The 57,671-nt window shown below is 73.3% G+C and carries 32 protein-coding genes and 27 pseudogenes (1 of these 59 running past the window's edge); 41 read left to right on the top strand and 18 right to left on the bottom strand.

The window, feature by feature from the left end:
* From RBJ77_RS31460 to RBJ77_RS31425, 8 genes and pseudogenes are all read left to right on the top strand, one after another.
* Positions 1 to 387 (top strand): annotated as a pseudogene (locus tag RBJ77_RS31460) (FAD-binding protein); its annotated part reaches 853 nt to the left of the window's first position; the annotation flags it as partial.
* Positions 388 to 548: 161 nt separating this feature from the next.
* Positions 549 to 1,740 (top strand): annotated as a pseudogene (locus RBJ77_RS31455) (ROK family protein).
* 158 nt (positions 1,741 to 1,898) lie between these two features.
* Positions 1,899 to 3,132 (top strand): annotated as a pseudogene (locus RBJ77_RS31450) (glycoside hydrolase family 2 TIM barrel-domain containing protein).
* On the top strand, positions 3,101 to 3,676 hold the full coding sequence (locus tag RBJ77_RS31445) for a glycoside hydrolase family 2 TIM barrel-domain containing protein (protein WP_372348063.1): 576 nt from the start codon (positions 3,101 to 3,103) through the stop codon (positions 3,674 to 3,676). Before RBJ77_RS31450 ends, RBJ77_RS31445 begins: the two are co-directional and overlap by 32 nt.
* Positions 3,588 to 4,151: pseudogene (locus RBJ77_RS31440) on the top strand (beta-galactosidase); the annotation flags it as partial. The gene RBJ77_RS31445 and the pseudogene RBJ77_RS31440, both read left to right, overlap by 89 nt.
* Entirely contained in the window at positions 4,085 to 4,495 is a 411-nt protein-coding gene (locus tag RBJ77_RS31435; RefSeq protein WP_372348113.1) for a hypothetical protein, read from the top strand. The pseudogene RBJ77_RS31440 and the gene RBJ77_RS31435, both read left to right, overlap by 67 nt.
* On the top strand, positions 4,386 to 4,628 hold the full coding sequence (locus tag RBJ77_RS31430) for a hypothetical protein (protein WP_372348112.1): 243 nt from the start codon (positions 4,386 to 4,388) through the stop codon (positions 4,626 to 4,628). The genes RBJ77_RS31435 and RBJ77_RS31430 overlap by 110 nt, the downstream gene beginning before the upstream one ends.
* A gap of 499 nt (positions 4,629 to 5,127) precedes the next feature.
* Positions 5,128 to 5,302: pseudogene (locus RBJ77_RS31425) on the top strand (transcriptional regulator); the annotation flags it as partial.
* A 228-nt stretch (positions 5,303 to 5,530) separates the two neighbouring features.
* Here RBJ77_RS31425 and RBJ77_RS31420 read toward each other — a convergent pair.
* Positions 5,531 to 5,901, bottom strand: a pseudogene (locus RBJ77_RS31420) (hypothetical protein).
* Positions 5,902 to 6,031: 130 nt separating this feature from the next.
* On the opposite strand from RBJ77_RS31420, the pseudogene RBJ77_RS31415 reads away from it, so the two are divergent.
* Positions 6,032 to 6,917 (top strand): annotated as a pseudogene (locus RBJ77_RS31415) (sigma factor-like helix-turn-helix DNA-binding protein).
* A gap of 12 nt (positions 6,918 to 6,929) precedes the next feature.
* Here RBJ77_RS31415 and RBJ77_RS31410 read toward each other — a convergent pair.
* Both RBJ77_RS31410 and RBJ77_RS31405 read right to left on the bottom strand, forming a co-directional pair.
* A pseudogene (locus RBJ77_RS31410) lies at positions 6,930 to 7,275 on the bottom strand (SgcJ/EcaC family oxidoreductase); the annotation flags it as partial.
* Between the two features lie 67 nt (positions 7,276 to 7,342).
* Complete coding sequence (locus RBJ77_RS31405; protein WP_372348062.1) at positions 7,343 to 8,146, bottom strand: DUF4037 domain-containing protein; 804 nt, start codon at positions 8,144 to 8,146, stop codon at positions 7,343 to 7,345.
* 381 nt (positions 8,147 to 8,527) lie between these two features.
* Between RBJ77_RS31405 and RBJ77_RS31400 the strand changes: the two are divergent.
* Positions 8,528 to 10,590: pseudogene (locus tag RBJ77_RS31400) on the top strand (NAD(+) synthase).
* A 532-nt stretch (positions 10,591 to 11,122) separates the two neighbouring features.
* Here the strand turns inward: RBJ77_RS31400 and RBJ77_RS31395 are convergent.
* A pseudogene (locus RBJ77_RS31395) lies at positions 11,123 to 11,551 on the bottom strand (AraC family transcriptional regulator); the annotation flags it as partial.
* Between the two features lie 114 nt (positions 11,552 to 11,665).
* Between RBJ77_RS31395 and RBJ77_RS31390 the strand changes: the two are divergent.
* A pseudogene (locus RBJ77_RS31390) lies at positions 11,666 to 12,589 on the top strand (NADP-dependent oxidoreductase); the annotation flags it as partial.
* Here the strand turns inward: RBJ77_RS31390 and RBJ77_RS31385 are convergent.
* The 4 genes and pseudogenes from RBJ77_RS31385 to RBJ77_RS31370 all read right to left on the bottom strand — a co-directional run bounded on the left by RBJ77_RS31385 (position 12,582) and on the right by RBJ77_RS31370 (position 14,254).
* A complete protein-coding gene (locus RBJ77_RS31385; protein WP_372348111.1) occupies positions 12,582 to 12,878 on the bottom strand; it encodes a TetR family transcriptional regulator C-terminal domain-containing protein in 297 nt (98 codons plus the stop codon). The pseudogene RBJ77_RS31390 and the gene RBJ77_RS31385 sit on opposite strands and share 8 nt — an antisense overlap.
* A 154-nt stretch (positions 12,879 to 13,032) precedes the next feature.
* Positions 13,033 to 13,143 (bottom strand): annotated as a pseudogene (locus RBJ77_RS31380) (TetR/AcrR family transcriptional regulator); the annotation flags it as partial.
* A gap of 412 nt (positions 13,144 to 13,555) precedes the next feature.
* Positions 13,556 to 13,735, bottom strand: coding sequence for a hypothetical protein (locus tag RBJ77_RS31375; protein WP_372348061.1), 180 nt, complete (start codon positions 13,733 to 13,735; stop codon positions 13,556 to 13,558).
* A 213-nt stretch (positions 13,736 to 13,948) separates the two neighbouring features.
* Positions 13,949 to 14,254 carry a hypothetical protein gene (locus RBJ77_RS31370; protein ID WP_372348060.1) on the bottom strand — a complete coding sequence of 102 codons (306 nt, stop codon included), beginning with the start codon at positions 14,252 to 14,254 and terminating at the stop codon, positions 13,949 to 13,951.
* A 609-nt stretch (positions 14,255 to 14,863) separates the two neighbouring features.
* Between RBJ77_RS31370 and RBJ77_RS31365 the strand changes: the two genes are divergently transcribed.
* The 3 genes from RBJ77_RS31365 to RBJ77_RS31355 all read left to right on the top strand — a co-directional run bounded on the left by RBJ77_RS31365 (position 14,864) and on the right by RBJ77_RS31355 (position 16,631).
* Positions 14,864 to 15,118, top strand: a complete 255-nt coding sequence (locus tag RBJ77_RS31365; RefSeq protein ID WP_372348059.1) for a hypothetical protein — start codon at positions 14,864 to 14,866, stop codon at positions 15,116 to 15,118.
* A 240-nt stretch (positions 15,119 to 15,358) separates the two neighbouring features.
* Complete coding sequence (locus RBJ77_RS31360) at positions 15,359 to 15,955, top strand: hypothetical protein (RefSeq protein ID WP_372348058.1); 597 nt, start codon at positions 15,359 to 15,361, stop codon at positions 15,953 to 15,955.
* Positions 15,956 to 16,358: 403 nt separating this feature from the next.
* Entirely contained in the window at positions 16,359 to 16,631 is a 273-nt protein-coding gene (locus RBJ77_RS31355; protein WP_372348057.1) for a hypothetical protein, read from the top strand.
* Positions 16,632 to 17,009: 378 nt separating this feature from the next.
* On the opposite strand, the gene RBJ77_RS31350 is transcribed toward RBJ77_RS31355, so the two are convergent.
* Positions 17,010 to 17,138, bottom strand: coding sequence for a hypothetical protein (locus tag RBJ77_RS31350; protein WP_372348056.1), 129 nt, complete (start codon positions 17,136 to 17,138; stop codon positions 17,010 to 17,012).
* A gap of 374 nt (positions 17,139 to 17,512) precedes the next feature.
* Between RBJ77_RS31350 and RBJ77_RS31345 the strand changes: the two are divergent.
* The 4 genes and pseudogenes from RBJ77_RS31345 to RBJ77_RS31330 all read left to right on the top strand — a co-directional run bounded on the left by RBJ77_RS31345 (position 17,513) and on the right by RBJ77_RS31330 (position 20,390).
* A pseudogene (locus tag RBJ77_RS31345) lies at positions 17,513 to 18,416 on the top strand (SAM-dependent methyltransferase).
* 107 nt (positions 18,417 to 18,523) lie between these two features.
* Positions 18,524 to 19,388, top strand: a pseudogene (locus RBJ77_RS31340) (SDR family NAD(P)-dependent oxidoreductase).
* A gap of 70 nt (positions 19,389 to 19,458) precedes the next feature.
* The gene (locus RBJ77_RS31335) at positions 19,459 to 19,743 is read left to right on the top strand and encodes a homocysteine S-methyltransferase family protein (RefSeq protein ID WP_372348055.1); all 285 of its coding nucleotides are present in this window, start codon (positions 19,459 to 19,461) and stop codon (positions 19,741 to 19,743) included.
* Positions 19,734 to 20,390, top strand: a pseudogene (locus RBJ77_RS31330) (homocysteine S-methyltransferase family protein). Before RBJ77_RS31335 ends, RBJ77_RS31330 begins: the two are co-directional and overlap by 10 nt.
* An 84-nt stretch (positions 20,391 to 20,474) precedes the next feature.
* On the opposite strand, the pseudogene RBJ77_RS31325 reads toward RBJ77_RS31330, so the two are convergent.
* A pseudogene (locus RBJ77_RS31325) lies at positions 20,475 to 21,121 on the bottom strand (ThuA domain-containing protein); the annotation flags it as partial.
* Between the two features lie 17 nt (positions 21,122 to 21,138).
* A pseudogene (locus tag RBJ77_RS31320) lies at positions 21,139 to 21,784 on the bottom strand (DUF4389 domain-containing protein); the annotation flags it as partial.
* Positions 21,785 to 21,881: 97 nt separating this feature from the next.
* On the opposite strand from RBJ77_RS31320, the pseudogene RBJ77_RS31315 reads away from it, so the two are divergent.
* Positions 21,882 to 22,257: pseudogene (locus RBJ77_RS31315) on the top strand (VOC family protein).
* Positions 22,258 to 22,274: 17 nt separating this feature from the next.
* Here RBJ77_RS31315 and RBJ77_RS31310 read toward each other — a convergent pair.
* The 4 pseudogenes from RBJ77_RS31310 to RBJ77_RS31295 form a co-directional block, all read right to left on the bottom strand.
* Positions 22,275 to 23,068 (bottom strand): annotated as a pseudogene (locus RBJ77_RS31310) (DUF6250 domain-containing protein).
* A 75-nt stretch (positions 23,069 to 23,143) separates the two neighbouring features.
* Positions 23,144 to 23,805: pseudogene (locus RBJ77_RS31305) on the bottom strand (helix-turn-helix domain-containing protein); the annotation flags it as partial.
* Between the two features lie 5 nt (positions 23,806 to 23,810).
* Positions 23,811 to 24,851, bottom strand: a pseudogene (locus RBJ77_RS31300) (cupin domain-containing protein).
* Positions 24,852 to 25,763: 912 nt separating this feature from the next.
* Positions 25,764 to 26,809: pseudogene (locus RBJ77_RS31295) on the bottom strand (YihY/virulence factor BrkB family protein).
* Positions 26,810 to 27,318: 509 nt separating this feature from the next.
* On the opposite strand from RBJ77_RS31295, the pseudogene RBJ77_RS31290 reads away from it, so the two are divergent.
* The 9 genes and pseudogenes from RBJ77_RS31290 (at position 27,319) to RBJ77_RS31250 (ending at position 38,714) form a co-directional block, all read left to right on the top strand.
* Positions 27,319 to 29,742 (top strand): annotated as a pseudogene (locus RBJ77_RS31290) (Pls/PosA family non-ribosomal peptide synthetase).
* A 4-nt stretch (positions 29,743 to 29,746) separates the two neighbouring features.
* Positions 29,747 to 32,125: pseudogene (locus RBJ77_RS31285) on the top strand (amino acid adenylation domain-containing protein).
* A gap of 27 nt (positions 32,126 to 32,152) precedes the next feature.
* Positions 32,153 to 32,527: pseudogene (locus RBJ77_RS31280) on the top strand (TauD/TfdA family dioxygenase); the annotation flags it as partial.
* An 86-nt stretch (positions 32,528 to 32,613) separates the two neighbouring features.
* Positions 32,614 to 32,820, top strand: a complete 207-nt coding sequence (locus RBJ77_RS31275) for a hypothetical protein (RefSeq protein WP_372348054.1) — start codon at positions 32,614 to 32,616, stop codon at positions 32,818 to 32,820.
* Positions 32,817 to 33,842 (top strand): annotated as a pseudogene (locus RBJ77_RS31270) (2,3-diaminopropionate biosynthesis protein SbnB). The gene RBJ77_RS31275 and the pseudogene RBJ77_RS31270 overlap by 4 nt, the downstream one beginning before the upstream one ends.
* 50 nt (positions 33,843 to 33,892) lie before the next feature.
* Positions 33,893 to 34,868, top strand: a pseudogene (sbnA, locus tag RBJ77_RS31265) (2,3-diaminopropionate biosynthesis protein SbnA).
* A gap of 30 nt (positions 34,869 to 34,898) precedes the next feature.
* Positions 34,899 to 36,524: an acyl-CoA dehydrogenase family protein gene (locus RBJ77_RS31260; protein WP_372348053.1), complete on the top strand. Its 1,626-nt coding sequence runs from the start codon at positions 34,899 to 34,901 to the stop codon at positions 36,522 to 36,524.
* Between the two features lie 230 nt (positions 36,525 to 36,754).
* A complete protein-coding gene (locus RBJ77_RS31255; RefSeq protein ID WP_372348052.1) occupies positions 36,755 to 38,041 on the top strand; it encodes a GAF domain-containing protein in 1,287 nt (428 codons plus the stop codon).
* A gap of 58 nt (positions 38,042 to 38,099) precedes the next feature.
* Entirely contained in the window at positions 38,100 to 38,714 is a 615-nt protein-coding gene (locus RBJ77_RS31250; protein WP_372348051.1) for a DUF1266 domain-containing protein, read from the top strand.
* Positions 38,715 to 38,718: 4 nt separating this feature from the next.
* On the opposite strand, the gene RBJ77_RS31245 is transcribed toward RBJ77_RS31250, so the two are convergent.
* On the bottom strand, positions 38,719 to 40,245 hold the full coding sequence (locus tag RBJ77_RS31245; protein ID WP_372348050.1) for a right-handed parallel beta-helix repeat-containing protein: 1,527 nt from the start codon (positions 40,243 to 40,245) through the stop codon (positions 38,719 to 38,721).
* A gap of 387 nt (positions 40,246 to 40,632) precedes the next feature.
* Between RBJ77_RS31245 and RBJ77_RS31240 the strand changes: the two genes are divergently transcribed.
* Entirely contained in the window at positions 40,633 to 44,586 is a 3,954-nt protein-coding gene (locus RBJ77_RS31240; RefSeq protein ID WP_372348049.1) for an ATP-binding protein, read from the top strand.
* Between the two features lie 19 nt (positions 44,587 to 44,605).
* On the opposite strand, the gene RBJ77_RS31235 is transcribed toward RBJ77_RS31240, so the two are convergent.
* On the bottom strand, positions 44,606 to 45,637 hold the full coding sequence (locus tag RBJ77_RS31235; RefSeq protein ID WP_372348048.1) for a M4 family metallopeptidase: 1,032 nt from the start codon (positions 45,635 to 45,637) through the stop codon (positions 44,606 to 44,608).
* Between the two features lie 112 nt (positions 45,638 to 45,749).
* Between RBJ77_RS31235 and RBJ77_RS31230 the strand changes: the two genes are divergently transcribed.
* From RBJ77_RS31230 to RBJ77_RS31175, 12 genes are all read left to right on the top strand, one after another.
* Complete coding sequence (locus RBJ77_RS31230) at positions 45,750 to 46,334, top strand: GNAT family N-acetyltransferase (protein ID WP_372348047.1); 585 nt, start codon at positions 45,750 to 45,752, stop codon at positions 46,332 to 46,334.
* 136 nt (positions 46,335 to 46,470) lie between these two features.
* On the top strand, positions 46,471 to 46,554 hold the full coding sequence (locus RBJ77_RS31225; RefSeq protein ID WP_372348110.1) for a putative leader peptide: 84 nt from the start codon (positions 46,471 to 46,473) through the stop codon (positions 46,552 to 46,554).
* 167 nt (positions 46,555 to 46,721) lie between these two features.
* Entirely contained in the window at positions 46,722 to 48,419 is a 1,698-nt protein-coding gene (locus RBJ77_RS31220) for a nitrite/sulfite reductase (RefSeq protein WP_372348046.1), read from the top strand.
* Complete coding sequence (locus tag RBJ77_RS31215; RefSeq protein WP_255974319.1) at positions 48,416 to 48,595, top strand: hypothetical protein; 180 nt, start codon at positions 48,416 to 48,418, stop codon at positions 48,593 to 48,595. Before RBJ77_RS31220 ends, RBJ77_RS31215 begins: the two co-directional genes overlap by 4 nt.
* On the top strand, positions 48,592 to 49,302 hold the full coding sequence (locus tag RBJ77_RS31210; RefSeq protein WP_372348045.1) for a phosphoadenylyl-sulfate reductase: 711 nt from the start codon (positions 48,592 to 48,594) through the stop codon (positions 49,300 to 49,302). The genes RBJ77_RS31215 and RBJ77_RS31210 overlap by 4 nt, the downstream gene beginning before the upstream one ends.
* Positions 49,302 to 49,871, top strand: a complete 570-nt coding sequence (gene cysC, locus RBJ77_RS31205) for an adenylyl-sulfate kinase (RefSeq protein ID WP_372348044.1) — start codon at positions 49,302 to 49,304, stop codon at positions 49,869 to 49,871. The genes RBJ77_RS31210 and cysC overlap by 1 nt, the downstream gene beginning before the upstream one ends.
* Positions 49,868 to 50,803: a sulfate adenylyltransferase subunit CysD gene (gene cysD, locus RBJ77_RS31200; protein WP_372348043.1), complete on the top strand. Its 936-nt coding sequence runs from the start codon at positions 49,868 to 49,870 to the stop codon at positions 50,801 to 50,803. Before cysC ends, cysD begins: the two co-directional genes overlap by 4 nt.
* Before the next feature lie 2 nt (positions 50,804 to 50,805).
* On the top strand, positions 50,806 to 52,158 hold the full coding sequence (locus tag RBJ77_RS31195) for a sulfate adenylyltransferase subunit 1 (protein ID WP_372348042.1): 1,353 nt from the start codon (positions 50,806 to 50,808) through the stop codon (positions 52,156 to 52,158).
* A 222-nt stretch (positions 52,159 to 52,380) separates the two neighbouring features.
* Complete coding sequence (locus tag RBJ77_RS31190) at positions 52,381 to 53,493, top strand: aliphatic sulfonate ABC transporter substrate-binding protein (RefSeq protein WP_372348041.1); 1,113 nt, start codon at positions 52,381 to 52,383, stop codon at positions 53,491 to 53,493.
* 36 nt (positions 53,494 to 53,529) lie between these two features.
* Positions 53,530 to 54,321, top strand: coding sequence for an ABC transporter ATP-binding protein (locus tag RBJ77_RS31185; protein ID WP_372348040.1), 792 nt, complete (start codon positions 53,530 to 53,532; stop codon positions 54,319 to 54,321).
* Complete coding sequence (locus RBJ77_RS31180; RefSeq protein ID WP_372348039.1) at positions 54,308 to 55,216, top strand: ABC transporter permease; 909 nt, start codon at positions 54,308 to 54,310, stop codon at positions 55,214 to 55,216. The genes RBJ77_RS31185 and RBJ77_RS31180 overlap by 14 nt, the downstream gene beginning before the upstream one ends.
* 8 nt (positions 55,217 to 55,224) lie before the next feature.
* Complete coding sequence (locus RBJ77_RS31175; RefSeq protein ID WP_372348038.1) at positions 55,225 to 55,965, top strand: sirohydrochlorin chelatase; 741 nt, start codon at positions 55,225 to 55,227, stop codon at positions 55,963 to 55,965.
* Here the strand turns inward: RBJ77_RS31175 and RBJ77_RS31170 are convergent.
* On the bottom strand, positions 55,920 to 57,671 hold a 1,752-nt coding region (locus RBJ77_RS31170), incomplete at its 5' end, for a DUF4132 domain-containing protein (protein WP_372348037.1). The two genes, RBJ77_RS31175 and RBJ77_RS31170, sit on opposite strands and share 46 nt — an antisense overlap.

Raw genomic sequence — 57,671 nt, 5'->3', positions numbered from 1 at the left:
GACGAGCTGCAGTCGGAGTACCTGCTGCCGCGCGAGCACGCCGTGGCCGCGCTGCACGCCCTCGACGCCGTCCGCGACCGGATCGCACCGGTGCTCCAGGTGCTGCGAGGTGCGGACCGTGGCGGCGGACACGCAGTGGCTGAGCCCGGCGTACGGCAGGGACACGGTCGCCTTCCACTTCACGTGGGTGGCGGACACGGAGCGGGTGCTGCCCGTCGTGTCGCTGGTCGAGGACCGGCTGAGCGCGTTCTCCCCCGGCCGCACTGGGGGAAGGTGTCTCACCGCCGATCCGGCCCGGCTCGCCGACCGCTATCCGCACGCCGCGGACTTCGCCGCGCTCGTGCGGCGGCTCGATCCGGCGGGAGGTTCAGCAACGCGTTCGTGCGGCGCTGCTGCCCCGCTGACCCGTCCGGGGACACACCGGTCCGTTGGACTTTCGCGCGGGTCCTTGACCGGTCGAGCAGGACTTTCGTGCGACCTGTTGGACTTCCCTCACCACTTCTTCAACCCTCTGTCGAAGTCGTGACGGGCCTCCTAGCGTGAGGCCCATGAAGCGCACGTCCCGCGGCGCATCAGTGACCGCGAACCGGTACGAGGTGCTGCGGCACTGCTTCGGCCGGCCCGCGGTCTCCCGCCGGGAACTGGCGGCGGCGACCGGGCTGAGTCCGGCGGCGACGGTCGCCACGCTCGTCGGGGAGCTGGCCGGGCTCGGGATCCTCAACGAGGTCGGTTTCCAGGACTCGGCTCGGCGGCCGGCCGCGCGGCCTGGTCGCGGTGGCCGCGGGGCACGGCGCACTGATCGGCGTGGACGTCGCGGAGACGTACGTGCACGCCGAACTGTTCGACCTCGCGCTGAACGTGGTGGCGCGCGCCGACCGGAGCTGCGGCCCGGCACGCACCGCCCCGATCAGATCGTCGCCGTGATCGCCGGCGCCGTCGCCACCGTGCGGGAACAGGGCGCGGGCGACGGCCGGGTGCTGGGCGTGGGCGTGCGTGCATGCCGCTCGTCGACCGGCGGGACGGTGCGTCCGTGTACGCGAACTGGGACTGGCACGACGTCCCGCTGCGCGGCTCCTCGCCGAGCACGTCGACCTGCCGCTGTACCTGACAATCCGCCGCGCGCCTGCACCGTCGCCGAGCTGTGTGGTTCGGTGCGGCGCGCGGCTGCGACGACGCGGTCGTGGTGAACCTCGGCACGGGGGTCGGCGCGTCTCGCCTCGGCGGCGCGCTGCACCGCGGGGTCACCAACGGCGCGGGCGAGTGCCACACCACGCTGGTCCTCGACGGCCGGCCGTGCCACTGCGGCGACCGCGGCTGCGTGGAGGCGTACGTCGGAGCGCCCGGCATCATGCGCAGCCTCCGTGAGCTGTACCCGGGGTCCCCCTTGCTGCACCCGACGACCAGACCGCCACGATCGCCGCGCTCGCCGACGCGGCGGCCGAGGGCTCGCCGCCGGCCCTCGACGTCCTGCGGGAGACCGCCCGCCATCTCGGCCCGGCCGTCGCCGACCTCGTCAATCTGCTCGATCCCGAGGTCGTCGTCCTCAGCAGCTGGGTCGCGGGCCGGCTCGGCGGACCTCTCCTGACCGAGAGGTCCGCCGGGCCGTGGCCCGCGCACGCGCTTGCGGGTCCGGGCGCGGCGACCCGCATCGTCCTCAGTCCGATCCCCACCGACCCGGTGAGCCTCGGCGCGGCCACGTTCGCGCTCGAAGGGGCACTCGCCGCACCGGTGCGCGCCTGACCGTCCCGCCCCACCGTCCCGCCCGACCGGCTCCGACCTGGGAGACCCATGTCCTCTGCACACGCGTACGTCACCGATCCCCTGCCCGGCAGCGGCGCGCTGCCGCCCCGCGCCTGGTACGCCGGGTCCTCCGCGGACTCGCTCTCGCTGAACGGCACGTGGCGGTTCCGGCTGTCGCCGACCGTCGACGCGCCGAGGACGAGTCGTTCGCCGCCGAGGGCTACGACGCCACGGGGTGGGCGGAGGTCGCGGTGCCCGGGCACTGGGTCCTCCAGGGCGACGGGGCGCACGGCTCGCCCGTCTACACGAACCACCTGTACCCCTTCCCGGTCGACCCGCCGCACGTGCCGACGGAGAACCCGACCGGCGACCACCTGCGCACGTTCGACCTGCCGGCGGCGTGGCCGGGCGACGGCGGCGCCGTGCTGCGCTTCGACGGGGTCGAGTCGTGCGCCCGCGTGCTGGCTCAACGGCACGGAGCATCGGCGAGTTCAAGGGCAGCCGGCTGCCGCACGAGTTCGCGGTCGGCCACCTCACTGAAGCCGGCCGGGAACGTGCTGGCGGTCCGCGTCCACCAGTGGTCGTCCGGTTCCTATCTGGAGGACCAGGACCAGTGGTGGCTGCCCGGCATCTTCCGGGACGTGACGCTGCTGCACCGCCCGGCGGGCTGCGCCCTGGACTTCTTCGCGCACGCCTCGTACGACCACACGTCCGGCCTGGGCACGCTGCGCGTCGACAGCGACGTGGACGGCCGGGTCACCGTGCCGGAGCTGGGCGTCGACGTCGCCACGGGCGAGCCGGTCACGGTGCCCGTGGAGCCGTGGACGGCGGAGACGCCGCGCCTGTACGACGGCGTCCTGGACACCGGCGGCGAGCGCGTGCCGCTGCGCGTCGGCTTCCGCACGGTCGTCCTCGACGACGGCCTGATCAAGGTCAACGGCACCCCCGTCCTCTTCAAGGGCGTGAACCGGCACGAGTGGCATCCGCGGCACGGCCGGGCCCTGACCTCGACACGATGCGCCGGGACGTCGAGCTGATGAAGCGGCACAACGTCAACGCGGTCCGCACCTCCCACTACCCTCCGCACCCCGCCTTCCTCGACCTGTGCGACGAGTACGGCCTGTGGGTGATCGACGAGTGCGACCTGGAGACGCACGGCTTCGTCGAGCGGGCTGGCGCGACAATCCCGTCGACGACGACCGCTGGACCCCGGCGCTCCTCGACCGCGCCGCGCGCATGGTGGAGCGCGACAAGAACCATCCGTCGGTCGTGCTGTGGTCGCTCGGCAACGAGGCGGGCACCGGACGCGAGCTGACCGCGATGGCTCGAGTGGATCAGGGGCCGCGACCCCGAGCGCCTGGTGCACTACGAGGGCGACCTCAACTGCCGTGACACGGACGTCTACGCACGGATGTACTCCGACCACGCCGAGGTCGAGCGGATCGGCCGTGGGGTCTGGACGGCGGCTCCCGAGCGGCGCCGGGCGCTGCCGTTCATCCTGTGCGAGTACGCGCACGCGATGGGCAACGGCCCCGGCGGACTCGCCGACTACCAGCGCCTGTTCGAGAAGTACGAGCGGTTGCAGCGCGCGCGTTCGTGTGGGAGTGGATCGACCACGGCATCGAGGACGAGCGGTTCGGCTTCGCGTACGGCGGTGACTTCGGCGAGGGCTGCACGACGGCAACTTCGTCTGCGACGGGCTGCTGTTCCCCGACCGGACGCCGTCGCCGGGCCTCGTCGAGTTCAAGAAGGTCGTCGAGCCCGTGCACATCGCCGTCGACGGTCCGGCGGCCACGGTGCGCGTCACGAACCGCTTCGACTTCCGGGACCTGTCCCACCTGTCGTTCGTGTGGTCGCGCGAGGCCGACGGCGCACCGGTGCGGGAGGGCGCGCTGTCGGTGCCGCCGCTCAGGGCCGGGCGAGTCGGCCGAGGTGAAGCTGCCGAGCCGGCCGCCGACGGGCTGTGGACGGTGCGGGCGCTGGAGGCGGACGGTCACGAGGTGGCGTGGGGCCAGTCGGCGTCCGCCCCGACTCCCGCCCCCGCGGCGGTGCCCGAGGCCCGGCCGGTCCTGGACGGGCGACGGATCACGCTCGGCCCGGCCGCCGCTTCGACGCGCGCACCGGCGGCTGCGCTCGGTCGGCGGTGTCGAGGTGATCGCCCGCGCCTGGACGTGTGGCGGGCGCCCACGGACAACGACAACGGGGCGAGCTGGCAGGGCGGTGAGCGGCTCGGCCTGCTGTGGCGGGAGTTCGGTCTGCACCGGATGCGGCACCGGGTGGACGGCGTCGAGCCGGGCGACGACGCACTGACCGTGCGCACCCGGGTGGCGCCCGCGGGCGCGACATCGGCACTGCGCGCGGTCTACCGCTGGACCGCCGACGAGCACCGTCTCCGGCTCACGGTGTCCGTGGTGCCGGACGGCGACTGGCGGCTGCCGCCGCCCCGGCTCGGCGTGCGGTTCGGGGCTGCCGGGCGGCGCCGACGGGCCCGGTCAGCTGGTTCGGCGGCGGTCCCGGCGAGGCGTATCCCGACACGAGGGCGGCGGCGCGCCTGGGCCGCTGGACGTCCGACGTCGACGCGTTGCGGACGCCGCACGATGCGGCCGCAGGAGAACGGGGCGCGGGCGGACGTCCGTTGGGCCGAGATCGGGGGTCTGCGGATCGACGGCGACCCCGCGTTCTGGTTCACGGCCCGCCGCTGGACGACCGAGCAGCTGGACGCGGCCGAGCACCGCGGCGACCTCGTCCCCGGTGACACGGTGTGGGTCAGCCTCGACCACGCCCACCAGGGCATCGGCTCCCAGTCCTGCGGTCCCGGCGTGCTGCCGCAGTACCGGCTGACGCCGTCCCCGGCCCGGTTCACCTTCACGTTCACCGCACGGGACTGACGGCGCCCGCACGTGACGGGCGGCGCGGTCGCCGCTGCTTCAGACCGCGCCGCTCCAGGACGTCGGCGCACCGCTCCGGCACCGCGTAGGCCTTGAGCTGATCTTGCCCTCCGGGATGGGCCGGGCCGCGTCCGCCGCGCGTTCCTCGTTCGATGCCGTCCGCGATCTCCTCGCAGTCCACGGCGTACGTGCCCGAGGGCGCGGGCGAGGGTCCGGCGGCCCGGACTGCCTTGTGACGAAGGGGATTCGAGGGCGGCCGTCGCCGCGATCCCGGCCACGCACAGTCCGGCCCAGACCGCGACGGCCCAGCGACGTCCTGCCACGACTCCCCTGTTCGCCGATCACTTCTGGCCCCCGGCCGACGGCGGGTCGAGCCCCGCGCCCGCCCGGTTCCGGCAGCCGCTCGCCGCGCTGGTCCGTCACCTCGACGCGCAGGCTCCGGTCACCATACGCGAGCTGCCGCACCCGGGCGTCCGGCTTCATCGTCGACGAGCACGTCCTCCTGCGCGGGGTCCATGCGGGGCTGAGCGGCCCGATGCAGCTCCTGGAGACCCTGGGGAACCAGTGGTTCGGATATCCCGAAGGGCAGGAGACAGGGACAGCTGATCACCGTCCCCGCAACCATCAGTGCGCTCCAGATGCGGTATGCGAAACTGCGGACGCAGGCCCTCACTAACGTTGAGGACTTCCTGGCCGCCTACCGCGCGGCGGGCGGCCCGGCCGTCGTCGACGCGGCCGGACGGCGCCGCATCGCGCTCTACCAGGCGTACCTGTACCTGATCATGTGGGTGGAGGCGGTGCCCCGGCAATACGGCGCCGAGCGCCTCGACCGGCTGCGCCGGAAGGTCGTCGCGCCGCTGACCGCCCTGCTCGACGACCTCGACGGCCGGTGAGCGCGGGCGTCAGGGGCGCCGGACCAGCGCGAGCAGGCTGAGGCCGAACATCAGGACGCCCAGCGGGAGATGGACCGACGGGACGTGCGCGATGCCGAGCACGACCTGGACCGAGGCGAGGGCGAGGAAACCGGACGCGTACCAGACGGGGCGCGGCGAGCCGCCGCCCGGCTTCCACGCCAGGACCGCCGCGAGGACGTACAGCATCGACGCCGCGTACATCACCCGGGCTCCGACGCTGTGCAGCGTCTCCCGTAGGACGAGGTCAGCAGCAGTCCGGCGGAGACCGCCTGGAGGAAGATCGTCAGGGTCTGCAAGCCGACCGCGATCTGGAGGAACGGGACGCCGCGCCGTGCCGCTGTCGTCGCCTGGGTCGCCATGTCGGGTCCTCTTCTCCGCCGCGGTGGGCCGTAGATCGATAAGGTCTCACCAGGCCGACGACACGGGCCTGCGAAGGTAAGGCGAGGGGGCGGCGGGGCATGCGGGCGGCGGGGCGGGCCCACCGAGGACATAGCCGGTGAGCGGGGTCCAGCTGGTCAATGTGGCCTACCGGTTGCTCGGTTCGCTGGCCGAGCCGAGGACGCCGATGCGGAGGCGTACGCCCGCTGGTACGCGCAGCCGCCGGGCCGGCGCGCGGAGATCGGGTCGCCGGGCGCCTGGCTGACGACGGTGACCGGCCGGATCTGTCTGGACGTGCTCGGCTCGGCGCGGGCCCGGCAGGGAGCGCTACGTCGGCGCGTGGCTGCCCGAGCCGCTGCCGGACCGCGCCGAGGAGGGCCAGGGCCGGGGCGCCGATCCCGCGGACCAGATGGTCCTGGACGAGTCCGTGACCATGGCCTTCCTCGTCGTCCTGGAGTCGATGACGCCCGCCGAGCGGGTGGCGTTCGTCCTGCACGACGTCTTCCGCTATCCGTTCGCGGAGATCGCCGGGATCGTCGGCCGGACCCCCGCCGCGTGCAAGCAGCTGGCGTCGTCCGCGCGGCGGCGGGTGACGGCCGGGCGGGGCACGGAGCCGGCGGGCGCAGGCAGGCGGACGCGGTGCGCACAGGGTCAAGGCGGCGTGGGAGAGCAAGGACATCGCGGCGCTCGTCGACCTGCTCGACCCGGCGGCCGTGATGAGCCGCCGACGGCGGTGGGCTCGCGCGGTGCGGCGCTCCGCCCGATCGAGGGCGGCGCGCGCATCGCCCAGTACATGGTCGCCATCGCCGACAAGGCACCGGGCCTGGAACTCCTGGTGCGGTCGGTCGGCGGGACGCCGGGTCTGGTGGCCCGGCGCGACGCGGTGTCGTCCTGACGGTCGCGGCGTTCGACGTCACCGCGACGGCCGGTCGCCCGGATCTGGGCCGTCCGCAGCCCGGAGAAGCTGCGGCCGTGGCTGGCGGACGCGGCCGTCTAGCCGGCGTGCACCTCAGGTGTTCTGAGCGGCGTGCAGCAGCCACCGGCCGTCGTCCTGCCGGGTCGCTGACGTAGAGCGGAGCGCCCTCGGTGTCGCCGTCCGGTGAGTGGTACACCTGGCGGACCTTGACGGCCGCGACGTCGGGGGCCAGCAGCTGGGCGTGCACCACCTCGTAGCTGACGTCGCCGTCCCAGCTCGCGTTCGGCAGCACGGCGCGGGTGAAGTCGGCGATCGCGTCGAAGCCGATGAGGACCTTTCCGTGGGCGGTCGTCCAGAGGGCGTCGGGGTGGAACAGGGCGAGGAAGCCCTCGGCGTCCTTGTCCCGCTGGGTGCGTTCGACGGTGGCGACGACGTCCTCGAGATGCGGTGACGTCCTCGGCCGTGATGGTTCTGGTGTCGGTGGTCATGCGGATCACTCTGGTACCTCAAGTCGACTTGAGGTCAAGCTGGTCGATGCTGTCGACCCACTGGTCCACGGAGCCCGTCAACGGCCGGTCGCGCAGGAGCCGGTTCGGTGACGGTCGCCGCCAGGGCCCGTACGAAGCGGTCCGCGTGCAGGACCCGGAAGGGGCGGGAGTGGTAGGGACGGCAGGACGGGTCGACCGGTTCGGTGAGGCCGGTGGCGTTCTGCAGCGCGGCCACCGTCTCGTACGCCTCGCGCAGCCTGCTCTCCCGGTCGGGTACGTCGTCGCGGCGAGCGCGCCGCGCAGGACCGGCGTCAGCCGTCCGGCGACGGGCAGCCGGGCGAAGGCCGTGCCGAGCCACTTGGCGTACGGGGCGTAGCGGCGGTCGACGAGCAGGCAGAGCCGCATCAGGTCCCGGACCAGGCGGGCCGCGACGACGGCCGAGCCGAGGTCGTCGCCGACCTCCGCGCGGCGCCCGACGAACGCCTCCTCCTGGGAGATCCGCTGCCACTGGCAGGCCAGCGAGATGGCGCCACACCTCGTCCGGGTACCGGGCGAGCCGGGCGCGGCCGCGGTGAGGGTGCCGGGGCCGTCGTGGAAGACGGCGCCCGCCGTCGTCTCCAGGAGCCGCTGCTGCGGTACGGCCAGCCAGTCGGCCGGGCCCAACTCGGCGGTGGCGCTGCCCACCTGGCGCCGCAGCCAGCTCCCGGTGCCGTCCACCGAGACCCGGTGGTCGACCGGCCCGTCGGTCGCCGTCATGTGGCCGGAGACCGGGTCGAGCTCGCTGCCCGCGTCGGTGCGGAAGTGGGTGGGCCAGCCGCGCACGTGCTAGGAGCCGCTCGGCCAGCAGCTCGCGGATCGCGGGCCCGAGCGCGGCGGCGTCGGCGTCCGCGAGGAACAGGTTCAGCCGTGGGCCCCACTCGTGGTCCGTCGGCGGGCCGTGTCGAACGAGCACCTCCGAGCCGGAGCCGACCCGGGCGGCCGCGTACGCGAGACCCGGGTAGGCGGCGTCGAGGACCGGGCGCACCTCCTCGTAGAGGATCCGGGAGAGTTCGAGGCCGGGCAGAAGGCGCGTCCGGGGATTCCCGTGGACGCGGGGGTCTCGGCGCTCATGGGAGGCACTGTGGCGGACGGCGTCGGGGCTGGCCACCGGTTATCACCGGGCCCCGGCGCGCACCGGGCAGGCCCGGTTGACATGATGGATCGGTGAACTTCCGGTCGATCTATGCCCAAGGTTTCGCGCGGGTCGCCGCGTGCACCGGCGCCCACGCCGCCATCGCCGATCCGCACGCCAACGCCGAGGCGGTCCTGCGCCAGGGCCGCCACTGCGCCGACGAAGGGTGGCCGTCGCGGTCTTCCCCGAGCTCGGCCTGTGCGGCTACTCCATCGAGGACCTGCTCCTCCAGGACGTGCTGCTCGACGAGGTCAGAGCAGGCCCTCGCGACGGTCGTCGCCGGGTCGCCGAGCTGCTCCCGGTGCTCGTGGTCGGCGCCCCTGCTGCGCCACCGCAACCGGATCTACAACTGCGCGGTCGTCGTGCACCGCGGCGGATCCTCGGCGTGGCCCCAAGTCGTACCTGCCGAACTACCGCGAGTTCTACGAGCGGCGCCAGCTCGCGCCGGGCGACGACGAGCGCGGCGGCACCATCCGGGTCGGCGGCGCGGACGTGCCGTTCGGCGTGGACCTGCTGTTCGCCGCCGCCGACGTGCCCGGGCTCGTGCTGCACGCGGAGATCTGCGAGGACATGTGGGTGCCGGTGCCGCCGAGCGCCGAGGCCGCCCTCGCGGGCGCCACCGTCGTCCTCAACCTGCTCGGGCAGCCCGATCACCGTCGGCCGCGCCGAGGACCGCACGCTGCTGCCCGTGCCGCTCGTCGTCCGCGCGCTACCTGTCCGCCTACGTCTACGCGGCGGCCGGGCTCGGCGAGTCCACGACCGATCTGTCCTGGGACGGGCAGACCATGATCTACGAGAACGGGGTGCTGCTCGCCGAGACCGAGCGGTGTCCCGCTGGACGACGGTTCGCGGTCGCCGACGTCGATCTGGACCTGCTGCGGCAGGAGCGGATGCGGATGGGCACCTTCGACGACAACCGGCGCACTCACGCGACGGACCGCGCCCGCGACTTCCGGCAGATCGCCTTCACGCTCGACCCGCCCACCGGCCGTGACCTGGGGCTGCGCCGCCGTCTCGAACGGTTCCCGTTCGTGCCGGCCGACGCCGCAGCGGCTCGCCCAGGACTGCTACGAGGCGTACAACATCCAGGTCAGCCGGGTTGCAGCAACGGCTCGGCGCGATCGGCGGGCGAAGGTCGTCATCGGTGTCTCCGGCGGTCTCGACTCGACGCACGCGCTGATCGTCGCCGCCCGCGCGATGGACCGGGCGGGCCGCCGCGCACGCGACATCCTCGCCTTCACGATGCCCGGCTTCGCCACCGGCGACCACACCAAGAGCAATGCGCACGCCCTGATGAAGTCGCTCGGCGTCACCGCCGCCGAGCTGGACATCACGGACATCGCGCGCGCTGATGCTGAAGGAGATGGGCCACCCGTTCGGCGCGGGCGAGCCGGTCTACGACGTCACCTTCGAGAACGTGCAGGCGGGGCTGCGCACCGACTACCTGTTCCGGCTGGCCAACCAGCGCGGCGGCATCGTCCTCGGCACCGGCGACCTGTCCGAGCTGGCGCTGCGGCTGGTGCGCGTACGGCGTCGGCGACCAGATGAGCCACTACAGCGTCAACGGCGGCGTCCCGAAGAGCGCTGATCAGCACCTGATCCGCTGGGTCGTCAGCAGCGGCCAGTTCGACGACGAGACCGGCCGCACGCTCACCGCGATCCTCGACACGGAGATCGGCCCCGAGCTGGTGCCGGGCGAGGAGCTCCAGTCGACCGAGTCGAAGATCGGCGTACGCGCTGCACGACTTCACGCTCTTCCACGTGCTGCGGTACGGGTTCCGGCCGACGAAGATCGCGTTCCTGGCGTGGCACGCCTGGCGGGACGCCGCGGCGGGCGCGTGGCCGCCCGGCTTCCCGGAGGAGGACCGCACGGCGTACGACCTGGCGGAGAGTCAGGCAGTGGCTGGAGTACTTCTGCCGCCGCTTCTTCCAGTTCGCCCAGTTCAAGCGGTCCGCGATGCCGAACGGGCCGAAGGTGTCCGCCGGCGGTTCACTGTCGCCGCGCGGCGACTGGCGGATGCCGTCCGACAGCTCGGCGAAGGCGTGGCTGCGGGACCTGGAGCGCTGGGACCCGGCCGACGTGGAGAAGCGCTAGTCACACCTCGGCGGGGGCCCGGCGGAACGATCCTGCGGTAGGCCTGGACACCCCGATCGCCGCGATGCAGGTGCTGGCAGCGGCGGCGCGCCCGTGGCGAAGCCGACCTCCGCGGCGATCCGGTCGACCGGCGGTCGCTGGACTCAGGAGGTGCCGGGCCCGGTGCACCCGCTGCTGGATCAGCCAGCGGCCGGGGCTGAGTGCCCGTCTCCTCCTGGAAGCGGCGGGCGAAGGTGCGCGCGAGCTCATCCGGGCGTGCTCGGCCAACTCCCGCAGGCTCAAAGGCCGTTCGAGCCGTTCCAGCGCGAGGCGCGGGTGCCGGCGGTGCCGCTGGCGCCGCCTCCGGCGCGGCTGCTCGATGTGCTGGGCCTGGCCGCCGTCGCGCCAGGCTGGAGGACGACGCAGTGCCGGAGCGACGCTGGTGGCGACGGCGCTGCCGTGGTCGGACGGCGGACGATGTGCGGCGGACGTCGACGCCGGACGCGGCGCCCGCCGACGTCAGCAGGTCGCCGTCGTCGATGAACAGCACCGCCTCGGGGTCCAGGTCGACCCGCGGGTGCATCCGGCGGAAGGAGTCGGCCAGCGCCCAGTGGGTGGTGGCGGGGCGGCCGTCGAGCAGGCCCACCGCGGCCAGGGCGAACGCGCCCGTGCAGATCGACACGATGCGGGTGCCGGGCCGGATCCTGGCCAGCGCCGCTGCGCACCGGCGCCGGCAGCTCCTCCGCCTGCAGGTGCCGCAGGCTGTACGGCGGCACGACGACCGTGTCGGCCCGCTCCAGCGCCTCGGGCCCGTGCTCGACGGTGATGGTGAAGTCGCGTCGGTGGCGACGGTGCGCTCGTCCGTCGCCGCGCAGGTCACCACCTCGTACGCGCCGGGCACCAGCGGGAAGGCCGGTTCGGGATGCCCAGCTCGAACGGGTACACCCGTCGAGGCGAGGACGGCGACCACGTGAGCACTCATGGCACGATCCTATCGCTTACTGACCATCTTGCCATTGCCCAGGTCAGAGGCGCACCGCAAGCTGGTGCCATGACCACGAAGAGCGCACAGAACTCCCCGACCACGCAGAACACGATGAAGGCCGTCCGCCAGGACACCCTCGGCGCGCCCGAGGTGCTGGCCGCGGACGGAGGTCGAGCGGCCGGTGCCGGGCGTCGGCCGAGATCCTCGTCGCGGCGCACGCGGCGGGCGTGAACCCGACCGACTGGAGGCACCGCGGCCTCGGACTCTTCCTGGCGAGCTCGCCGTACACGCTGGCTGGGACGTCTCGGGCGTCGTCGAGGCAGGTCGGCTTCGGCGTCGCGCTGTTCGCGCCGGGCGACGAGGTCTTCGGCATGCTGCCGTACCCGTACGGCGCCGGTTCGCACGCCGAGTACGTGGCCGGGCCCGCGCGCCTTCGTGCCGAAGCCGGCGGGGCTGAGCCACGTCGAGGCGGGGGCGCTGCCGCTGGTGGCGCTGACCGCGTGGCAGGCGCTCGTCGACGTCGCCCGGGTGGAGCCAGCGGGGCAGCGGGTGCGTGCGGCGGCGGCCGGCGGCGTGGGCCGCGTCGCGGTGCAGATCGCCAGGCGCGCGGCGCGTGCGTCATCGGGACGGCGTCCGCCGCCAAGCACGACTTCGTGCGCGGTCGCGCGCGGACGAGGTCGTCGACTACCGCACGGCGGACATCGTCGAGGAGGTCAAGGACGTCGACGTGGTCCTCGATCCGCTGAGGCGGCGAGGAGCGGCTGCGCTCCCTGGAGGTGCTGCGTCCTGGCGGCATCCTGGTGTCGATCCTGCCGGGCAGCTTCGGTGAAGTGACCGAGCGGGCCGCCGAGTTGGGGTGCGGGCCACGGACATGCTCGTGGAGCACGATCAGGCGGGCATGGCCGCGGTGGCGAGCTCGTCGAGGCCGAAGCTGCGGGTGCACGTCTCGAGCGCACGTATCCGCTGGCCGGGCGCGCCAAGGCGCACGCGGAGGGCGAGACCGGGCGGGTGACCGGCAAGCTGGTCCTCACGGTGCGGCCGTGGCGGGAGCGGCCAGCGCGTCCAGGGTCGCCCGCACCGTCGACAGCGAGTGCGCCCGGCGGTCCTGGACCCGGCTCAGCACCCGCAGCCCGTAGTAGGCGCTCTGCACCTGCCGGGCCAGGGTCCTGGCGTCGGTGTCGGCGCGGAACTCGCCCGCGTCCTGCCCCTGCGCCACGACCGTGCGGATCGCGTCCTCGACCCGGTCGAAGGTGCGGCGCACCACCTTCTGTCGACGTCGGGGTCGAGGGCCGCCGCCTCGATCGCGGCGTTGATCGCGAAGCAGCCGTGCGGGTCCGTGTCGCGGCCGCGAGGTCGGTGTCGACGTCGTGCACCATCAGGGCGCGCAGCCGCTGCCGGGCGGTGCCGGGTCCGGCGAGGATCTCCAGTTGCCCGGCGGTGGCGGTGTCGTGGTAGCGCTCCAGGGCGCGCAGGTACAGCTGCCGCTTGCCGCCGAAGGTGTTGTAGAGGCTGGAGGGGCCGAGGCCGGTGCTGTCGCACAGGTCGCGGGTGGAGGTCCCCTCGTACCCGTGGCGCCAGAACGTGTCCATCGCCGCGCCGATGACCCGCTCCTCGTCGAACTGCCGTGGCCTCGCCATGCCGTCACCCTAGAGTTTTGGAGCACTGGCGCGAAACCCCGGGCCGCGCGCTCGAGACGGGCGGCCCACGCCACACGAGCCCGGCCGCCGCGAGCCCCGCCCCGACCCAGGCCACGGACGCGTAGCCGAACCCGGCGCGTCGATGGTGGCGCCGCCGAGCGAGGGGCGCGAGGGTGTTGCGCCCATGTTGAGAAGGCGAGCGGTGTTGCCGGCGCCGACGAGGGTGGCGCGCCGGGCGCGAGCGTGAACACCCGCGACTGGAGCGCGCCGGGTTGGTGACGTATCCGGCGGCGCCGAGCAGGAGGACGAGGACGACGACGAGCGCCGTCGCGACTAGCGCGGCACGCGCGAGCAGCGCCGAGATCTACGGCGAGGCGCCGAGCAGCGAGCGTGGCCAGCGGCCGGGCGTGCGCGGTGCGGCCGCCGACGACGAGGGCCGAGCAGCCCGCACCGCCCCGAAGAGCGCGAGCAGCGCGAGGAGCACCCAGGCGTCGGGGACCCCGGTGACGTCGGTGAGCAGCGGCGCCAGATGGCTGAAGGTCACGATGACCGCGCCGAAGGTGCAGGCGGTGACGGCGTGGGTACAGCCACAGGGCCCCGCGGCGCATGCCGCGCAGTTCGGCGCGGACCAGAGCAGGAGCCGGGCCGCTCCCCCTGGGCCGCGGTCGGCCGGTACCGCGAGGAGCGATGCACACGAGGCCGACCGCGGTCGCCGCGGCCACCGCCCAGAGCGCCGCGCGCCGGCCGGCGTGCCCGCTCAGGACGGTTCCGGCGGGGACGCCGACGATCGTGGCGGGGTGAGCCGCCACGCGACCAGGGCAGACCGCGCGCGGCTCTTGGCGTCCGCCGGGACGAGGGCGACGGCGGTGGCCACGGCCACGCCCCAGAACCCGGCGCGTACGCGAGGGCGCCGAGGATCCGGGTCGCGAGAAGAGCACGGCGTAGCCGGGGCGAGGGCGCCGACGACGTGCGCGGCCACGAAGACCGCCTGGAACGCGACGAGCGTGGTGCGGCGCGGCGGCGCAGAGGTGGCGACCGCGAGCGGCGGCGCCGCCGACGACATGCCGAGCGCGAAGGCCGAGATGAGCAGCCCCGCGTCGGGGACGGAGACCCCAGGTCGGCGGCCATGCCCGGCAGCGGTCCCGCGAGCATGAACTCCGAGGTGCCCTGCGTGAAGATGCCGAGGCCAAGGACGTAGACGGCGAGCGGCACTGAGCCTCCCCCTCCCGGTCGACGCGGACCGCACGCCCTCGTTCTGGAGCGTGCGCTTCATAACGGAGGCGACGCTAACACGCTTTTGAAGCGTGCGCTCCAAAACCGCGTGCGCAAGCACCTGCGACGTGCTCCAACCCGCCGTAGACTGGAGGGACTTGAGTCGTTCGTGACCCAAGTGGAGCCCTGGGGGAGGGAGTCCGACCGTTGTCGCAGCAGCAGCTGAACGCAATCCCCGCCGACCGCCGAGTCCGCGCTCGCCCCGGCCCGGCTCCCCCGCCCGCGTCCGCCGGGTGCTCGCCGCCCCAGCGCCTGGTGGGCTGGCTGGGCGGATTCGGGGCGGCGGCCGCCGCGTACACTGGTCTTCCAGACGCTGTACGGACTGCTGCCGGACGGCCTGTCCGCGGAGGCCGCGCGGTACGGGATCGCGGCGGCGGGCGGAGTCGGCGCGGGCGTCGCGGTGTGGCTGGCCGCGGCCCTGGTCCGGGCGCGCCAGGCCGAGCAGACGGCGCGGGCCCGGCAGGTGGCCGCGGGGTCGACGCACCACGGCCGGCTCACCGCGCTGACCGCGGCGACGTACCGGACGCTCACCGAGGAACTGATCAGCGCCGACGGCCGGCCGGCGGGGTCCGGCTCGTCGGCTGGCCGCACTCGCTCGGCGAGCCGGGCCGGGTCGAGCCGACCCCGACCGGCACCGCCTACGGACTGCACCTGACGCTCGACCTGGCCCGCTCCGACGGCGGCTGAGCACGGGTGAACTGGTGCGCACGCTCTGGGCGTTGCGGCTGCCCGAGGGCGGCTGGTCGGCCCGCTCCCAGGGCACGCACCCGGCCCGAGGTGACGCGCGCTGGTGCTCGGCGCGCTGGCCAGGCGGGCGCCGACCCGGACCGGATCGCGGCGGAGGCCGATCGATGCGCGGCCGCCTTCACCCCGAACACGACCGTGCGGCTACGAGTTGACGCACGTCGTGACGACGGTGCTGCGCGGCATGCTGCGCGCGGTGCCCGGCGAGCGGGACCGGCTGCGCACGCTGCGCGACGTCCTGGTCGCGGGCGCCGTCCCGACCCGGCGCGCGCGGAGCGTGCCCCGCTGGGGCTCACCGCCTGGCCGCCCCGCAGGGCCCGCCGTCGGCGCTGCACACGGCGCAGGCCGTGTGGCGCTCGACCGCACCGCGCGGGTGCTCGGCGAGGAGAGCGACGCGGCGCGCGCGGCCCGCGAGGGCGGCGTCCGCTGGCTGCTCGCCTGCCCGGACCCGGCGCAGACGACAGCTGCCTGGACCTGGAGAACCTGCGGGAGGAGGTGCGCCGCCCCCGCACGCGGACGAACCCGACCGCGAGGAGGTCCTGAACGTCCGCCACTTCACGGCCAGTTGGCTGATCCGCGCGCTGCTGACGCCCGGCGCGCGGAGGTCGCGCACACCGCCGACGCCGAGCGCGTGTGGCGGGAGCTGCTCGCCGGTGCGGCGACTCGCCGTGTGGCGCGGCCAGACGGATCGGCACATGGACCTGGGTCAGGGACGACGCGGGCGGGCCGCGGCGGCCGATATGGATGACCTATCAAGGTCTTTCCGCGCTGCGCTCCCATGCCCTATGGATGTATGAGCCATAAGTACTCGTCCCTGGAGCTGGCAGTGGGCGGTCACCCTGTGACCTCGGCGCGGCGGCTGCCCGCCGACGGCCTCGACGTGACCGCGACGGAGGCCGGACTGGCCCGGCGGCGCAGGACGTCGTCGCCGAACTGGGCGCGAGCGGCTGTTGGAGCTGGTGCGGGACCTCGCGGCGGGCGCCGGTGACCCGGCCGGCTGTGCGCGGCTCTCGTACGGCACGTCCTCGGCTTCGACAAGCTGCTGCTCATCGACGACGGTCCGCAGCACATGCTGCGCGCCCACGTCTCGGCATCCGGCGCGCGCAGCCCGAGGACATCCACAACCACCGCTCCCGCTGGCCTCGCGCATCGTGCGCGGCGCACTGCGCATGGAGCTGTACGCGGACGCGCCGGCCGGCGGCGAGGCGGCCGCCCGCTACCAGGAGTCGCTGGCCGAGCGGAGCGCGGACTGGCTGCTGGAACCGGCGGGCCCGGCCCGGCTGCGGCGTCACACAGGTCGCCGAGTACGCGGCGGGCAGCAGCGACGCCCTGCCGGCGCACACCCTGCACCGGGCGTGGAGCACGGCGCCGTACCCGACGGTGACGCTCTTCCTGGAGACGGCGGAGCGGCGGCGGCACACTGAGACGTGTTCCTCGGCGCGGACGCGGACGGCACGCGCCGGCGGTCCCGAAGACGCCGCTCGGTGTGAAGGAGTACGTGCGCGAACTGGAGGCGCTGGCCGATCTGATCGCCACCGCGTGACGCCCTGGGCCGGCGCCGATGCGGCCTGCGTCGCCGTCGGTCGGCGTCCCGTCGGCCGGCGTCGCCGTACAGAGAGTACGGGAGGGCCTGCGCCACGATGTCCCGGCTGGCGGTCGTCGGTAAGCGTCGACGGTGCCCAGGGCGGCGGGGGTCAGCCACTCGGCCGCCTGGTCGGTGCGCGGCAGGACGACGCCGGTACTCAGCGGGCGCACCAGGAAGCTGTCCTGGCGGTTCTTGACCTCGCGGCCCCGGTGCTCGCTCACACGAAGAAGGACTCGCCGACCTTGCGCAGCACGGAGCCGAGCAGACCGGTCTCCTCCTTCAGCTCCGCAGCACGCCGTCCTCGGGACTCTCCCCGGCTCCAGCTGCCGCAGTGGGCACACCCCACGCCGCGCGCGGAAACGCTCGGTCTCACTGCGCCTGACCAGCAGCAGGCGCAGCCCGCCGAGATACACGACGACGGCCTTGCGCAGCGAGCCGGCTACTCCTGAGGGATGTGTCCACGCGTTCCACGGTAGCGCGCGTGACACGGATGTCGGCGACATCGGCGCACAACGGGCTTTCGGGCAGCGAGTTGAGAGCACAGGTCAACGGCGACCGTGAGCGCGCGCACGTCCGCGCCCGCGCGCCCCGCGCGCACCACCTCCTCCGCCACGCTCCGTGCACCGCCGACGCGACAGGAACTCCCGATGACCGACAGCGCACCGCTCGGACGCACGCGGCACCGACCGCCACCGAGGCCGGCCGTCGCCTCCGGAGCGCATCGACAGCCCGCGCCCGCACTCCGCCCGGGTCTACGACGCCCTGCTCGGCGGCAAGAACCACTACCCCGTCGACCGGGCGGCGGCCACCCGCGGCCTGGAGCGCAATCCGCGCGGCTACCTCGACGTGCGGCACAACCGACTTCATGCGGCGTGCGGTGCTGCACCTGACGCGTGACGTGGGGCTGCGCCAGTTCCTCGACGTCGGCACCGGCCTCGCCCACCCGCCCGAACGTGCACGAGATCGCGCAGGGCGTCGCCCGGACACCCGGGTCGTGTACGTCGACCACGACCCGGTGGTCCTCGCCCACGCCCGTGCGCTGCTGGCCGGCGGTCCGGAAGGCCGGACGGCCTACTCTGACGCGGATCTGCGCGACCCGGACGCGATCCTCGCCGACGCCCGCGCCACCCTCGACCTGGACCGCCCGGTGGGCCTCGGTCTCGCGGCGATCCTGCACTCGTGGAGGCACCGGCGGCGTACGAGATCGCGGCGACGCTGCTCGGCGCCCTGCCGTCGGGCAGCGCCGTGTCCTCAGCCACCTCACCGCCGACCTCCACCCGAGAACCTGCTGCCCGGCCTCAAGGCCACGGGTCTCCCGTTCACGCTCCGCAGCCGCGCCGAGGTGCTGCGGTTCTTCACGGACAACGGCCTGGAGCCTGGACCCGGGCGTCGTCCCGGTGCACCACTGGCGCCCGGACGGCCCGTGGACGCCGACCCCGGTGGAAACCGAGTGACCTGGCGGGCCTCGACTGGAGCGGGCGGCGCGGTGCGGCATCGGCGACGTACGGGACGAGGACATCAGCATCTACGGCGCCGTGGCGCTCAAGCCCTGAGCGGCGTCGGCAGCGGTATCGGCGGCGGTGGCGTGGGCAGCGGTGGCGGCGCGGCGATGAGGAAACGATAGCCGTCGGCTGATGACAGAGGTCTTGACGCCATCGGCCGCACGCGGAAGCCTGGAGGCATCGCCGGGCGGACACGTCCCGGCGCCCGTCCACGAGTTGAGGTCCGACGATGAGCAAAGTCTGGCGATCACGGGGCGAACAGCGGCTTCGGGCGCGCCTTCGCGACGGCGGCCGTCGCCGCGGGCAGACGTCGTGGTCGCCACGGCCCGCCGGCCCGAGGCCGTCCCTGGCCGATCTGGTCGAGGCGCACCCTGGGGCCGCGTCGAGGCGCTGCGCCTCGACGTGACGGACACCGCCGCCCCCGCCGCGGTCGTCGCCGACGTCGTGGCGCGGCACGGGCGGATCGACGTGCTGGTGAACAACGCGGGGCGCGGGCACGTCGGCGCCGCGGAGGAGACCACGGAGGAGGAACTGCGCGGCCTGTTCGACCTGCACTTCTTCGGTCCCGCCGCGCTGGTGCGGGCCGTCCTGCCGCACATGCGCGGGCGGCGCTCCGGGGCGATCGTGCAGATGAGCAGCATGGGCGGGCAGATGTCCTTCGCGGGCGTCTCGGCGTACAGCGCGACGAAGTTCGCCCTCGAAGGCTTCTCGGAGGCGCTGCGGGACGAGGCGGCTCCGCTCGGCATCAAGGTCCTGGTGGTGGAGCCGGGCGCCTTCCGTACCAACTTCATGGGGAACCTCAGCGCCAGCGCCTCGCTGCCCGAGGGCCGCGGACACTCCGGCTCCTCCGACTATGCGGACACGGTCGGCGCGACCCGCACCATGATGGAGGAGCACACCCGCGCCGCCGCCGAACCGGGCGACCCGGCCAAGGCCGCCGCGACGGTGATCGCGGCGCTCGCCTCGGACGCGACGCCGCTGCGGCTGCCGCTCGGTGACGACGGGTGGACGCGGTGGTCGGGCATCTGGACGCGGTGCGCGAAGAGGTCGCGGCGTGGGAGAAGGTCTCCCGTGCGACGGCCTTCGACGCCTGACCGGCGCCCGACCGACACCTGACCAGCACCTGACCAGCACCCGGCCGGGGCATCGGTTAGCGTCGACGGCATGAGCAGCGCGACCGTCCCGTTCTCCTCGGCACTCGCCGGCCCCGGCATCACCGTCCTCGACGGCGGCCTCTCGAACCAGCTGGCCGCCGCCGGGTGCGAGCTCGGTGACGCGCTGTGGTCCGCCCGGGCACTCGCCGAGGCACCGGAGGCGGTCGTCGCGGCACACCGCGCCTACTACGAGGCGGGGGCGAGCGTCGCCATCACCGCGAGCTACCAGGCCACCTTCGAGGGTTCGCGGCGCACGGCATCGGCCACGCCAGGGCCGCCGAACTCATGGCCCTGAGCGTCGAGTTGGCACGTACGGCGGCCCGCGAGTCCGGCACCGACCGGCCGTTGTGGGTGGCCGCGTCCGCGGGACCGTACGGGCGATGCTCGCCGACGGGTCCGAGTACCGCGGCCGCTACGGACTGACCGTGGCCGAGCTCGAAGCCTTCCACCGGCCGCGCCTCGACGTGCTCGCGGCGGCCGGACCCGACGCGCTGGCCCTGGAGCACCGTGCCCGACGCGGACGAGGCCAGGGCCCTGCTGCGGGCGGTGCGCGGACTCGGGGTGCCGGCCTGGCTGTCGTACAGCGTCGACGGCGGGCACACCCGCGCCGGGCAGCCCCTGGAGGAGGCGTTCGCGCTCGCCGCCGACGTGGACGAGATCGTCGCGGTCGGGGTCAACTGCTGCGCCCCGCGGGACGCTCGAGGCGGCCGTGCGGACCGCGGCCCTGCGTCACCGGCAAGCCGGTCGTGGTCTACCCTGAACAGCGGTGAACAGTGGGACGCCGGGGCGCGGGCCTGGACCGGGCGGGCCACGTTCGCGCCGGAGCTGATCGAGGACTGGCGGCGCGCCGGGGCCCGGCTGATCGGCGGCTGCTGCCGGGTGGGGCCGGCGGCGGTGGCGCGGATCGCGGCGGAGGCGGCGGTGGCGGCGCGGGACGTCTGACCTTCTCGTCTCCCGTACGCCCACGGGGTGTTGATCCGCTCTGCCTCGGCGGGCGGCGTCAGACGCCGGGTCCGGTGGGCGTTCCCCGGCCGCCCACCGGATGCCGCCCGTCAGATGTGCCCGGAAGTCCGGGTCGTCGTGGCGGACGCGGCGTGGCCGAGCGCCGTGTAGAAGACCCGGCCCGCACCCTGCGCGCGGCACCACGCCAGCGGGCGGCCGCCGCTTGTCGCCGCGCCCTCGTACGAGGACTCGTCGGCGCGGGCGAGGACCCGTGTGGCCGGGTCGCTCGCGCGCGGGTCGGACCGGAAGTCGTACCACTCGTCCGTGAACTCCCAGGCGTCGCCGAGGTGCCGGGTCGCCGGGTGGTCGCGGTCGGTGACGGTGAGCCGGCCCGGCTGGTAGGCGGGGTGCCGGTCGAAGCGGGCCGCGAGCAGCTCCCCGTAGTACGGCCAGCCGTGTACTCGGTGCGGCCGCCGCGTGCACGCCGGCGAAGCCGCCGCCCCCGTCGACGTACGCCGCGAGCCGCTCCCGCCCGGCGGGGGTGAGGACGTCGCCGCTGGTCGAGAGGAAGACGACCGCGCCGGGCCGCCGGCCGACGGCCGTCGCGAACGCGTCGGGTCCTCGGTGAGCCGCACCGCGAACCCGGGGACGGCGGAGAGGGTGGCGACGGCGTGCGGGATGGAGTCGTGGCGGTAGTCGGCCGTGCGCGTGTACAGGAGGATGTCGACCATGCGCGGAACTTACTGCGGCTCGCGCTCTGGTCGAGCCGGAACGGCGGGTACACGTCCGTCATCAGCGCCCCGTACGCCACGACCCGCGCCGCCCACCGGTGGGCGCCGAGGTTCAGGTCGTACATGCCGCGCGGGTAGATCCCGGTGAACAGCAGCGCGACGCCCGCGTAGAGGGTGAGAGCGCGGCGATGCCGCCCGTGGACGTGCTGCCGCCGACCAGCAGGGAGACGAGCAGCCACTGCGGCAGGATCAGCAGCCAGCCCTTGACGAAGATGAGGCCGCGGGACAGGCGCTCGGGGTACGCGACGTCCAGGTAGGGCCGGGTAGTCGGGGACCACGGCGAGACTGAAGGGCGGGTAGCGGTCCGTGCCGAGGGTGCCGTACGCGTAGTGAGGAGACCCGCCAACTCCAGCGCAGCACACCGACGTTGAAGTCGAAGAGGGCCCTCGGGTAGCGCGCGGTGATCAGGATCGCGAACCAGGCGATCACGGTGACGACGAAGAAGGCGACGAAGAGGACGGCGAGGACCAGGTAGTGGGGCAGGGCCAGCAGCCACTTCACGAGCCACAGCCAGCGGGACGGCGCGGGGTCGTACGTCGCCTCCAGCGTGACCGGGTTCGCCGGCGGCGGTGCTGCCGCTACGAACGTCTCGGCGGGGGTCATACCTCCCCTGTACGACCGCCGCCTGCGCCGCGCAAGGAGACGAGGGGCGTCCGTTTCGTACAAGACCGGTGAGCTGCGGCGCGCCTACGGTGAGGACATGAACGAGATCAGTGTCCGTCTCGACGCCATCGGCGTCGCCACCACCGACCTGGCCGCCTCACTGGCCTTCTCACCGGCGCCTCGGCCTCTCCTTCCCTGAGGGCGCCGAGCAACTCCGCACGTGGAGGCGGAGTTGCCCGGCGGGATCCGGCTGATGTTCGATCCCGTCGAGTCCTCCGACGGCGTCGGCCGCGGCCGGATCGCGCTCGCCTTCCACTGCGGCGACGCGGCCGGGGTCGACGCGAAGTACGAGGAGCTGACCGCCGCCGGGCACCACGGCGAGGCCAAGCCGTGGACGCCGTCTGGGGCAGCGGCACGCGGTCGTGCACGACCCGGACGGCAACCAGGCCGACCTCTTCGCACCCCTGCCCTAGGGCCTGTCTCCCAGGCCCTAGCGGGTGTGCGGCGGGCGGCGCACCTCGAAGTCCGTGATCCTGAAGTGGCTCCACGTGGTGCGGAAGGCGAAGTGGCCGCTCGTGTACGGATCGTCCGTGTGGTCGATGACACAGGCGGCCGTTGATCCACCAGCGACCGTGGAGCCGTCGGAGACGATGCGGACCCGGTTCGGTTCGTTGGCGGTGAGCAGCGGCTCGGTGTAGTCGAGGACCAGCGGGCGGCTGCCGGGTTCGCCGACGTAGCGGCGCAGCCGGGTCGCGGTGTTGGTGTTGGCGCCGAAGCCGACGTAGTACGCCTTCAGGTGGTCGTACTCGGCGAGGGCGCCGCCGCGCGAGGGGTGGCGAAGAGGTCGTCCGGTGAGCGGACGTCCGTCGCGTTCCAGAAGTTGTTGAGGTCGGAGACGCGGTCCCAGGCGCCGCCCGCCGAGACCGGTGTCGCCGTGTACGACAGGACGTAGCCGCTGAGGCGCTGCCGGAACCAGACGGTGGCGCCCGCCGGGACGTTCACGTCGAGGACGCCGCGGCGCGCGGTGACGCTGCCGCCCTGTTCCAGTTCGACGGCCCAGCGGGCCAGTCCGTGCCGAAGTCGTCGGCCGCGAGCAGACGGCCGCGCGGACCGTGGTTCGTGGCAGTGGAGCCGGCAGAGGCGGTGGCGGTGGCCGGGAGCAGTGCGGCGGTGGCGCCCGCGAGGAGGGCGCCGCCGAAGGCGCGGCGGGACGTGAGCGGGTTCATGGCCGCCACTCTGACCAGTCGAAGCGCTTCGACGCCAGGTTCCGGCCCGTCCCGCCATGTGATCGCAACACTGCGGGCACCGCGGGCACAGGAGGTGCGCCGCGGGCCCAGACCAGGCGGCGGAGCGTCTCTCGCCCGTCAACTCCCGCACGTCGCGCGAGAGATGGGCCTGGTCGGTGTATCCGGCGCGGGCGGCGGTCTCGGCGAAGGGGACGCCCGCGCGGGCCAGCGCCAGGGCCCGCTGGAGGCGCAGGACGCGGGCCAGCGTCTTGGGGCCGTAGCCGAACGCGGCCAGCGAACGCCGGTGCAGGCGGCGGGTGCCCAGGCCCGTCTCCGCGGCCGTCTCGGAGACGCTGCGGCCGGCGCCCAGGGCCCGTACGACGTGGCCGAGCAGCGGATCGGGCGGTTCGCCGGACCGGGCCAGCCGCACGGCGACCGCCTCCAGCTCCGCCGCGGGGTCCGCGGCCCGGTCGACGCGCTCGGCCAGCCTGCGCGCGGCCGCGCCGCCCAGCAGATCACCCAACTCGGTGCGCCGGTCGCGCAGTTCGTGGCGGGGACGCCGAGGTAGGCGGGCGCGGCGCCGGGGGCGAAGCGATGCCCGCGTAGCGGCGGTCGTCGCCCGGGCCCGTGGCGTGGGCGCGGGTGTCGGGTCCGGCGACGAAGAGGCGGCCCTCGCACCAGATCAGGTCCATGCAGCCAGTCGGGCAGCACCGGCGCCGCGGGGGCCGTGCCCGCGCGACGGTACGTGTCCACACGACCGCGCCCTGGCACCCGGGCGGCCCGCTCCTCGTACACGTCGCTCACCCCTCCCACGCTACGCCGCGCGCGCAGCGGTGTCTCCTGGGGCTGACCCCGTAGACCCGCCGGAGAGGCGCTGGAGAGGGCGAAGGCGCTGCCGTAGCCGATCCGGCGGGCGATCGACGCGACGGTCTGCTCGCTGTCGCGCAGCAGGTCGGCGGCGAGGGCGAGCCGCCAGCCGAGAGGTACGTCATCGGGGGCTCGCCGACCAGGTCGGTGAAGCGGCGGGCGAGCGCGGCCCGGGAGACGCCGGCCCGGCCGGCCAGCTCGGTGACGCTCCACGGGTGGGCGGGGTCGTCCTGATGAGGCGCAGCGCGCTGCCGACGACCGGGTCGCCCATCGCCCGGCACAGGCGTGGGCGCGTCCGCCTCGGGCCGGGAGAACCAGGCCCGCAGGGAGGCGATGAGCAGCAGGTCGAGGAGCCGGTCTGAGGACGACCTCTGGCCCGGCTCGTCCTTCACGATCTCCTCGGCGACCAGCGCGGGTCAGCGGGCAGTCCACACCTCGGTCGGCAGCACGAGCAGCGGCGGCAGCGCGTCGAGCAGCCGCGCGCTGATCTCGCCGCGCATCTGGTAGGCGCCGATGAGCATCCGCGCCGGTCCGTCCGGCGTCTCGCCCCAGTTGCGCACGCCGAGATCCCGGTGCAGCGCCGACGTGCGCGGGCCGAGCGGGCGCGCACAGCTGGCCGGGGCCGATCTCTGGCGCGCGGCGCGGTGGCCGGGCCGTCGCAGCAGACGTACTGGGCTCGGGGCCGCGGGCGATGGCGATGTCGCCGGGCCGGATGTGGCGCGTGCGGTCGCCGCCTCCGGCAGGAGCCACGCGTCGCCCTTCTCACCATGATCATCACGGTGACCGGCGCCTCGTCGGCGATCCGCACGGACCACGGCAGCTCGCAGCAGGCCCGGATCATGAAGGCGCCGCGCGCCCGCGGTCCTTCGAGGAGCCTCCGAGTACGTCCATGGCGGCAGCGTAGACGGACGCTTATGGCGGTGAGCGGCTCGGCGATGTTTCCGTGCGCCGTGCGGCAGCTGGAGTGGAGGCATGACGGAGACGAAGAACACCACTCAGCAGACACAGCAGACGCAGGACACGACGCAGGACACGACGACCGTGCGAGACCGGGGCGACCGCGACGGGGCGCCGGGTCGCCGAGGCGGCCACGGCCGCGGGCCTCGGACGGTCCGGCGGCCTCCCGGTCCGGGGCGGTCCGAAGTTCGACTGGGCGGACCCGGGCACCTGGGACGCGGCGCTGCGCGGCGCCGACGGCGTACCTCGCGTACCCTCGACATCGGGACGCCGGACGCGGCACCGGCGGTGGCGCCCTGGCCCGCCGGGCGGTGGAGCTCGGCGTGCGCCGCCTGGTGCTGCTCTCGGCCCGCGGCGAGGACTCAGGCGCTGCCCGCGGAGGAGGCGCTGCGCGCGTCGGGCGCGGACTGGACCGTCCTGCGCGCGCCTGGTTCCACCAGAACTTCAGCGAGGGCCCGCTGCTCGACCAGGTGCGCGGCCCGGAACTGGCGGTCGCGGCGCCGGACGGGCTGCGCGAGAACCGCCTCCCGCGACGCGCGCAGGACATCGCGGAGGTCGCGGTGCGGGTGGTGCGCGAGCCGACCGGGCGGTACGCGGAGAGTGCGCTGGATCCGACCGGGCCGGAGCCGCTCACGTGCGAGGCCCTCGCGCGGCGGTCGCGGAGGCGGCGGGGACGCCGAAGCGGTATAGTGGCCGTAGCCGGTGCGATTACGGAGGGGCACTTCTTGAATTCGTGCCGCAGGAGGAGGTGGGTTTTCTGGTGGAATTGTTCGGCACGCTCCTCGACGGGCGCAACGCGCCTCGCTCACGGGTGATGTGGAAAGGGCTCTGGGGCGTGCGCCCGGCCGTTCACGTCATTTGCCGCGGAGGCGGCCGCAGCCGGCGCGTGGAAATGACGCGGAGGGGCCGAAACGTTTCGGCCCCCTTCTTCACGGCAACTCGTTCACGCGTCCGTCTCGTCGGAGAGCCGCCCGGGCGCGTCGCCGCTTGCGGGCGTGGGTGCGCAGCCGGGACGTGAGGTCCTCCGGGGGCAGGAACCGACCAGCGCTCGGGGAACTCGGACGGCATGTCGGGTCGTCGGTCGTCGTCCGCCTGCAGAGCCGCTCGCGGAGCGGCGGCGGGCGACGTACCGCGCGGCGGCGGCCGTGCGCACCTCCGCTCGTTCGCGGCGCGGGCCGCGGCCGTGGCGACCGACGGCCAGACCCGGTCGATCGCCGCGTTCACGGCGGCCCCGACCAGCTGCACCGCGACGCGGAGACGCCGATCCACAGCAGCACCGCGATCGGGCGCCGCGAGGGAGCCGTAGATGGTCGGCCCTCGATGGTGCTGGTGATGCAGAGGCGGAGCAGGAAGCCGCCGATCCACATGGCGAGGGCGACCAGCGCGCGCCCGGCACGTCCTCGATCCACGGCGAAGCGCGCGCGGGGACGGACACGTGGTACAGCGTCGTCAGGAACGCGACGGACAGCACGAGCACCACCGGCCAGTACAGGATCTGTACGACGGTCTCCGACCAGGGGACCAGGGCGATCACCGCGTCCGGGCCCGCGATCATCAGCGGCAGCGCCACCGAGCCCACCACGAGTCCGACGAGGAACAGCAGGAAGGCGAGCAGCCGCGTCGTGACGATGCCGCGCACGCCGTCCAGGCCGTACATGACGGTCACGGTGTCCACGAACGTCGACACCGCCCGCGATCCCGACCAGAGCGAGATCAGGAATCCGATGGAGATGACGTCGGGCGGCCGCCCTGATGACGTCGCCGAGGATCGGTTCGGCGATCCCCTTCACGCCCTGGTCGCGAGACCGTGCGGGACGCCTCCAGATGTTGTCGCGCACGCCCGCGATGGTGTCGGCGCCCGTCCACGTGTCCACGTAGGCGAGCAGTCCACCAGGGAGAGCAGCAGCGGCGGGACCGACAGCAGGGTGAAGAACGCCGCCGCCCTGGCCGCGAGGCCCAGGATGCGGTACTCCATGCACGAGTTGACGGAGTCCTTGAGCAGCAGCCAGGTGGTCCTGCGCTTGGAGACGTTCTGTAGAGCACCCGTGCCCGGTGGAGACGACCGGACGGCGGTTGTTCGGGATTCACTTGCTGGCTGCACGACCTAAAGGTATCCGTCGTTCGAGGCCACACCCATCCCCCGCTGGTGCGGCGCCGGCTGCGGCGGCCCCGCGCCCGCGGCGGACACGCACGCAACCCGTCGGGCGATTCGGCTCCGTTCGTCTGTCATGCCCGCGTTGGCCGGATGGCGTGTGAAGCCTAAATGGAATCACCACCGGCAATTACGCCGCCCTTTCGGTGAGTTCCTGACGGGACGCCCGCGGCGGAATTGCCGCCGTTGCCATGCCCGCGTCAGCAACGAGGAGTCGGAAATCGCCAATGCCCGGCAGCCACTTGAAGCGTTCATGAGTCTCCGGAAAGAATCCGGATCAGTGCCCGTTAGCGCACAGTGAGGACTCTCTCTGGCGCACACGACTCGGGGATATCAAGGAGTTCAAGTGGCGGAGCGGCACCGAACGCGTGCTTGCCGAAGTCCTGGCCGGTGTCAGTCGAAGTGGAACACGTTCCGCCAGACAGCCATTTCTTCGACGACCTCTGCGCCAACTCACGGTGATGGCACACACTTCTGCGCCCGTCCGCAAGCGCGCGGACCTGCCGGCCGTCTCGATGCGGGACGCGTCTACGGGCACCCGACGATCCGGAGCCCGGCGGCTGCTCTGGAGGAGGCACCGGTCGCCGCCCCGGCGGCCGGTGGCTGCAGACCCCGCCGCCCCGGCAGCACGCGCTACGTTCTGTGCGGGGCGCTGCAGTTCCTGGTCTCCGCCGGGTACTGCGCTGCTCGCCGGGCTCGTCACGCGCCCGCGGCTACGCGTGGGTGTCGGCGTCACGGGCGCCGCCGGGATCTACGGGCGCTCCGTGGTCTTCGGCGGCGCGCTCTTCCCCGGCGCCTGCCTCCTGCCGATCGCGGTGAAGTGGCTGCTGGTCGGCCGGTGGCGGCCGACCGAGTTCCCGCTGTGGGGCCTCGCGTACGTCCGCTTCTGGACGGTGAAGGTCCTGCTGCACGCCAATCCGATGGTGCTGTTCGTCGGCAGCCCGCTGTACGTGCTGTACCTGCGGCTGCTCGGTGCGGATCGGCCCCGGCGTGACGATCCTGTCGCGCGCGGTGCCCGTCTGCACCGACCTGCTGACGATCGGCGGCGGCACCGTGATCCTGCAAGGATGCCCATTTCCTCTGCTACCGGGCGCACGCGGGCCGGATCCAGACCGGCCCGGTCACCATCGGCCGGGACGCCTTCGTGGGCGAGAACAGCGTCCTGGAGATCGGCACGTCGATGGGCGACGGCACCCAACTGGGCCACGCCTCCGCCCTGTACGACGGCGCCTCGGTGCCCGCCGGCGAGCGGTGGCACGGCTCGCCCGCCCAGCCCGCGGACACCGACTACGTCCGCGTGCCCCCGGCGAACTGCTCCACGATGCGCCGGGTCTCGTTCGCACTGGCCGGTCTGCTCCAGGCGCTCCTCGTGCTCATGCCGCTCACGGTCGGTGGCACCTACCTGCTGCTGACCGAAGCGCCCGCGCTCGACGATGCTGCTGGCGCCCGACACCCAGGACCTGACCTCGGCGGCGTTCTACGCCGAGGCCCTCGGTCTGTCGATCGCCGGATTCCTGGCGTTCCTCGTCGTCGGCTTCGCCACCGTGATCGCTGCTGCCGCGCGCACTGCGCCCACTGCTGCGCCCGGGCCGGACGTATCCGCTCTACGGCTTCCACTACTCGGTGCAGCGCACGATCGCCCGGATGACCAACCTCAAGTTCTTCAAGTGGCTGTGCGGCGACAGCTCGTACATCGTCGGCTATCTGCGGTCCATCGGCTACGACCTCTCGCACGCTCGAGCAGACCGGCTCCAACTTCGGCACGGAGGTGCAGCACGAGACTCCGTACCTGACCAAGGTGGGGAGCGGCACGATGGTCGCCGACGGTCTGTCGGTCATGAACGCGGAGTTCTCGGCCACGTCGTTCCGGGTCTCCCAGACCTCCATCGGGGCGCACAACTTCGTCGGCAACCACATCGCTCTATCCCGTCGGCGCCCGCACCGGCGAGAACTGCCTGCTCGCGACGAAGGTGCTGATCCCGCTCGACGGCGAGGTCCGCGAGGGCGTGGGGCTGCTCGGCTCACCCGCTTTCGAGATACCGCGCTCGGTGGAGCGCGACAGCCGCTTCGACCATCTGCGCGAGGGCGACGAACTGCGCCGCAGTCTCGCCGCCAAGAACCGTTACAACCTGCGCTCGATGGGTCTGCACCTGTTCCTGCGCTGGCTGCACTGGTTCGCGCTGACGGTCATCGCCTTCGCCGTGTTCGACCTGTACGAGGTGGCCGGCGGGATCCTGGTCGGCGCGTCCCTGATGCTCGGCCTCGCCTTCACCACCGGCTACTACATCCTGCTGGAGCGGCTGATCTGCCGCTTCCGGCCCTGCTGCAACCGCAGTTGTGCTCGATCTACGATCCGTACTTCCGGTGGCACGAGCGCCTGTGGAAGGTCTCCGACAACCACCTGGTGGTGTTCAACGGGACCCCGTTCAAGAACCTGGCATGGCGGCTGCTGGGGGTGCGGATCGGCCGCCGGGTCTTCGACGACGGCGCCTCCATCACGAGCGGACCCTCGTGACGATCGGCGACGACGCCACGCTGGCCGCCCACACGAAGGTGCAGGCCCACTCGCAGGAGGACGGCACCTTCAGGTCCGACCACATCACGATCGGCGCGGGCTGCACGCTCGGCACCGCGCTCGTGCACTACGGGTCACGCTGGGCGACGGCGCCGTGCTCGCGCCCGACTCGTTCCTGATGAAGGGCGAGCAGGTGCCGCCCGGTGCCCTGTGGGGCGGCAACCCGGCGGCGGGGAGGTAGGGGCATGACCACGATCCCGCAGTGGACGACCGCGCCCGTCGATGGCGTCGCCGACTACGAAGTACCGCTCCCCGACGGCCTGTCGGCCTCGGACACGGCGCTGGAGACCGCGCACGCCCGGGTGCTGGCGGCGCTGTCCGCCGAGCCCGACCCGGCCGCGCTCGCCGTGAGCGCCACCGACGGCACGCTGCGGCTGCGCTACCGCACCGACGTCCTCGACCGCGCGGCCGCGGCGGATCGCCGGGTACCACCTCACGGCGCTGGCCGCGCCGCTCCGCCGCAGCCTGCTGTCCGACGACGAACTCCGCTACCAGCTGGAGGAGTTGGCGGGACCGCCCCGCACGCTCCCGGACCGCAGGGTGCACGAGCTGATCGAGGAGCGGGCGGCCGCGCAGCCCGACGCGTGTGGCCGTCGCCACCGACGACGGGAGTGCGGTGGACGTACGCGGAGCTGGACGCGCGGGCCAACCAGGTGGGCCGGGCGCTGCTCGCCCGCGGGCTGCGGCCCGAAGGCGTCGTCGCGGTGAAGATGGAGCGCACCCCGCGTGGGCGGCCGCCGTCCTCGGGGTGCTCAAGGCGGGCGGGGTCTACCTGCCCGTCGAACCGCACTTCCCGGCCGGCCGGGTCGCGGCGATGCTGTCCCGCGCGGGCTGCGACCTGGTCGTCGCCGACGAGGGCGGCACCTTCTCCGTCGCGGACGCCTGCGCCGAGGGCGCGGACGGTGCGCTCGGCGTCCGCGTCGCGGCCGACCGGCTGGCGTACATCTACTTCACGTCCGGCTCCACCGGTGAGCCCAAGGGGCGATGTGCGAGCACGCCGGGTTCCTCAACCACGTGCTCGCCAAACTCGACGACCTGGGCATCGGCGCCGGGCAGGTGGTCGCGCAGACCGCGCCGCAGTGCTTCGACATCTCCCTGTGGCAGTTGCTGTCCGCGCTCGTCGTGGGCGGCCGGACCCTGCTCGTGGGGCGGAGACGATCCTGGACGTGCCGCGCTTCGTGGACGCGGTGGAGCGTGGCCGGGTCAATGTGCTGCAGGTCGTGCCGTCGTGCTGGAGGCCGTGCTCGCCGAACTGGCGGCACGGCCCCGTGAGCTGCCCGATCTGCGCTGCGTGTCGGTGACCGGCGAGGCGGTGAAGGCGGAGCTCGTGCGGCGCTGGTTCGCGGTGCGGCCCGGGGTCCGGCTCGTCAACGCGTACGGCCTGACCGAGACCTCCGACGACACCAACCACGAAGTCATGGACTCGGCCACCGGACGGCGACCGGGTCCCGCTGGGCCGGCCGGTCGGCAACGTCCGGGTCTAGCGTCGTCGACGAGGACCTCGTAGCCGGTGCCGCTGGGCGCCCCCGGCGAGATCGTGTTCTCCGGGGTGTGCGTCGGGCGCGGCTACGTCAACGATCCGGAGCGCACGAAGGCGGCGTTCCTCGCGGACCCGTACCGGCCGGGCGAGCGGCTCTACCGCAGCGGCGACGCACGGACGCTGGCGCCCCGACGGGAAGCTGGAGTTCCTCGGCCGCCGGGACAACCAGGTGAAGATCCGCGGCTTCCGCGTCGAGCTCGGCGAGATCGAGAACGCGCTGCTCGGGTCGCCGGGGTCCGCGACGGCGCCGTCGTCGTCGTGCGCGGCAGCCAGCTCGCCGCTTTCTGCACCGGGCCCGAACCGGTCGACGTCCAGGGGCAGTTGGCGGTGTCGCTGCCCGCGTACATGGTGCCGGCCGCCGTGCACTGGCGGGACCGGCTGCCGCTGACCGCGAACGGCAAGACCGACCGCAGGGCGCTGGTCGTCCTCGCGGACACAGCTGGCGCGGCCCACGGACGCGCCGCGCACTCCCGTCGAGCGGCGGCTCGCCGCCGCCTGGGCCGACGTGCTCGGCGTCCCCGCCGCACGCATCGGCCGCCACGACCACTTCTTCGACCTCGGCGGCACCTCGCTCTCCGCGGTGAAGCTGGTGGTCGCCCTCGACCGGGCGATCACCCTCAAGGACGTCACCCGCCGCCCGGTCCTCGCGGATCTGGCGCGCCTACTGGAGCCCCACGGCCTGAAAGAGCCGCCCGGATGCCGCTCTCCGACCCGATCGGCCCGATCGAACCGTCCCCCGGCCGTCCCCCGCTGCTGCGCGCCGACGCCGGGGGCGATCCCGACTGCCTGGGCGGCCCGGCAGCGTGCGGCGCTGCGGGCCGCCGTCGCCGAGCACGGCTGCCCGCTGGTCCGCGGTCTCGGCCTGGACGGTCCCGGCGCGGCCGGGGCCGTCTTCCGCCGGCTCAGCGACGCGCTGATGCCCGAACGCGAACCGTTCGCGCCCTCGGCGCAGCTACGCGGACGGCGTGTACTCCTCCACCAAGTGGCCGCCGAACCAGCAGATGCTGCATGCACCACGAGATGAGCTACGCCCTGGAGTTCCCCGGCACTCATGCTGTTCGCCTGTCTGGAGGCGCCCGCGTCCGGCGGCGCCACCGGCACGGCCGACGCCGCCGCCGTGCTCGACGCCCTGCCGGGCCTCCCTGACCAAGCGGTTCGAGCAGGAGGGCTGGCAGCTCGTGCGGACCTACCACGAGGACATCGGGGCGTCGGTCGCCGAGGCGTTCGGCACCGACGACCGGGCCACACGTCGAACGGCACCGCCGCGCGCACGCCATCGACGCCGAGTGAGCGGTCCGACGGCTCCCTGCACACCCGCCAGCACCGCGGCGCCCTGCTCCACCACCCGGTGGACGGCCGGCGCCTCTGGGATTTCCAGCCAGATCGCGTTCCTGAGCGAGAGTGGACGATGGAGCCCGAGGTGCGCGAGTACCTGATCGACGTCTACGGGCCCGCCGCGCTGCCCTTCGCCACCCGCTTCGGCAGCAGGCGATCCGGATCGGCGAGGACGTCGTGGCCACCATCAACGAGGTGTACGCGGCGCACAGCCGCACCACGCGAGCCGTGGCGCTCCGGCGACCTGCTGCTTGCTCGTCGACAACCCGCGCACCGCGCACAGCCGCGAGCCGTTCGACGGAGCCGCGCGAGATCCTCGCCGCGCTCGGCGACTCCGGCGCGGCTGGCCGACTGCGCCCCGACGGCCGGGTGGGCGTCGGATGACCGACTTCGCACCCACCTTCTCCGTGATCCCCGGCAGCCCGGAGTCCACCAGGCCCCGGCCGGCGCGAGCGAGACCGCCGAACTGATCGATGGTCCGCCCACCGGCTGCGACGGCGCGGGCGACGGCGTGAACCCGCCGTACGTACTGCCTGCGCTTCGACCGGCCCACCGCCCGGATCATCGCGCGCTGCCCGCGTCGCTCGGCGGACCGCCGCGCGTCGACGGCCTGAAGCGATCTCCAGCTTCCCGAGAACACCGTGTCGGGGCTGCGGGCGTCGGCCGTGCTGATCTCAACGACCCCGACACCGGCTATCCGGCACGCCTGCCTGGAGAGTTCGCTGATCAGCGCCACCCGCACCGCGTCGTCCGCGGCGCTCGCGGCCGACCGGCTCAGCCGCGCCGGCAACGCGGCCCACCCGTCGGCTTCGTCGGCACCGGGCCGATCGCCCGCCACATCCACACCCATCTCGCCGCCACCGGCTGGGAGTTCGACGAGATCGGGGTGCACGACCTGTCGGCCGACAGCGCGACCGGCTTCCGCGGCTACCTGGAACGGTCGGCCGTCAAGGGGCGGATCACGCTGCACGGCGTCCAGCCGAACGCCTCGTGCGCGCCAGCGACCTGATCGTGTTCGCGACGGTCGCGGGGAAACCGCACGTGCACGACCCGGCCTGGTTCGGCCACCACCCCTGGTGCTGCACGTCTCACTGCGCGACCTCGCGCCCGAGATCCTGCTCGCGTCGGCCAATGTCGTCGACGACGTCGAGCACTGTCTCAAGGCGGACACCTCGCCGCACCTGGCCGAACAGCTCACCGGTACGCGGGAGTTCATCGACGGCACGCTCGACGACGTACTGACCGGGAGGACCACCGTCCCGGCCGACCGGACCGTGGTGTTCTCACCGTTCGGTCTCGGGGTACTCGACCTGGCCGTCGGCCGGTTCGTGCACGACGAGGTGGCGCGACGGGGTGAACTGCGCGTCGTCGACGGGTTCTTCCACGAGCTCAGCCGGTACGGCTAGCACCGGCGAGGCACGTGGGGCACGTGAGGGGGACACGAGGAGGGGCCATCATGCCTGTCATATCCGATCCGGCGAGGTTCAACGAGGAGGAGCTCTATGTCGATCTGCGGACCACCATCGGTCTGCCGGTCTACTCGAAGTGCGAAGGCTTCAACTTCGCCGGATCGATCAAACTCAAGGCGGCCACCGAGATGGTGGACGCGGCCGAGCGCGAGGGGCTGCTGCGACCGGGCTCCATTCTGATCGAGTCGTCGTCGGGGAACCTGGGCGTGGCGCTGAGCATGATCGCCGCGCACCGGGGCCTACCGGTTCCTGTGCGTGACCGACGCGCGCTGCAACCAGCCGACGATCCGCCTCATGGAGGCGCTCGGCAGCCAGGTGCACGTGGTCAGGGAACCGGATCCACGGGGCGGACTGCTGGGCGCACGGCTGAAGTACGTCCGAGCGCTGTGCGCGTCCGACGACCGCTACGTCTGGCTCGACCAGCACAGCAACCAGGGGAACTGGCGGGCGCACTACCGCACCACGGCGCCGGCCATCGCCCACCGCTTCCCGCGGCTCGACGTGCTGTTCGTCGGGGCCGGGACGACGGGCACCCTGATGGGGTGCGCGCGCTGGTTCTGGCAGTGGCGGCGCCGGGTGCGCATCGTGGCCGTGGACAGCGTCGGCTCGGTGAGCTTCGGCGGGGCACCGGGCCGCCGGCTGATCCCCGGGCTCGGCACCAGCGTGCCGCCGCCGCTGCTCGATCCGTCGTACGTGGACGACGTGGTCCGCGTCGAGGAGAAGGACGCCGTCCAGGTCTGCCGCCGCCTCGCGGCCCGCGGCTTCCTGTTCGGCGGCTCGACCGGCACCGTGATCAGCGGCGCGAGCCAGTGGCTCGAGCAGCACGGAAGGAGGGGGCTCACCTCGGTGGCCATCGCGCCCGACCTGGGTGAGCGGTATCTCGACACCGTGTACCGCGAGGGCTGGCCACCGGACGCCGTCCGGGCGGAACCGGTGCCGGAGTTGGTGCACCTGGGCCGATGAGCGCGCTCGCGCGCGGGTAGGTTCGAGAACATGTCAGGCCGTACGCACACCGTGACCAATCAGCCGCCGCCGCTGGCGGAGTACGACGTCTTCGCCGCCGACCGGGCGCTGACGGAGGGGGTCGAGCGGCATCTGGAGCCCGCGCTCCTGGACGAGGTCCACGCGGAGCTCTCGCTGCTCGGCCGCACCGCCGGCTCCAGGCAGGCACAGGAGTGGGGGCGGCTCGCGAACGAGCACCCGCCGGCCCTGCGCACGCACGACCGGTACGGCAACCGGATCGACGAGGTCGAGTTCCATCCGGCCTGGCACCGGCTGCTCGGCAAGGGCGTCACCTCGGGGCTCACGTCCGCGTGGGTGCGCCCGGCCGGCCATCTGCGGCGCGCCGCCGCGTTCCTGGTGTGGTCGCAGGTGGAGGCGGGCCATCTGTGTCCGCTGTCGATGACGCATGCGGCGGTGCCCGCGCTGCGCGCGCAGCCGGACCTCGCCGAGGTCTGGGAGCCGCTGCTGACGTCGACGGTCTACGACGCCGGTCTGCGGCCCGCCGCCCACAAGGCCGGGGCGCTGTTCGGCATGGGGATGACGGAGAAGCAGGGCGGCAGCGACGTACGGGCCAACACGACGCGCGCGGCGGCCCTCGCGGAGTCCGGCGCGTACGAACTGACCGGCCACAAGTGGTTCTGCAGCGCACCGATGTCGGACGGTTTCCTGGTCCTCGCGCAGGCCCCGGAGGGCCTCACCTGTTTCCTCGTGCCGCGGGTCCTGGCGGACGGGGCGCGCAACCCGTTCGCGATCCAGCGCCTCAAGGACAAGCTGGGGAACCGGTCGAACGCGTCGGGCGAGGTGGAGTTCGCGGGGACGTGGGCGCGGCGGGTCGGGGACGAGGGGCGCGGGGTGCGCACCATCATCGACATGGTCGCGGCGACCCGGCTCGACTGCGTGCTCGGCTCTGCGGCCCTCATGCGGCAGGCGGTGGCGCAGGCGATCCACCACTGCACGTACCGCGAGGCGTTCGGCGGGCGGCTGGCCGACAAGCCGCTGATGCGGAACGTGCTGGCCGATCTGGCCCTGGAGTCGGAGGCCGCGACGACGCTGGCGCTGCGGCTCGCGGCCGCGTACGACGCCGGCGAGGAGGCGTTCCTGCGGCTGGCGGTCCCGGCCGCCAAGTACTGGGTGACGAAGCGCTGTACGCCGGTGGTGGCCGAGGCCCTGGAGTGCCTGGGGGGCAACGGGTACGTGGAGGAGTCGGGGATGCCGCGGCTGCTGCGCGAGTCACCGCTCAACTCGGTCTGGGAGGGCGCGGGGAACGTGCAGGCGCTCGACGTGCTGCGGGCGTTGCAGCGGGAGCCCGCGGCGCTCAACGCGTTCCTGATGGAGGTGGGCCGGACGCGGGGCGCCGATCACCGGCTCGACGCGGCCGTGAAGGACCTGCTGACCGAACTCGGTGACCTGGACGGCATCGAGGCGCGGGCCCGGCGGGTCGCGGAGCGGATCGCGCTGGTGCTGCAGGGTTCGCTGCTGGTGCGCAGTGCGCCGGCGGAGGTGGCGGACGCGTTCTGCGCCTCGCGGCTCGGCGGGGACCGGGGTGCGGCGTTCGGGACGCTGCCGCACACGCTGGGTCTCGAGGAGATCGTGGAGCGGGCCCGGCCGGTGTCCTGAGCGGGTCTTCTGATCGCGGGGATGGTGCTGCGCCGACACGGCACCATCCCCGCATTCAGGCCCCGTCAGGAGCTCGAACGCCGCAGCGGCGGCGTTGGTCCCAGTTTCAAACGCCGCACGGTTGTTCGCCAGGGTTGCAGAGGGTTGCAACCTTCCTTCATAAGGCTCACTCTTGCCGTGGCTCGGACGTGCACGATAGGCGTAACTCCCCGCATACCGAGGATTCAGGCATGAACACGGACTCGACGATCGACCTGGCGCGACTGTCCGCGATGGACGTGGCGCTCGCGTCCCGGCTGCTCAAGGGGGTGCGGGACGCGACGCTCTCCGGGCACCGGCCCCGGGTCAGGCCACGGCCGGTGATCGGCGAGTCGTGGGGCCGGATGCTGCGCGGCGGCGTCGATCCGGAACGTGACGTCCGCTTGGATCTGCTGAGTGTCGACGAGGTGGAGGAACGGCGCCGCACGTCGCCGCTGCTGCCGATCCTGCCGGTGCTCCGCGAGGCGCTCGGGGCGGTCGCCGAGGCCGCCCAGCACATCATGGTGGTCAGCGACGCGGACGGCCGGATCCTGTGGCGCGAGGGACATCCCGCGGTGCTGCGCAGGGGCGACCGGCTCGGCTTCGAGGTGGGCGCGCACTGGGCCGAGCACGTCGTCGGTACGAACGGGATCGGCACGCCGCTGGTGACGCGCCGTCCGGTCCAGGTGTTCTCCGCCGAGCACTTCGTGCAGTCGCACCACCCGTGGACGTGCACGGGGGCGCCGGTGACGGATCCGCGCGACGGGCGGCTGCTCGGGGTCGTGGACGTGAGCGGACCGCTGGAGACGATGCATCCGGCGACGCTGTCGTGGGTGACGTCGGTGGCGCAGCTCGCCGAGGCGCGGCTGCGCGAGCAGCACGTGGGCAGCCTGGAGCGGCTGCGGGCGGTGGCCGCGCCGGTTCTCGCCCGGATCGGCGGCCGGGCCCTGGCCGTCGACCCGCACGGCTGGCCCGCGGCGGTCACCGGGATGCCGCTGCCGGACCGGGTGGCGCTGCCCAGGTCCGTCGCGGAGGGCTGCGTGTGGATACCCTCGCTCGGCGCGTGCACGGTGACGGCGCTGCCCGGCGGCTGGCTGGTCCTGGTGGACGACGCCCCGCAGCCGCTGGCCGTGACCCGGATCGTCCTGGACCTCGGCCGGGCCCGCCGCCCGGTCCTCGAAGTGTCCGGCGCCGCGGCCGAGTGGACCCACGAACTGAGCCCGCGCCACGCCGAGTTGCTCTTCCTGCTGACCCTGTACCCCGGCGGGCGCAGCGCGTCGGGTCTTGCCGAGGACCTGTTCGGCGACCCGGGGCGCACGGTGACGGTGCGCGCGGAGATGTCCCGGATCCGCCGCTACCTCGGCGGTCTGCTCGCGCACCGCCCGTACCGCTTCCTGGAGGACACCGAGGTCGAGGTGCGGCTGCCCGACGACCCGCTGGACCTGCTGCCGCACTCCACGGCACCGGCAGTGGCCGGGGAACGCGCGCGGGGACTCTGACCTTCGCGCGGGCCTTCGCGCGGGCCTTCGCGCGGGGAGGTGGGTACGCTCCGCCCCCATGGCCCCCTTCATACGCAGGCGCAAGGCGACGCGCGCCTACCCCACCCCGCTCACGCTCCACCAGCTGTGGATGGTCTCCCTCGCCGCGCCCGTCAGCCGGGACCGGGACGCCGCGCGGACCACGCTCTACCCGTTCACCCGCCTCGACGGCGACAAGGCGCGGCGGTGGCTGGCGGAGCAGTGGGAGATCGGGACGCGCGAGGAACTGCTCGGCCGGCTCGGCGGACTGGCCCGCTCCGGGTACCGGGCGGGCGCCCGGGCCCGGCTCGGCGTCGAGCCGCTGGCCTGGGACATCGCCCTGTACGTGGACATCACGCGGCGCGGCTTCGCGTGCGGGATGCTCACCGAGCCCGATGCCTGGAACCTGCTGAAGAACGTGGTGCCGCAGGTCGCGGGGACGTACAACTCCTGGCAGGAGTACGCCGATCACTATCTGCTGGGCCGGCAGGTCTGGCGCGAGGACCTGCGGCGCAGGGCGGACGGTTCGCTCCCCGCGCCGCAGCCCGTCGCGGACGCGCACCTCAGGGCGCTGCTCGACCCGGCCGACCGGAAGAGCCCCTGGAACGCGGCTCCCTGGGACAGCATCCGGCGGCCGGACCGGGCCCGCGCCTGACGGCTCAGCCGCCGTTCAGCGCGCCGATGTCGAGCGGGCCGCCGGGGACGAGCGGATGCCCGGCGAAGTCCCGCTCCCCCGCGTCCGGGTGCGGCAGGGCGGCGCCGGCGGCGGGCGATCCCGGGCGCAGGGCGTAGGCGGCGGCCGCGTCGGCGATGCCGGTGGCGGTGCCGGGCGCGGCGAGCAGCGGGTCGGCGCCGGTGCCGCCGGGGTTGTCGGGCACGGAGGTGACGCCGGACAGCGCGTTGTGGGACAGCGAGACGCCGCCGGAGCGCAGCACGAACGAGGCCGTTCCCGCACCGGTCTTGCGCACCACGTTGTCGACGAACTCGATCTCGTGCCGCGCGGTCGTGTTCTCGTTCACGACGGTCTGGCTGACGCCGTCCCCGACGTAGACGGTGTTGTGCAGGAACCGCACGTCGGAGAAGGAGCCCTTGCAGGTCTCGATGCCCCGGAAGTGGTCGTTCTGGCTGACGTTGAAGCGGATGACGGCGTCGGAGAGGGTGCCGTCGGCGGTGCAGACGAGGAAGAAGCCGCCGGCGTTGTCGCGGCTGTAGTTGTACTGGAAGACGGTGCCGAAGGTGCCCTCGTCGACGTCGTACGCCATGCCGTCGCGGGTCGTCTCGCCGCCGGAGGTGTCGTTGTACTGGAAGACGGTGCCGTCCGCGTTGTAGGGCCACATGCCCGCGTTGTATCCGGCGGAGCGGCGCTGGAAGCCGCGCAGCGTGTTGTGCTCGACGAGCGCGCCCTCGGTGACGGTCATGACGATGCCGTCGCCGCCGAGGTCGGAGAGCGTGTTGTTCCGTACGACGACGTTCGTGGACGGCGTCCAGGCCGGCCCGTTCGGGTCGTGGCTGCTCACCGCGGGACGGTTCTTCCAGGTCGAGGCCACCCGGATCCCGCCGCGGTCGATGTGGTCGAGGGTGTTGCCCTCGACGCGCACGTCGTCGAAGCGGGTGGGGACGGACGACCCGGTGGCGGCGAACAGGATCCCCTCCGAGCCGTCGGCGTCCTTGGTGTCGTCGCCGAGCACGTCGTGGATCGTGAGGTTCGTGAGGCGGTAGTGGGTGCCCGTCCCGTAGTCGTCGAGCACGACGCGGACGCCGCGCCGCTTGGTGCCGGGGTTCGCGGCGTTGGTGATGTCGAGGCCGTCCACCTCGATCCACTGGGTGTTGCGCAGCAGCACGGTGTCGACGGCGCCGTTGCCGTCGACGACGGGCTTGGCGGCGCCCGGGTCGCCGTACCCGCCGACGGTGACCGGCCGGCCGGGCGCGCCGGCGCCGTTCGGGGCGAGGGTGCCGGTGCAGCGGGTGCCCCGCTTCAGCCGGACGGCGTCGCCGGGGCGCAGGCGCTGCGCGTTCACGGCGGACAGACTCCGCCAGGGCGCCTTGAGGGTGCCTTTCTGGGGGCCGGTGGACGGGGCCTGGCAGTCGACGTGGTGGGTGCGGGGGGCTGCGCCGGCGGTGGCGGTGGGGGCGGCGGGGAGGATCGCGGCCGCCGCGACGATCACTGCGGTTGTCGTCCGTCTCATGCGGCACAGGGTCGTATGCGTGGGCCGCTCCGCGACATGGACAAACGTGCCCCGGCCAGTGGACATCCGTCGGCCACCTTGACCACCGCCGTAACTCCGACCGCCCGTTGTCCTGTGCGGGCCGGTGGGGCTTCTCGCGCAGTTCCCCGCGCCCCTGAGATGCGCACTGCGTGCGCCATCTCAGGGCGCCCGATGGTGCTGCGGCGAAGCCGCAGCTCCAGGGGCGCGGGGAACTGCGCGAGAAGCCCCACCCGTTCGCAGGCCGCGACGAAAGCCCCGCGCGGCAGACGCAGTCGGCCTTTCAGGGGCGCGGGGAACTGCGCGGCCAGCCCCCACCCACCCGCGCCCCGATGCCTAAGCTGAGGCTCTGAAGGCACAGGGGGCGGCATGCGGCACCAGAACACCCGGAACACCGTGACCGGCACACAGGTGGACGGGGCACTCGTACAAGTCGGCGGATCCGTCGGGCAGTTGACCGTGCACACGGGCACCGCCGCCCCCACCCCGACGGAGCGGCCCGACGCCTGGGTCGCCGCGGTGCACGACTCCGGCGTGTGGCGGCACGTACCGCCGCACCGAGACGTCGAACCCTGGCGGACCGGCGCCGCCACCGTGGCCGCCCGCCTCGCGGCCCTGCGGGACGCCGCCGAGCCGCGCCTGCTCGACGACCCCTGGCAGGACCCGGAGTTCCCGGAGCGGTTCACGGACCGGATGGAGTGGCTGCTCGGCGAGCCGGACCCCGAACCGGCCGGCAGCCCGGGCACCGGCCTCGACCTGTACCCGGCGGAAGCCGCCCTCATCGCGCTCCTGCCGTTCCTGCACCGCGTGCACACGCTCGACGCGCTGCTCGGGCTCCGCGACGTGGAACCCTGGGACCTGTCGAACCGCCCCGCCGCCGGTGAGCGGCGCCGCGCCTTCGAGGCGTACGGCGCCCGGTACCGGCTCCTCGTGCAGCGCGCCCGGCTGCGTCCGCACGCGGCGCCGCCGCTGGGCTGGTGGCTGGCCCACCGCTGGCTGGTGCACCGCGGCGACGACGTGTCGCCCGCCCACGTCCGGCGCACGCTGGATTCCCTCGGCGAGGCGGCCGGCGCACTCGGCGACGTGCTCGCCCCGGCCCGCGTCGCCCGGCTGCTGCACGGGGTGCGCCGCGGCCCGGACGTGTGCAACCCCGACTTCCTGGACTCGCTGCCGCCCGACGAGGGCCTGCGCGGCCCGGGCCAACAGCGCGTCCGCGAACAGCGGTTGGCGCTTCTCGCCGCGGCGGCCTTCGCGCTGGCGATCGAGCCGACGGCCCTGCCGGACGTGGTGGCCGAGCACCTGGGCATCCCGCACCCGGTGCTGCTCGACCAGCTGCGGGACACCCTGGCCGGGGCCGCCCTCGGCGGCTCGCGCGACCAGCCCGTGCTGCGCGCCGCCTGCCACCACGAGGCCGTGATCGAGGGGCTGCACGCGTACGCGGCGCGGGTCGACGAACTGCTGCGCGCGGTCCGGCGCACCGCGCGGGAGCGGATCACCCAGGCCTTTCCCGCGCTGCCCAGCCACCTCTCGTCCGACGGGGTGGTGCCGGCCGAGGACGCCTTCACCAGCTGGGCGAGCTTCCGGCTCGACGAGCGCCGGGTGCGGGACCTCCTGATGGGCGAGCAGCTGTACAAGGACCGCGATCTCGCGCTGCGGGAGCTGTACCAGAACGCGCTGGACGCCTGCCGCTACCGCCGGGCGCGGACCGAGTACCTGGACCGGAGCACGCCGGGGGCGACGTTCGCGTACACCGGCGGCATCACGTTCGTACAGGACGTCGACGCGGACGGGCGCGCGTACATCGAGTGCCGGGACAACGGCGTCGGCATGGGCGAGGCCGAACTGCGCGGGGTCTTCTCCAACGCGGGAGCCCGGTTCGCCGAGCAGCCGGACTTCCTCGACGAGCAGGCCGCCTGGTCGGCGGCCGAACCGCCGGTCAGGCTCTTCCCCAACAGCCGGTTCGGGATCGGCGTGCTGAGCTATTTCATGCTGGCCGACGAGATCCGGGTGACGACCTGCCGGATGGGCCCCACGGGCACGACGGGGCCGCTGCTGGAGGCGTCGATCTTCGGGCCGGGGCACCTCTTCCGCATCGCGCGTCTTGCGGACGCGGGACCGGAGCCGGGCACCACCGTCCGCCTCTATCTGCAGGCCGCGTCCGACGGGGTCCGGGCCCCGTCCTGCCCCCGGGTGCTGCGCCGGCTGCTCGGGGTCGCCGAGTTCGCGACCAGCGCCCGGCACGACGGATACGTGGAGGAGTGGGCGGCGGGCGAGTTCAAGGCGGGGCGGGAGCCCGAGGACGGAAGTGTCGGGCTGACCGGCCGCGGCCGGCTGCTGCCCTGGCCCGACGCTCCGGAGGGCGTCCAGCTGTTCTGGTGCGAGCAGGGCGGTGACCTGCTGGTCGACGGACTGGTCGTGCAGCCGTCCGTGCGGGGCGGCGCGGTCTCCCGGGAGCCGTCCGGTCTCACCGGCCTCGTCGTGAACCTCTCGGGCCCGCGCGCCCCGCAGCGGCTGTCCGCCGACCGTCTCGAGGTCCTCGACGACCTGCGCCCCCTCCTGGCGGAGGTGCTGCCGGACGCGGCGCGCCACCTGGTGGCGGCCCGCCCCGACTTCCTCCACTTCGCCTGGCTGTGCCGGGCCGCCGACGGCAGCCTCGTGACCGCCGACCTGATCACCGAGGAGTGCGTGCGGCAGCGCCGGGTCATCGGCGGGCGCCCCCGCCAGGTCGACACCGCGCGGGCGGGCTGCCTCCCGCTCGACGCGTCCGTGGTCCGTACGGCGCTGACCCGGTACGACGAGACGGAGGCCGGTTCGCTGGCGGACGCCCACCCCGCGCTCCCCGACCACGTCTTCCTGTGGCGGCTGCTGGCCCACGGCACGCACGAGGTCCTGCCGGAGCTGCGGACCCTCTGTCCCGAACTGGCCGCTCCCGTCGACCTGTTGCCCGCTCTCCCCTCGGACCAGCGGCTCCTGGACCTGCACGCGTTCCCCTACCGCCACGACCCGTTCGCGGCCTGCGAGAAGATCGTCGAGATCGCCGCGGCGCTGGCGATGCCCGCGCGCGACGTGGCCGAGCGGGCGGCGCTGCTGGGCCTGCACGAGCTGCCGCTCGACGTCTTCGACGCCGAGGTTCCGCAGGATGCGCAGGACACGGAGTTCGCCTCGGCACAGGCGCGCGCCGCGATCGCGCGGCGCCGCCCGGTCACCCCGTCCGGTCTCGTCCGTGAAGCGGCCTCCACCGGTTCCACGGTCACCGAGGTGGCGCGGCTGCGGGCGGCCGAAGGCTGCGTGGTCCCGGCCGAGTTCGTGGAGTGCGCCCGGCTCGCCGAGGCGGACGAGAAGCTGTCCGGGTGGATGGCGCAGCACGACAGCGACTGGTTCCGGCCCGGCCGGCCCGTACACCCGGGCATCATCGCGGAGCTCGCCCTGGATCTGGCGGAGACGGTGCCCGAGGTGTGCGAGCGCCTCGCCCTGTGCGGCCTCGAAGCGGACGGCACCGGCCTGCCGCACGAACCGCTGGACAGCCTGCCCGCGCTGCTCAGGGAGTGGCCGGTGGACCAGGAAGTGTGGCTGCCCATGGACAGGCCCGTGCCCTACCTGGACGTCCTGCTCGCGGCGGAGCACCTGGGGATCACCCCGGGCAAGGCGATGGTCTGGTACGCCAGGATGGGCTTCACGCGCCCCACGCCGTTCCCGAGGATCCGGTCCCACCAGGTCGAGGAGTGCATCAGGCTGCTGGCGTACGAAGGGGACGAGTACGGATACGCGCCGGCGCCGCTGCGCCCCGGTGACGCCGTCCCCTACTGCCACCTCATCGAGGTGGCCCAGGACCTGGAGCAGCCGCTGGACGAGATCGCGCGGCGGCTGCGCGCCTTCGGGCTGACGGTGCCGCTGACCCGGCCCGCCGCGCCGGACCCGCTGGACGACGAACTGTTCCAGCTCGAAGGGCCGCTGGACTGGATCGACGTGAACACGGACCAGGACCTCCCCTTCGCCCATGTCCTGGGCGCCGCGCGGACCCTGCTGCGCTCGCCCGCCGAGATCACGGCCCGGCTGACCGCCTGGGGCGTCACCGTGTCGTGCCCGAGGCTGCCGGAGGGGTTGTCGGAGTCCGCCGCCCTGATGCTGCTGTCCGGCGACGACGACCTGCTGCTCACCGTCGGCGACCACGTCGACTTCGAGACGCTGGTCCGCAAGGCGCGCGGGATGCACGAGCCGGTCGCCCGGGTGCACGGCTGGCTGACCGCGCTGGGACTGGACGTGGCCGACCCCGCCGCGACCGTCGCGGCGGCGCTGGCCCGTGTGCCCCGCCGCCGCGGCTGACGCGGCGGCGGGGACAGGCTCACATCCCGGGGATGCCGCGTGCCGCGAAGGCGGCCCGGACCGCGGTCGCGGCCTTCGTCCCGTACATCCGCTGCGCCGTCGCGACGGTCGTCGCGGCGGCGTCGGCGAAGCTGGTGTCCGGTGCGAACCCGAACTGGGCGTTCACGATGATCCGGTCGGCCGTGCGCGCGCCGAGTGCGCCCCGGACGTCGAAGAGCGCCCGGGACCAGATCTCGCCGTCCGCGTGCACCTCGCCCACCCGGTCCGCGTACGTCTTGTCGGTGTCGACGCGGCGCAGGCAGTGCGGGGCGGCGTTCGTGTACTCGACGGAGTCCCAGTCGGCGACGCAGGCCAGGTCCGTCTTCATCGGCCAGCCGTACTTGGCGTCGGCCGCCGCGCCGACCTCGACCGCGAGGTAGTCGCCGAACGCCTCGCCGATCGAGCCGGCCTCCAGCGAGGTGCCGAAGCCCGGGACCTGGGCGTTGTGCACGGCGTGCCCGTACTCGTGGACGATGACCTCGGCGTCCTCCGCGTCGTCGACGCCGCCCTTGCCGAAGCGGATCTCCGCCTTCTTGTCGGTGAAGAAGGAGTTGTCGGCGCCCCACTGGTTGATGCGCACGGGCTGGGCGCGGTCGTTGGCGCCGGGCAGGTCGCCGCCGAAGCCGAGGCCCTGCAGGTACTCCTGTGCCTCGTTGACCCAGAAGTACGCCATGACCTGCTCGAACCGGTCGTCGTGCCGGTCGTACCCGGCGGCGTCGGCGGCCTCGGCCGGGGCGCCGGTCTCCGATCTGACGTAGGCCCACGTGCCGGACAGGCCGCCGCTGCCGTCGAGGTTGCGGAGCGCCGCCTGCGCGTACGCGGTGGCGGGGACGGCCGACGCCGCGTCCTTGGCGTCGGTGAGGGACTGGTCGCCGGTCGACTGGACGGGGTTGACCATGAAGACGCGGGCCTGCGGCGCGGCGGGCGCGGCGAGGGCGGGCGACGCGAGGGTGGCGAGGGCCACGGTGAGGGTGGCCGCGGCGAGCAGACCGCGGGGTGTGCGGTGGGACATCGAACATCCTCCGGATGGGTCGGACGCGGGGGGTGGCTGCTGCGCGTCGCGGATCCTCCCGCATCCTGAACGCCTTTGGCCAGAGTGCGTCGCACGTGATCCGATGTGCCGCATGAGCAGCAGCACTGTCACCGTCACCACGTGGTCCCTCGAACAGACCGCGCCGTCCGACCTGCGCCCGGCCGCGGCCCCGCCCGGCGACGACGTGCGCATCGTCCGCGCGGAGGTGCCCTCGCCGGAGTTCAGCCGTTTCCTGTACGCGTCGGTGGGCGCCGACATCAAATGGGTCGACCGGCTCGGCTGGACCTACGCGCAGTGGGCCGAGCAGATCGGCCGGCCGGGCTCGGAGACGTGGGTCGCGTACGACCGGGGGACCCCGGCGGGTTTCGTGGAGCTGGCGGCGCAGGACGACGGCGTCGTGGAGATCGCCTACTTCGGCCTGATCCCGGCGTTCCGGGGCCGCCGGATCGGCGGTCACCTGCTGTCGTACGGCATCGCGCGCGCCTGGGACCTGGCCGAGCGCCGGCCGGAGCTGACGCCGACGAAGCGGGTGTGGCTGCACACGTGCTCGCTGGACGGTGAGCACGCGATGGCCAACTACGAGCGCCGCGGCTTCCGGTTGTTCCGGACGGAGACCGCGGAGCAGCCGGAGGTGGCCTCTCCGGGGCCGTGGCCTGGAGCGTTCCCCTCCGCCTGATCCCATTCCGGGCGTATACGACCTTTCACCAGCACTTCGTGTGACCGGCGCCACCAAAGTCCACGATCCGAGACGTTCTCGTCCAGATCGTGGACGATGGTGGACCGGGCCCAAAGTCCCATGACACGCTTCCGTCATGTCTACAGCTGGAATTGCCTTGGTGAGTCGGCGGCACGTCGACTTCGGCCGCGTGTCCAGCGCCATCTGTCCGGCGCGCTGAGAGAACCAGCCCCGCCGACTTGCGTTTCACCTGATCTCCCTGCGCACCGCCGCGCCCTCGCGCGAAGTGTGCAGGTCAGAGCCTCCCACCCGTCACCCGGCCGCCACCCCTCAACGAGGCGCTGCGCGCCGCCCCTGCTGACTGCCTGCCCTGAAGGACGTACACCCATGGCTGCCACCCCTGAAAAGCCTGCCGACGCCGCGCCCCGCCGCAAGGTGAGCCGTCACCGCGGTGAGGGTCAGTGGGCCGTGGGCCACTTCACGCCGCTCAACGGCAACGAGCAGTTCAAGAAGGACGACGACGGTCTCAATGTGCGGACACGCATTGAGACGATCTACTCCAAGCGTGGTTTCGACTCCATCGACCCCAACGACCTGCGCGGACGCATGCGCTGGTGGGGTCTGTACACCCAGCGCAAGCCCGGGATCGACGGCGGCAAGACGGCCGTCCTCGAACCGGAGGAGCTGGACGACCGCTACTTCATGCTCCGCGTCCGCGTCGACGGCGGCCGGCTCTCCGTCGCGCAGCTGCGCGCCATCGGCGAGATCTCCGAGCAGTACGCGCGCGGCACCGCCGACATCACCGACCGGCAGAACATCCAGCTGCACTGGATCCGGATCGAGGACGTGCCCGCGATCTGGGAGAAGCTGGAGGCCGTGGGCCTGTCCACGACCGAGGCGTGCGGCGACTGCCCGCGCGTGATCATCGGTTCCCCGGTGGCCGGGATCGCCGCCGACGAGATCATCGACGGCACGCCCGCCGTGGACGAGATCCACGACCGGTACATCGGCAACAAGGAATTCTCCAACCTGCCGCGCAAGTTCAAGACCGCGATCTCCGGCTCCCCCGTCCAGGACGTGGTCCACGAGATCAACGACGTGGCCTTCGTCGGCGTCGAGCACCCCGAGCACGGGCCCGGCTTCGACCTGTGGGTCGGCGGCGGCCTGTCCACCAACCCCAAGCTCGCGCAGCGGCTGGGCACTTGGGTGCCGCTGGACGAGGTGGCGGACGTCTGGGCGGGGGTCGTCGGCATCTTCCGCGACTACGGCTACCGCCGGCTCCGCAACCGCGCCCGCCTGAAGTTCCTGATGGCCGACTGGGGCCCGGAGAAGTTCCGCCAGATCCTTGAGGACGAGTACCTCAAGCGCAAGCTCGTCGACGGCCCGGCGCCCGCCGAGCCCTCGCAGCGGTGGCGCGACCACATCGGTGTCCACCGGCAGAACGACGGCCGGTTCTACGTCGGGTTCGCGCCGCGCGTCGGCCGGGTCGACGGCACCACGCTCACCAAGATCGCCGAACTGGCCGGTGCGCACGGCTCGGACCGGCTGCGCACCACCGTCGAGCAGAAGATGCTCGTCCTGGACGTGACCGAGGACCAGGTCGACTCGCTCGTCGCGGGTCTGGAGGCGCTGGACTTCCAGGTCAGGCCGTCGCCGTTCCGGCGCGGCACGATGGCCTGCACCGGCATCGAGTTCTGCAAGCTCGCCATCGTCGAGACGAAGGGCCGCGGCTCGCAGCTCATCGACGAACTGGAGCGCCGCCTCCCGGACTTCGACGAGCCGCTCACCATCAACCTCAACGGCTGCCCGAACGCCTGCGCCCGCATCCAGGTCGCGGACATCGGCCTCAAGGGCCAGCTGATGCTCGACGCCGACGGCAACCAGGTCGAGGGCTACCAGGTGCACCTCGGCGGCGCGCTCGGCCTGGAGGCCGGGTTCGGCCGCAAGGTGCGCGGCCTGAAGGTCACTTCGGACGGTCTGCCGGACTACATCGAGCGGGTGCTCAAGAACTTCCAGGCGGAGCGCGAGGACGGCGAGCGCTTCGCGACCTGGGCGGCCCGGGCGAGTGCGGAGGCCCTGTCGTGAGCGAGCGTGCCGCACCGTTCTTCTGCCCGTACTGCGGCGACGAGGATCTTCGACCCGGAGAGGAAGGTCACGGCGCCTGGGAATGCGCGTCGTGCAACCGGGCCTTCCAGTTGAAGTTCCGCGGGCTGCTCGCCCGTGGGCTTCAGCGCACCGACGGTGGAGGGGAACAGATATGACCACGGCTCAAGTGGCTGCCGATACCGATGAGTTGAAGGCGCTCGCCGAACAGGCCGGGCGCGACCTGGAGGACGCCTCCGCCCTGGAGATCCTCACCTGGGCGACGGAGACCTTCGGCAAGAAGTTCTGCGTGACCTCGTCCATGGAGGACGCGGTCGTCGCCCACCTCGCCTCCCGTGCGATGCCCGGCGTGGACGTCGTCTTCCTCGACACCGGCTACCACTTCGAGGAGACGATCGGCACCCGCGACGCCGTCGAGGCCGTGATGGACGTCAACGTCATCACCCTGACGCCCCGCCAGACGGTCGCGGAGCAGGACGCCGAGTTCGGCCCGAAGCTGCACGACCGCGACCCCGACCTGTGCTGCGCGATGCGGAAGGTGAAGCCCCTGGAGGAGGGGCTGACCCGGTACGCCGCGTGGGCCACGGGCCTGCGCCGCGACGAGTCCCCCACCCGGGCGAACACCCCGGTCGTCGGCTGGGACGAGAAGCGCCGGAAGGTCAAGGTCTCGCCGATCGCCCGCTGGACGCAGGACGACGTCGACGCGTACGTCGCCGAGCACGGCGTCCTCACCAACCCCCTCCTGATGGACGGCTACGGGTCCGTGGGCTGCGCCCCCTGCACCCGCCGCCTCCTGGAGGGCGAGGACGCGCGCGCCGGACGGTGGGCGGGCCGGGGCAAGACCGAGTGCGGGATCCACGGCTGATGACCGCAGCGACACAGACTTTGGAGAAGCAAGTGACCGGAGCCACCATCTGGCTCACGGGTCTGCCGAGTGCCGGCAAGACCACCATCGCGAACGAACTGGCGGACACCCTGCGCGCCGAGGGCCGGCAGGTCGAGGTGCTGGACGGCGACGAGATCCGCGAGTACCTCTCGGCGGGCCTCGGCTTCAGCCGCGCGGACCGCGACACGAACGTCCAGCGCATCGGCTTCCTCGCCGAACTCCTCGCCCGCAACGGCGTGTTGACGCTCGTGCCGGTGATCGCCCCGTACGCGGACAGCCGTGAGGCCGTGCGCAAGCGCCACCAGGCGGGCGGCACCGCGTACCTGGAGGTGCACGTCGCCACTCCCGTGGACGTCTGCTCCGTACGCGACGTGAAGGGCCTGTACGCCAAGCAGGCCGCGGGCGAGATCTCCGGGCTCACCGGGGTCGACGACCCGTACGAGGTACCGGACTCGCCCGACCTGCGCATCGAGTCGCAGAACCAGACCGTGCAGGAGTCCGCGGCCGCGCTCCGCGTGCTGCTCACCGAGAGGGGTCTCGCCGCATGACGACCGTAGTGACCGTCTCCGAGGAGACCGACAGCCCGTACGCGCTGAGCCACCTGGACGCCCTGGAGTCCGAGGCGGTGCACATCTTCCGCGAGGTGGCGGGTGAGTTCGAGCGGCCGGTGATCCTGTTCTCCGGCGGCAAGGACTCCATCGTCATGCTGCACCTGGCGCTGAAGGCGTTCGCCCCCGCGGCGGTCCCCTTCTCGCTGCTGCACGTCGACACCGGGCACAACTTCCCGGAGGTCCTGGAGTACCGCGACCGCGTCGTCGCCGAGCACGGTCTGCGGCTGCACGTCGCGTCCGTGCAGGACTACATCGACCGCGGGGTGCTCAAGGAGCGTCCGGACGGCACCCGCAACCCGCTCCAGACAGTGCCGCTCACCGAGAAGATCCAGGCCGAGAAGTTCGACGCCGTGTTCGGCGGCGGCCGCCGTGACGAGGAGAAGGCCCGCGCCAAGGAGCGGGTGTTCTCCCTGCGCGACGAGTTCTCCCAGTGGGACCCGCGGCGCCAGCGCCCCGAACTGTGGCAGCTCTACAACGGCCGCCACGCGCCCGGCGAGCACGTCCGCGTCTTCCCGCTGTCCAACTGGACCGAGCTGGACGTCTGGCAGTACATCGCCCGCGAAGGCATCGACCTTCCCGAGATCTACTACGCGCACGAGCGGCCGGTGTTCCAGCGCAGCGGCATGTGGCTGACGGCCGGCGACTGGGGCGGCCCGAAGGACAGCGAGACGGTCGAGACCCGCCTGGTGCGCTACCGCACCGTCGGCGACATGTCCTGCACCGGCGCCGTCGACTCCGACGCCACGACGATCGACCGGGTCATCGCCGAGATCGCCGCCTCCCGCCTCACCGAGCGCGGCGCCACCCGCGCCGACGACAAGATGTCCGAGGCAGCGATGGAAGACCGCAAGCGCGAAGGGTACTTCTAGACATGAGCACCACCACTGCCGAAGAGCTGGCCGGTCTCTCGGCCACCACCCTGCTGCGGTTCGCCACGGCCGGCTCCGTCGACGACGGCAAGTCCACGCTCGTGGGCCGCCTGCTGCACGACTCCAAGTCGGTCCTCGCCGACCAGCTGGAGGCCGTCGAGCACGCCTCGCGTTCGCGCGGCGCCGCCGAGCCCGACCTCGCGCTGCTCACCGACGGCCTGCGCGCCGAGCGCGAGCAGGGCATCACCATCGACGTGGCCTACCGCTACTTCGCGACCCCGCGCCGCCGCTTCATCCTCGCGGACACCCCGGGCCACGTGCAGTACACCCGGAACATGGTGACCGGCGCCTCCACCGCCGACCTCGCCGTGGTGCTCGTCGACGCGCGCAACGGCGTCATCGAGCAGACCCGCAGGCACGCCGCCGTCGCCGCGCTGCTGCGCGTCCCGCACGTGGTGCTCGCGGTCAACAAGATGGACCTCGTCGGCTACGAGGAGACCGTCTTCGCGACGATCGCCGAGGAGTTCACCGCGTACGCGAGCGACCTCGGCGTCCCGGAGATCACCGCCATCCCGATCTCGGCGCTCGCGGGCGACAACGTCGTGGAGCCGTCCGCCAACATGGACTGGTACGGCGGCCCGACCGTCCTGGAGCACCTGGAGACGGTGCCGGTCAGCCACGACCTGACCAGCTGCCACGCCCGGCTTCCCGTGCAGTACGTGATCCGGCCGCAGACCGCCGAGCACCCCGACTACCGGGGGTACGCGGGGCAGATCGCCGCGGGCACCTTCCGCGTCGGCGAGTCGGTGACGGTGCTGCCGTCCGGCCGCACGTCGAAGATCGCCGGGATCGACCTGCTGGGCAAGGCCGTCGACGTGGCGTGGACGCCGCAGTCGGTGACCCTCCTGCTGGAGGACGACATCGACATCTCGCGCGGCGACCTGGTCGTGCCGAGCCATGACGCGCCCGCCACCTCGCAGGACGTCGAGGCGACCGTCTGCCACGTCGCGGACACGCCGCTCGCGGTCGGCCAGCGGGTGCTGCTCAAGCACACCACCCGTACGGTCAAGGCGATCGTCAAGGAGATCCCGTCGCGGCTCACGCTCGACGACCTCTCCCAGCACCCCGAGCCGGGGCAGCTCGTCGCCAACGACATCGGCCGCGTCAGGGTCCGCACCGCCGAGCCGCTCGCGCTCGACAACTACGCCGACTCCCGGCGCACCGGCTCCTTCCTGCTGATCGACCCGTCCGACGGCACCACCCTCGCGGCGGGCATGGCGGGCGAGTCCTTCGCGCAGACGGCACAGCCGGCGCAGGCCGAGGCGGCCACGGACGACGAGGGCTGGGACTTCTGATCATGAACTCCATCGACTACTACGGGACGTTCGCCAAGGAGGGCGGCCGCGTCGGCAGCGGCACCCTCGGCAGCGGGCAGGGCGGGGTCGCGCGATGTGCGTAGTCACCCGCTCCCGCACCCCCCGCACCGCGTACCGCGTACGACGAAGACGAAGACCTGCCGACTTCCCGGCCACGCCCTGAGCGCGTGACCCGCCGGGCCAACGAGAGGAACCCCTCCCGTGCCTGCCAACCGTTCCACCTCCGTGCGCCGCGGCCTCGCCGCCGTCGCCGCCCTTCCGCTCCTCGCGCTCGCCGCGACGGCCTGCGGCTACGGCTCCGACGCGGACGACAGCGCCAAGGAGAACGTCGCCGCCAAGGGCAAAGCCCTCTCGGCCGACACCGTCAAGATCGGCTACTTCGGAAACCTGACGCACGGCACCGCCCTCGTCGGCAACCAGAAGGGCTTCTTCCAGAAGGAGCTCAAGGGCACGAAGGCGTCGTACCAGATCTTCAACGCCGGGCCCTCCGAGATCGAGGCGCTGAACGCCGGTTCCATCGACATCGGCTGGATCGGCCCCTCCCCCGCGATCAACGGCTACACCAAGTCGCAGAGCAAGTCGCTGCGCATCATCGGCGGTTCGGCGTCCGGCGGCGTGAAGCTCGTCGTGAACCCGAAGAAGATCAAGTCCCTGGACGACGTCAAGGGCAAGAAGATCGCCACCCCGCAGCTCGGCAACACCCAGGACGTCGCGTTCCTGAACTGGATCGCCGAGCAGGGCTGGAAGGTCGACGCGAACTCCGGCAAGGGTGACGTCTCCGTCGTCCGCACGGACAACAAGATCACCCCGGACGCCTACAAGTCCGGTTCCATCGACGGCGCGTGGGTGCCCGAGCCGACCGCGTCCAAGCTGGTCGCCGAGGGCGGCAAGGTGATCCTCGACGAGGCCGACCTGTGGCCCGACAAGAAGTTCGTGATCACGAACATCATCGTGTCCCAGAAGTTCCTCAAGGCCCACCCGGACGTCGTCGAGGCCGTGCTGCGCGGCTCCGTGAAGACGAACAAGTGGATCAACGCGAACCCGGACGAGGCGAAGGCCGCCGCCAACAAGCAGCTGGAGAAGGACTCGGGCAAGGCGCTGCCCGCGAACATCCTCGACCCGGCGTGGAAGTCCATCGAGTTCACCGACGACCCGCTGGCCTCGACGCTCGACTCCGAGGCCGACCACGCGGTGAAGGCCGGACTCCTGGAGAAGCCGAACCTGACCGGCATCTACGACCTGAAGCCCCTGAACAAGGTGCTGAAGGCCGAGGGTGGCACCGAGGTCGACGACGCCGGTCTCGGCGTCAAGTAAGCACCCAGCCAACCCAGTTCCCAGGAGGTGACGACCATGGCGACGACCCTCGCCAAGGCTGCCGACTCCGCCGCGGTGGCGGACGGCCAGGCGGCCCGGATCGAGCACGTCTCGAAGTCGTTCGGCACGCCCGCCGGCCCGCAGCTCGTCCTGGACGACATCAGTCTCGATGTCGCTCCGGGCGAGTTCGTCACCCTCCTGGGTGCCTCGGGCTGCGGCAAGTCGACCCTGCTCAACCTGGTCGCGGGGCTCGACGCCCCGTCGGCCGGCTCCATCGCGACGGACGGGCGCCCCGCCCTGATGTTCCAGGAGCACGCCCTGTTCCCGTGGCTGACCGCGGGCAAGAACATCGAGCTCGCCCTGAAGCTGCGGGGCGTGCCGAAGGGCGACCGGCGCACCCGTGCCCAGGAACTCCTGGAGCTGGTGCGGCTGCAGGACGCGTACGGCAAGCGCGTCCACGAGCTGTCCGGCGGCATGCGGCAGCGGGTGGCGCTGGCCAGGGCGCTCGCCCAGGACGCCCGGCTGCTGCTGATGGACGAGCCGTTCGCGGCCCTCGACGCGATCACCCGCGACGTCCTGCACGGCGAGCTGACCCGGATCTGGGCGGAGACGAACGTCTCCGTCCTGTTCGTCACGCACAACGTGCGCGAGGCGGTGCGGCTCGCGCAGCGCGTCGTGCTGCTGTCGTCGCGGCCCGGCCGGATCGCCCACGAGTGGACCGTGGACATCCCGCAGCCGCGCCGCATCGAGGACTCGGCCGTGGCCGAACTCTCCGTAGAGATCACCGAACAACTGCGTGGGGAGATCCGCCACCATGGCAAGGACTGAACCGACGGCCGTGGCCGACCGGGCCGAGGCGGGCAAGGACGACCTCGCCGGTCTGGAGGCCGGCCTGGACGCGCTGGAGACGGTGCAGTCGGGCCGCACCCCGTTCTCCCGGACGTTCCGGGAGAAGATCTTCCCGCCGCTCGTCGCGATCGTCGTGGTGCTGGCGGTCTGGCAGGCGCTGGTCTCGTTCAAGATCGTCGACGATCCGACCAAACTGCCCGCGCCGTCCGCGGTGTGGGACGAGGTCCGCACCGCCTGGCTCAAGGGCGAACTGCTCGGCTACATCTGGACGAGCGTCTCGCGCGGTCTGCTCGGCTTCCTCTTCGCCCTCGCCATCGGCACGCCGCTGGGTCTGCTGGTGGCGCGCGTGAAGTTCGTGCGCGCCGCGATCGGCCCGATCCTGTCGGGCCTCCAGTCGCTGCCGTCGGTGGCCTGGGTCCCCCCGGCCGTCCTCTGGCTCGGCCTGAACAACTCGATGATGTACGCGGTGATCCTGCTCGGCGCGGTCCCCTCGATCGCCAACGGGCTGGTGTCCGGCGTCGACCAGGTGCCGCCGCTGTTCCTGCGGGCGGGCCGCACGCTCGGCGCGACGGGGGTGCGCGGCCTGTGGCACGTCGTGCTGCCCGCGGCGCTGCCCGGCTACCTCGCCGGCCTGAAGCAGGGCTGGGCGTTCTCCTGGCGCTCGCTGATGGCGGCGGAGATCATCGCCTCCTCCCCCGACCTGGGCATCGGCCTCGGCCAGCTCCTGGAGAACGGCCGCAACGCCTCCTCCATGCCCATGGTGTTCCTCGCGATCCTGCTCATCCTGATCGTCGGCATCGTCATCGACCTGCTGATCTTCAGCCCGCTGGAGCGCCGCGTGCTGCGCGGCCGTGGCCTCCTCGTCAAGAACTGAGCCACCTGATGCGAACCTCCCCCGTCCTCCTGGTCATCGCCCACGGCAGCCGCGACCCGCGGCACGCCGCGACCGTGCACGCCCTCGTGCGCGAGGTGCGGGCGCAGCGGCCCGGAGTACGGGTGGAGACGGCGTTCCTCGACTTCAACGTCCCCTCGGTGCACGGGGTGCTGGAGTCCCTGGCGGCGGACGGGGTCCGCGACGTGATCGCGCTCCCGCTGCTGCTGACCCGCGCCTTCCACGCGAAGGCGGACATCCCGGCGGTGCTGCGCACGGCGCCGCGCGGGCTGCGGATCCGCCAGGCGGACGTCCTCGGCCCGTCGCCGCTGCTGGTGTCGGCGCTCGAACGCCGCCTGTACGAGGCCGGGCTGAGCCCGGCCGACAAGCCCACGACCGGGGTCGTCCTGGCCTCGGCGGGCTCCTCCGACCCGGAGGCGATCGCAGTGATCGCTGATATCGCGCGGGAGTGGCGGCACACCGGTTGGTGCGCCGTGCGGCCTGCGTTCGCCTCCGCATCTCTGCCGCGCACGGCCGACGTCGTGCGCGAACTGCGCGCCCTCGGCTGCGCGCGCGTGGCCGTCGCCCCGTACGTCCTCGCCCCCGGCCGGCTGCCCGACCGCATCGCGGCGGGCGCGGCCGAGGCGGACGTCCTGGCCGACGTCCTCGGGCCCGCGCCGGAGGTGGCCCGGGTCCTCGTCGAGCGCTACGAGGAGGCGCTGGTACGGGAGTTGACGGCGGTCGGGGCCTGATCGGGGCCCGACTCCAGGAGCACCTCCACCGTCCGCACGATCCGCTCCAGCAGCTTCTCGTCGTACGGCAGGAACGGCAGCGCCCGGGCCTTCGGTCCGTCCGGTACGGCGATGTCGACCGGCTCCCCGCCCCGGCTGACGCGGCCCGTCGCCAGGTGCACGGTGTGGCCGTGGACTGTGACGTGCCGGTCGGCCACCTCGGCGCCCGGGGTGGCGGCGAGGATCCGGCGCAGGGCGGCGCGGCGCAACCGGGCCTGCTCGCCCAGCGGTTCGGCGTGCAGACGGCGCAGGCTCGCCCGCCGCTCCCGCGTGTCGTCCGTGGCGTCCCACCAGGCGAACGCGCCCACGCTGACCAGCAGGTCGACGGCGCGCAACGCCTCGGCGCGGAGCACCGGGCCGAGGTCGCCGAGCGGCGGGGCGAACCGGACGGCTGCGACGGAGAACCAGCCGGTGATCCCCGGGAAGAGGCTCCCGCCGAAGTCGATCCCCACCTCCGCCGGGCCGAACCGCCGCCACAGCATGTCGTCGTCGATGGTCCAGCCCTCCCGCGCGGCGAGCCCGAGCACGGCCTGCGCGTCGAGCATCGGACCGTCGAACAGGGCGGCCTCCCGGCCGGGCTCCGGCAGCGCGTACTGCTCGCGGAAGGCCTGCCGGAACGGCTGGCGGACGGCGAGCGCCACGACGCGGTCGCGCCAGGCGGTCCGCTGTGCGGCGTCACCGGCGCGGGCCGGGTGCCAGAGCCGGACTGCGGTCGCCGGGTCCGCGTCGGGCAGGCCGTCGTCGGCCGGCAGGAAGGCGTGCCAGTCGCCCGGGGCCCGCTCGATCTCCCAGATGAGGCGCCGGGTCACCGTGCTCCCCACCACGTGCTCGGCCAGCTCGGTGCGCCACCGCCCGTACCGGTACACGGTGTCGAGGACGTAGCCGCTCTCCAGGGCCAGGGCGAGGGTGCGCTGCTGGGCGCGGAGCTGCTTGACCAGGGTGCGGGCGGCGGCCACGGCGTCGGGGTGGTCCCGGCGGGCGGCGGCGGGCGTGGTGCGCAGCAGCGTGCCGTCGTCGGCGCGCTCCCAGGCGAGGGAGGGGCCTTCGGCGGCGAGCGCGACCACCGCGGTGTACGGGCCGACGGGCAGGCGGCGGACGCCCGTCCCGGGATCGAGCCCCAGGTCCGGCAGGCGCAGGGCCACTTCGGGGCGCTTGCCGAGGTTCTTCTCGGCGCGGCGCAGGATCCGGTCGAGCTTCTTGGCGAGGCCGGCGTGCCGGACGACGCGGCGGGCTTCGCGCAGCGCGTCCAGGGCTTCAGGGGTGGGCTGTTCCTCGACGGCGTGGGCGAGGCCGATGCTGACGCTCTGCGAGGGGACGGTCTTCGCGGCGGTCGGGGCGACGCTCACCTTCGGCAGGATCTCGGCGAGCAGCGGCCCCGCCCACGGTTCGTCGCGCCGCAGCCCGGCGCCCACCGCGTGCCGCAGGGTCTCGCCGTCGGCTCCGGCGAACACCGTGTCGGACGCGTACGGCAGCTCGCCCCGGTGCAGGGCGGCGAGCTGCCCTGCGGCCGCCCGGGCGATCCGGTGCGCCGCCCGCGCGTACCGGTCGTCGGCGGCCGGGCGGCCGGCGGCGTCGGACAGCGGGGGCCAGTCCTGCGGCGCGCGGTAGCGCTTGTCGTCGGCGAGCAGGGCGCGCTCGTGGACGTCCGCCGCGCGCAGCCCGTCGAG

Source organism: Streptomyces sp. KL116D, assembly GCF_030766975.1.
GTDB classification, from domain to species: Bacteria; Actinomycetota; Actinomycetes; order Streptomycetales; family Streptomycetaceae; genus Streptomyces; species Streptomyces longispororuber_A.
Note: the sequence above shows the minus strand (reverse complement) of the source record. Positions and strands in the feature narration are given on the sequence as shown.

Coding starts and splice junctions, on each gene's coding strand:
- RBJ77_RS31175 (WP_372348038.1), top strand. CDS start 55,225: ATGCGAACCTCCCCCGTCCTCCTGGTCATCGCCCACGGCAGCCGCGAC.
- RBJ77_RS31220 (WP_372348046.1), top strand. CDS start 46,722: ATGGCTGCCACCCCTGAAAAGCCTGCCGACGCCGCGCCCCGCCGCAAG.
- RBJ77_RS31335 (WP_372348055.1), top strand. CDS start 19,459: ATGAGCAGCGCGACCGTCCCGTTCTCCTCGGCACTCGCCGGCCCCGGC.
- RBJ77_RS31255 (WP_372348052.1), top strand. CDS start 36,755: ATGAACACGGACTCGACGATCGACCTGGCGCGACTGTCCGCGATGGAC.
- RBJ77_RS31225 (WP_372348110.1), top strand. CDS start 46,471: ATGTCTACAGCTGGAATTGCCTTGGTGAGTCGGCGGCACGTCGACTTC.
- cysD (WP_372348043.1), top strand. CDS start 49,868: ATGACGACCGTAGTGACCGTCTCCGAGGAGACCGACAGCCCGTACGCG.
- RBJ77_RS31260 (WP_372348053.1), top strand. CDS start 34,899: ATGTCAGGCCGTACGCACACCGTGACCAATCAGCCGCCGCCGCTGGCG.
- RBJ77_RS31240 (WP_372348049.1), top strand. CDS start 40,633: ATGCGGCACCAGAACACCCGGAACACCGTGACCGGCACACAGGTGGAC.
- RBJ77_RS31230 (WP_372348047.1), top strand. CDS start 45,750: ATGAGCAGCAGCACTGTCACCGTCACCACGTGGTCCCTCGAACAGACC.
- RBJ77_RS31180 (WP_372348039.1), top strand. CDS start 54,308: ATGGCAAGGACTGAACCGACGGCCGTGGCCGACCGGGCCGAGGCGGGC.
- RBJ77_RS31195 (WP_372348042.1), top strand. CDS start 50,806: ATGAGCACCACCACTGCCGAAGAGCTGGCCGGTCTCTCGGCCACCACC.
- RBJ77_RS31210 (WP_372348045.1), top strand. CDS start 48,592: ATGACCACGGCTCAAGTGGCTGCCGATACCGATGAGTTGAAGGCGCTC.
- RBJ77_RS31370 (WP_372348060.1), bottom strand. CDS start 14,254: ATGTCGTCGGCGGCGCCGCCGCTCGCGGTCGCCACCTCTGCGCCGCCG.
- RBJ77_RS31245 (WP_372348050.1), bottom strand. CDS start 40,245: ATGAGACGGACGACAACCGCAGTGATCGTCGCGGCGGCCGCGATCCTC.
- RBJ77_RS31235 (WP_372348048.1), bottom strand. CDS start 45,637: ATGTCCCACCGCACACCCCGCGGTCTGCTCGCCGCGGCCACCCTCACC.
- RBJ77_RS31185 (WP_372348040.1), top strand. CDS start 53,530: ATGGCGACGACCCTCGCCAAGGCTGCCGACTCCGCCGCGGTGGCGGAC.
- RBJ77_RS31250 (WP_372348051.1), top strand. CDS start 38,100: ATGGCCCCCTTCATACGCAGGCGCAAGGCGACGCGCGCCTACCCCACC.
- cysC (WP_372348044.1), top strand. CDS start 49,302: ATGACCGCAGCGACACAGACTTTGGAGAAGCAAGTGACCGGAGCCACC.